At 58.6% G+C, this 57671-nt stretch carries 47 protein-coding genes; 16 read left to right on the forward strand and 31 right to left on the reverse strand.

All coding sequences use genetic code 11. The features are described 5' to 3' along the window. Nucleotides 1–22 precede the first annotated feature (22 nt). From DWA01_RS11735 to DWA01_RS11745, 3 genes are all read left to right on the forward strand, one after another. Nucleotides 23–631: a DNA cytosine methyltransferase gene (locus tag DWA01_RS11735; RefSeq protein ID WP_235008530.1), complete on the forward strand. Its 609-nt coding sequence runs from the start codon at nt 23–25 to the stop codon at nt 629–631. A 258-nt stretch (nt 632–889) separates the two neighbouring features. Beyond that, nucleotides 890–1909 (forward strand): sterol desaturase family protein, encoded by a 1020-nt coding sequence (locus DWA01_RS11740; protein ID WP_160116029.1) that lies wholly within the window; start codon nt 890–892, stop codon nt 1907–1909. Then, complete coding sequence (locus tag DWA01_RS11745) at nt 1906–3006, forward strand: acyltransferase family protein (RefSeq protein ID WP_114286032.1); 1101 nt, start codon at nt 1906–1908, stop codon at nt 3004–3006. The genes DWA01_RS11740 and DWA01_RS11745 overlap by 4 nt, the downstream gene beginning before the upstream one ends. A gap of 381 nt (nt 3007–3387) precedes the next feature. Here the strand turns inward: DWA01_RS11745 and DWA01_RS22950 are convergent, their stop codons facing one another. Continuing rightward, the gene (locus tag DWA01_RS22950) at nt 3388–3768 is read right to left on the reverse strand and encodes a hypothetical protein (protein WP_136057732.1); all 381 of its coding nucleotides are present in this window, start codon (nt 3766–3768) and stop codon (nt 3388–3390) included. Nucleotides 3769–4118: 350 nt separating this feature from the next. On the opposite strand from DWA01_RS22950, the gene DWA01_RS11750 reads away from it, so the two are divergent. Next, on the forward strand, nt 4119–4841 hold the full coding sequence (locus DWA01_RS11750) for a tyrosine-type recombinase/integrase (RefSeq protein WP_114286033.1): 723 nt from the start codon (nt 4119–4121) through the stop codon (nt 4839–4841). 575 nt (nt 4842–5416) lie between these two features. Here the strand turns inward: DWA01_RS11750 and DWA01_RS11755 are convergent. Further along, nucleotides 5417–5815: a winged helix-turn-helix transcriptional regulator gene (locus tag DWA01_RS11755; RefSeq protein ID WP_114286034.1), complete on the reverse strand. Its 399-nt coding sequence runs from the start codon at nt 5813–5815 to the stop codon at nt 5417–5419. 310 nt (nt 5816–6125) lie between these two features. Here DWA01_RS11755 and DWA01_RS11760 point away from each other — a divergent pair, with 310 nt between their 5' ends. The 3 genes from DWA01_RS11760 to DWA01_RS11770 are packed head-to-tail and all read left to right on the forward strand — an operon-like array spanning nt 6126 to nt 10460. After that, the gene (locus DWA01_RS11760; protein ID WP_160116030.1) at nt 6126–8474 is read left to right on the forward strand and encodes an efflux RND transporter permease subunit; all 2349 of its coding nucleotides are present in this window, start codon (nt 6126–6128) and stop codon (nt 8472–8474) included. Beyond that, on the forward strand, nt 8449–9264 hold the full coding sequence (locus DWA01_RS11765) for an outer membrane lipoprotein-sorting protein (RefSeq protein ID WP_114286079.1): 816 nt from the start codon (nt 8449–8451) through the stop codon (nt 9262–9264). The genes DWA01_RS11760 and DWA01_RS11765 overlap by 26 nt, the downstream gene beginning before the upstream one ends. Before the next feature lie 5 nt (nt 9265–9269). After that, nucleotides 9270–10460, forward strand: coding sequence for a hypothetical protein (locus DWA01_RS11770; RefSeq protein ID WP_114286036.1), 1191 nt, complete (start codon nt 9270–9272; stop codon nt 10458–10460). Between the two features lie 213 nt (nt 10461–10673). Here DWA01_RS11770 and DWA01_RS11775 read toward each other — a convergent pair whose 3' ends face one another. The 7 genes from DWA01_RS11775 to doeA all read right to left on the reverse strand — a co-directional run bounded on the left by DWA01_RS11775 (nt 10674) and on the right by doeA (nt 19843). Beyond that, nucleotides 10674–11864: a CaiB/BaiF CoA transferase family protein gene (locus DWA01_RS11775; protein WP_114286037.1), complete on the reverse strand. Its 1191-nt coding sequence runs from the start codon at nt 11862–11864 to the stop codon at nt 10674–10676. A gap of 129 nt (nt 11865–11993) precedes the next feature. Continuing rightward, nucleotides 11994–13619 carry a thiamine pyrophosphate-binding protein gene (locus DWA01_RS11780; RefSeq protein ID WP_114286038.1) on the reverse strand — a complete coding sequence of 542 codons (1626 nt, stop codon included), beginning with the start codon at nt 13617–13619 and terminating at the stop codon, nt 11994–11996. Between the two features lie 5 nt (nt 13620–13624). Continuing rightward, complete coding sequence (gene acdA, locus DWA01_RS11785; protein WP_114286039.1) at nt 13625–14872, reverse strand: 3-sulfinopropanoyl-CoA desulfinase; 1248 nt, start codon at nt 14870–14872, stop codon at nt 13625–13627. A gap of 103 nt (nt 14873–14975) precedes the next feature. After that, complete coding sequence (locus DWA01_RS11790; RefSeq protein ID WP_160116031.1) at nt 14976–15836, reverse strand: LysR family transcriptional regulator; 861 nt, start codon at nt 15834–15836, stop codon at nt 14976–14978. A 444-nt stretch (nt 15837–16280) separates the two neighbouring features. After that, nucleotides 16281–17651, reverse strand: a complete 1371-nt coding sequence (locus DWA01_RS11795; protein WP_114286041.1) for an aspartate aminotransferase family protein — start codon at nt 17649–17651, stop codon at nt 16281–16283. A gap of 14 nt (nt 17652–17665) precedes the next feature. After that, on the reverse strand, nt 17666–18658 hold the full coding sequence (doeB, locus tag DWA01_RS11800; protein WP_114286042.1) for a N(2)-acetyl-L-2,4-diaminobutanoate deacetylase DoeB: 993 nt from the start codon (nt 18656–18658) through the stop codon (nt 17666–17668). A gap of 3 nt (nt 18659–18661) precedes the next feature. Next, the gene (gene doeA / locus DWA01_RS11805; RefSeq protein WP_114286043.1) at nt 18662–19843 is read right to left on the reverse strand and encodes an ectoine hydrolase DoeA; all 1182 of its coding nucleotides are present in this window, start codon (nt 19841–19843) and stop codon (nt 18662–18664) included. Nucleotides 19844–20079: 236 nt separating this feature from the next. Here doeA and DWA01_RS11810 point away from each other — a divergent pair, with 236 nt between their 5' ends. Then, nucleotides 20080–20556, forward strand: a complete 477-nt coding sequence (locus tag DWA01_RS11810; RefSeq protein WP_114286044.1) for an Lrp/AsnC family transcriptional regulator — start codon at nt 20080–20082, stop codon at nt 20554–20556. A 263-nt stretch (nt 20557–20819) separates the two neighbouring features. Here DWA01_RS11810 and DWA01_RS11815 read toward each other — a convergent pair whose 3' ends face one another. Genes DWA01_RS11815 through DWA01_RS11825 form a run of 3 tightly spaced genes read right to left on the reverse strand, consistent with a single transcriptional unit; the run spans nt 20820 to nt 24502 of the window. Beyond that, the gene (locus tag DWA01_RS11815) at nt 20820–22124 is read right to left on the reverse strand and encodes an MmgE/PrpD family protein (protein ID WP_160116032.1); all 1305 of its coding nucleotides are present in this window, start codon (nt 22122–22124) and stop codon (nt 20820–20822) included. 11 nt (nt 22125–22135) lie between these two features. Continuing rightward, nucleotides 22136–23293 carry an acyl-CoA dehydrogenase family protein gene (locus tag DWA01_RS11820; protein ID WP_114286046.1) on the reverse strand — a complete coding sequence of 386 codons (1158 nt, stop codon included), beginning with the start codon at nt 23291–23293 and terminating at the stop codon, nt 22136–22138. 30 nt (nt 23294–23323) lie between these two features. Continuing rightward, entirely contained in the window at nt 23324–24502 is a 1179-nt protein-coding gene (locus DWA01_RS11825; protein WP_114286047.1) for a CaiB/BaiF CoA transferase family protein, read from the reverse strand. A 136-nt stretch (nt 24503–24638) separates the two neighbouring features. On the opposite strand from DWA01_RS11825, the gene DWA01_RS11830 reads away from it, so the two are divergent. The 3 genes from DWA01_RS11830 to DWA01_RS11840 all read left to right on the forward strand — a co-directional run bounded on the left by DWA01_RS11830 (nt 24639) and on the right by DWA01_RS11840 (nt 27417). Beyond that, complete coding sequence (locus DWA01_RS11830; protein ID WP_114286048.1) at nt 24639–25580, forward strand: LysR family transcriptional regulator; 942 nt, start codon at nt 24639–24641, stop codon at nt 25578–25580. 110 nt (nt 25581–25690) lie between these two features. Next, nucleotides 25691–26485: an enoyl-CoA hydratase/isomerase family protein gene (locus DWA01_RS11835; protein ID WP_114286049.1), complete on the forward strand. Its 795-nt coding sequence runs from the start codon at nt 25691–25693 to the stop codon at nt 26483–26485. Nucleotides 26486–26496: 11 nt separating this feature from the next. Then, nucleotides 26497–27417, forward strand: coding sequence for a hydroxymethylglutaryl-CoA lyase (locus tag DWA01_RS11840; protein WP_114286050.1), 921 nt, complete (start codon nt 26497–26499; stop codon nt 27415–27417). Nucleotides 27418–27528: 111 nt separating this feature from the next. Here the strand turns inward: DWA01_RS11840 and DWA01_RS11845 are convergent, their stop codons facing one another. The 3 genes from DWA01_RS11845 to DWA01_RS11855 are packed head-to-tail and all read right to left on the reverse strand — an operon-like array spanning nt 27529 to nt 31844. After that, nucleotides 27529–28761 (reverse strand): efflux RND transporter periplasmic adaptor subunit, encoded by a 1233-nt coding sequence (locus tag DWA01_RS11845; protein ID WP_114286051.1) that lies wholly within the window; start codon nt 28759–28761, stop codon nt 27529–27531. Nucleotides 28762–28765: 4 nt separating this feature from the next. Beyond that, nucleotides 28766–31129: an ABC transporter permease gene (locus DWA01_RS11850; RefSeq protein WP_114286052.1), complete on the reverse strand. Its 2364-nt coding sequence runs from the start codon at nt 31127–31129 to the stop codon at nt 28766–28768. A 4-nt stretch (nt 31130–31133) separates the two neighbouring features. After that, entirely contained in the window at nt 31134–31844 is a 711-nt protein-coding gene (locus tag DWA01_RS11855; protein ID WP_114286053.1) for an ABC transporter ATP-binding protein, read from the reverse strand. A 260-nt stretch (nt 31845–32104) separates the two neighbouring features. On the opposite strand from DWA01_RS11855, the gene DWA01_RS11860 reads away from it, so the two are divergent. Continuing rightward, on the forward strand, nt 32105–32395 hold the full coding sequence (locus tag DWA01_RS11860; protein ID WP_114286054.1) for an SCP2 sterol-binding domain-containing protein: 291 nt from the start codon (nt 32105–32107) through the stop codon (nt 32393–32395). A 173-nt stretch (nt 32396–32568) separates the two neighbouring features. Here the strand turns inward: DWA01_RS11860 and pgi are convergent, their stop codons facing one another. From pgi to DWA01_RS11900, 9 genes are all read right to left on the reverse strand, one after another. Next, nucleotides 32569–34170 carry a glucose-6-phosphate isomerase gene (gene pgi / locus DWA01_RS11865; RefSeq protein WP_114286055.1) on the reverse strand — a complete coding sequence of 534 codons (1602 nt, stop codon included), beginning with the start codon at nt 34168–34170 and terminating at the stop codon, nt 32569–32571. 11 nt (nt 34171–34181) lie between these two features. Further along, nucleotides 34182–34853, reverse strand: coding sequence for a 6-phosphogluconolactonase (gene pgl / locus DWA01_RS11870; protein ID WP_114286056.1), 672 nt, complete (start codon nt 34851–34853; stop codon nt 34182–34184). Further along, nucleotides 34850–36304 (reverse strand): glucose-6-phosphate dehydrogenase, encoded by a 1455-nt coding sequence (gene zwf / locus DWA01_RS11875; RefSeq protein WP_114286057.1) that lies wholly within the window; start codon nt 36302–36304, stop codon nt 34850–34852. Before zwf ends, pgl begins: the two co-directional genes overlap by 4 nt. A gap of 241 nt (nt 36305–36545) precedes the next feature. After that, a complete protein-coding gene (locus DWA01_RS11880) occupies nt 36546–37130 on the reverse strand; it encodes an HNH endonuclease (protein WP_114286058.1) in 585 nt (194 codons plus the stop codon). A 356-nt stretch (nt 37131–37486) separates the two neighbouring features. Further along, nucleotides 37487–37621: a hypothetical protein gene (locus DWA01_RS23880; protein ID WP_268807730.1), complete on the reverse strand. Its 135-nt coding sequence runs from the start codon at nt 37619–37621 to the stop codon at nt 37487–37489. 187 nt (nt 37622–37808) lie between these two features. After that, nucleotides 37809–38480 (reverse strand): alpha/beta hydrolase, encoded by a 672-nt coding sequence (locus tag DWA01_RS11885; RefSeq protein ID WP_114286059.1) that lies wholly within the window; start codon nt 38478–38480, stop codon nt 37809–37811. Further along, nucleotides 38477–39109 carry a DNA-3-methyladenine glycosylase family protein gene (locus DWA01_RS11890; protein WP_114286060.1) on the reverse strand — a complete coding sequence of 211 codons (633 nt, stop codon included), beginning with the start codon at nt 39107–39109 and terminating at the stop codon, nt 38477–38479. The genes DWA01_RS11885 and DWA01_RS11890 overlap by 4 nt, the downstream gene beginning before the upstream one ends. Next, the gene (locus tag DWA01_RS11895) at nt 39106–39831 is read right to left on the reverse strand and encodes a cobalt-precorrin-6A reductase (protein WP_114286061.1); all 726 of its coding nucleotides are present in this window, start codon (nt 39829–39831) and stop codon (nt 39106–39108) included. Before DWA01_RS11895 ends, DWA01_RS11890 begins: the two co-directional genes overlap by 4 nt. Further along, nucleotides 39828–40871 carry a cobalt-precorrin-5B (C(1))-methyltransferase gene (locus DWA01_RS11900; protein ID WP_114286080.1) on the reverse strand — a complete coding sequence of 348 codons (1044 nt, stop codon included), beginning with the start codon at nt 40869–40871 and terminating at the stop codon, nt 39828–39830. The genes DWA01_RS11895 and DWA01_RS11900 overlap by 4 nt, the downstream gene beginning before the upstream one ends. Before the next feature lie 153 nt (nt 40872–41024). Between DWA01_RS11900 and cobA the strand changes: the two genes are divergently transcribed. The 3 genes from cobA to DWA01_RS11915 are packed head-to-tail and all read left to right on the forward strand — an operon-like array spanning nt 41025 to nt 44446. Beyond that, nucleotides 41025–41879: a uroporphyrinogen-III C-methyltransferase gene (gene cobA / locus DWA01_RS11905; protein ID WP_114286062.1), complete on the forward strand. Its 855-nt coding sequence runs from the start codon at nt 41025–41027 to the stop codon at nt 41877–41879. Further along, nucleotides 41876–43159 (forward strand): cobyrinic acid a,c-diamide synthase CobB, encoded by a 1284-nt coding sequence (locus DWA01_RS11910; RefSeq protein WP_114286063.1) that lies wholly within the window; start codon nt 41876–41878, stop codon nt 43157–43159. The genes cobA and DWA01_RS11910 overlap by 4 nt, the downstream gene beginning before the upstream one ends. Nucleotides 43160–43198: 39 nt before the next feature. Beyond that, nucleotides 43199–44446: an MFS transporter gene (locus DWA01_RS11915; RefSeq protein WP_114286064.1), complete on the forward strand. Its 1248-nt coding sequence runs from the start codon at nt 43199–43201 to the stop codon at nt 44444–44446. Nucleotides 44447–44466: 20 nt separating this feature from the next. Here DWA01_RS11915 and DWA01_RS11920 read toward each other — a convergent pair whose 3' ends face one another. Both DWA01_RS11920 and DWA01_RS11925 read right to left on the reverse strand, forming a co-directional pair. After that, nucleotides 44467–45816 (reverse strand): cytochrome P450, encoded by a 1350-nt coding sequence (locus DWA01_RS11920; RefSeq protein ID WP_114286065.1) that lies wholly within the window; start codon nt 45814–45816, stop codon nt 44467–44469. Continuing rightward, on the reverse strand, nt 45813–47063 hold the full coding sequence (locus DWA01_RS11925; RefSeq protein ID WP_235008531.1) for a hypothetical protein: 1251 nt from the start codon (nt 47061–47063) through the stop codon (nt 45813–45815). The genes DWA01_RS11920 and DWA01_RS11925 overlap by 4 nt, the downstream gene beginning before the upstream one ends. Nucleotides 47064–47189: 126 nt before the next feature. Between DWA01_RS11925 and DWA01_RS11930 the strand changes: the two genes are divergently transcribed. After that, a complete protein-coding gene (locus tag DWA01_RS11930; protein ID WP_114286066.1) occupies nt 47190–47426 on the forward strand; it encodes a sulfurtransferase TusA family protein in 237 nt (78 codons plus the stop codon). A 228-nt stretch (nt 47427–47654) separates the two neighbouring features. Here the strand turns inward: DWA01_RS11930 and DWA01_RS23600 are convergent, their stop codons facing one another. The 5 genes from DWA01_RS23600 to purQ all read right to left on the reverse strand — a co-directional run bounded on the left by DWA01_RS23600 (nt 47655) and on the right by purQ (nt 57241). Next, on the reverse strand, nt 47655–51404 hold the full coding sequence (locus DWA01_RS23600) for an Rne/Rng family ribonuclease (RefSeq protein ID WP_235008532.1): 3750 nt from the start codon (nt 51402–51404) through the stop codon (nt 47655–47657). Between the two features lie 811 nt (nt 51405–52215). After that, nucleotides 52216–52683, reverse strand: coding sequence for a GNAT family N-acetyltransferase (locus DWA01_RS11945; RefSeq protein WP_235008534.1), 468 nt, complete (start codon nt 52681–52683; stop codon nt 52216–52218). Nucleotides 52684–52718: 35 nt separating this feature from the next. Then, complete coding sequence (locus tag DWA01_RS11950; RefSeq protein WP_114286067.1) at nt 52719–54056, reverse strand: sigma-54-dependent transcriptional regulator; 1338 nt, start codon at nt 54054–54056, stop codon at nt 52719–52721. A gap of 22 nt (nt 54057–54078) precedes the next feature. Beyond that, nucleotides 54079–55869, reverse strand: coding sequence for a sensor histidine kinase (locus tag DWA01_RS11955; protein WP_114286068.1), 1791 nt, complete (start codon nt 55867–55869; stop codon nt 54079–54081). A 703-nt stretch (nt 55870–56572) separates the two neighbouring features. Continuing rightward, entirely contained in the window at nt 56573–57241 is a 669-nt protein-coding gene (purQ, locus tag DWA01_RS11960) for a phosphoribosylformylglycinamidine synthase subunit PurQ (protein ID WP_114286069.1), read from the reverse strand. Nucleotides 57242–57671: the final 430 nt, after the last annotated feature.

A 57671-nucleotide genomic window follows, 5' to 3' on the forward strand; every position in this document is an offset into this window, starting at 1 on the left:
TGGCCGCAGCCCGGATATCGCTGTGAACCACAATGAGACCGCGCTTTCCATGCACGCGGCCAATCATCCGGAAACAAAGCACCTCTGCACATCGATCTGTTCCGTTGATCCGGGCGACCATGTGAAGCCCGGCCAGCGCGTCGGCTTGGCGTGGTTTTCACCAGATTGCAAACACCACAGCAAGGCGAAGGGCAGCATGCCGCTGGACACCAATATTCGCGGGCTGGCATGGGTGGTGGTGCATTGGGTCGAATTGATCCGGCCCGAAGTGATCATGCTGGAGAACGTCGAAGAGTTTCAGGACTGGTGTCCGCTCACCGCCGACAACAAGCCAGATCCGGAGCGCATGGGCGAAATCTTCCAGAAGTGGGTCCGGAAACTGCGCCGGCTGGGCTACAAGGTTGAGTGGAAACTCCTGCGCGCCTGCGACTATGGCGCCAAAACGATCCGCAAACGGCTGTTCCTGATTGCCCGCTGCGACGGCAAGCCGATTGTCTGGCCAGAACCACCCCACGGCAAGCCTGACAGTGAAGGCGTCAGGCGCCCCGCAGTGCGGTTTGTCGAGACCATGCCGGCCGCAACAACCAACACGCCCCATCGAATGTCTCGGGCGTTATTGCCCACAAAGTAGAAAGGGACCTGGTTCGCGGAAGCCATCAGGGTCAGTGGTCGAACACTGCGCAAACAGGCCGGACACAAGACTGCTTTTGATCAATGCGCAGATCACCTCAAAAATGTCTTGATAGAACCGCGTTTTATACACACGGAAACTGGATTGGCGTTCTGTATTCGGAACCTCGGGTGAAATGGTTTGTGGCGCCAATACCTGCCATTTTCTCGTCAAATTTGTCCGCTACTTATTCTAAGAAATGGGTCGCGAGGCAATATGATGCAAGAACTGATGATGATTCTGAACGGATTTTCCAGTACGTTGCTGGACTGGCATTCGCGGCTGGCTATGATTTATCTGCTCAGCACCCTCCTGATCGCCTACATTATCTGGAGGTCGCGGGGGGCGACAAGACCCTTTTTCGCGTGGCTGTTCCCGCGTGAGATTTATGCACATAAATCTAATCTGGTGGATGCCAAGATTTTTGCATTGAATATGATGCTGCAAATTGGCGGCGTGTTTACCGCGCTGGCGGCAGCACCAGTGATAGCGCAGCTGGTCCTGGACAGCCTGCCAGGCGGGGCCACGCCGGGAAGCATGGCGCCGCTTACGTGGGGCACGCGCGCACTGGCGACTCTGGTCATAGTCTTGACGCTGGATTTCTGCACCTACTGGATCCACCGACTGCACCATGAGACGGGTATTTTATGGCCGTTCCACGCAGTGCACCATTCCGCCGAAGTGATGACCCCGCTAACGGTGCATCGCAAACACCCGGTCTATATCGTGATCAGCATGCTGATCCGCGGCTTTATACTTGGATCAGTGCAGGGCGTAATGCTGTATCTGTTCGTGGGCGAGGTGGATCTTCTGACAATTGGCAGCGTGAATGCAGGCTATTTCATCTTTAACATCGTCGGATCAAACCTACGGCACAGCCATATCTGGCTAAGCTATGGCATAGTTCTGGAACATATTCTGATCTCTCCCGCACAGCACCAGATCCACCATTCATCCAACGTCAAACACTACAACAAGAACTATGGCGAAGTGTTTGCGATCTGGGACATGATGTTTGGTACGCTTTATGTGCCTAAGTCGTACGAAGATCTGGACTACGGCCTTGCAAACGCGCATGGCACCAAGATTGAACAACCGCACCCGACGCTCTATGCCGCTATGCTGCACCCTTTTGTCGAAAGCTGGGAGGCGCTTTGGAAAGGCACCTCGCGCGATCCAGCGGTCAAGACCGCCCGGACACCTCAGTCGGCGAAGATCACTAAGACGCTCGTCGAATGAAACGCGGATTATCGCTTTGGCTGGATGTTCTGAGGGTGACGGCCACGTTGATCGTAGTGCTGTCGCATTGGGCATATCCGCGCTTTACCGGGGGGGATTATCTGATCCTGCGCCAGCTGAACCTTGGCAGCGACGCGGTAATCGTATTTTTCGTGTTGTCGGGCTTTGTGATCGCCTATGCGGCAGACCGGGATAAGCAGCTGCACATCTACGCGTTCAACCGTCTGACGCGGCTGTGGTCTGTGATGATCCCGGCGATCGTGCTGACGGTCACATTTGACCAGATCGGCCTGCGCCTTGATCCAGCGGCCTATCCGCAGCCCTACTACACCCCAACACCACTGTGGGAGATGCTGGTGCGCGGACTGTCGTTCAGCAACGAATGGGTCGCACTGGACCGTGTTCGGCTGGGCAGCAACGGGCCACTTTGGTCGCTGAGCTATGAGGCCGGATTCTATGCGATGTTTGGCGTGGCGATGTTCCTGCGTGGGCCGATGCGCGCAGGGCTCTTGGTGTTGCTGGTGCTGCTGGTCGGCCCGCGTGTTTTACTGTTGATGCCCGCGTGGCTGATGGGCGTGCGGTTGTGGAGTTGGGTCAAACGTGGTGGCCATGTCACGCTGGGCAAGCCTGCGGCCTGGGCGCTATGCCTTGCGGGGCCTGCGTTATATGTGCTGGGGCTTTCAATCGATCTTCCGGGTGCGTTAACCGATTTAACGGCGCAAGCGATGGCACCTGTCAACTATCGCCAGGCGCTGGCCTTTTCAGACGAATTTATATGGAACGCCTTTATTGGAGTGTTCACTGTGTTGCACCTTATTGGAACAGCGGCGCTGATGGGGAATACCGTGCGTGACCGGCGCTGGGTACGCTGGCTCGCCGGCGCCAGCTTCTCGATCTACGTTACGCATTACCCCGCGCTGCAACTGCTGGATGCTGCTTTGCCCGACGCAATCCCGGCACGACATGTGCTGCTGCTGGGGGGCACAATCTTTGTGGGCTTAGTCTTTGCCGAAGTGTTTGAGCGCCGGCTGGCACTGCTGCGGAGGCTGTGCAGCCGCTGGATCCGGACCAGTCCAGGCCCGCAACCGGTGCGGTAAAACTGGCGGATCAGATTTTAAATTCGATCTCGGCCGCGTCCTGCGGTAGCTCGCGTGGTCAACAATGTTGCCATCCGGTCAACATAAATGCGGCGCGACTATCGAATATCCGCTCTTCGAAAGCTGCGCCGCCGCATAGATTACCACGATCATAGTCGGCTATTGGTTATTAGCTGCCTCCAATGCGGTTGCGGCGAACGGCGACTTTGTACGCTCAGCAGGCATTGGTGCGACTCGCAACGAATGGCGGCTCTCCGTCCATACTTACAAATTCCTGCGGCAGCAGCATTGGTTACTACGGGCTCGGAGCAGTAGTTCGTCACGATCTAACCGAATGTCAGCTTTGAGGCAGAAGCGCTCAGACTGCGCTTTTTGCGTCGATCATCTGAAAGCACCATCCACCAGACTACTGGGCTCGACAACGACGGCAATTTCCTCGAGCAAACATTGAAAAAACAGCCCAAATTTGCTATACTGTGCCCATCGTTTTAAGTCCGGAAGGCGGGAGGAAACGATGGGCAAACTAAAATATTCAAGCAGCGTTACACGACGCGACTTTTTGGCGAAATCAGGTCGCTTAGCAAGTGCTGCACCTGCGGTCACTTTGCTTCTGTCAGCGGCATCCACACCAGGTGCCGCAGTTGCACAATATGCTGTTCCTACTCCTTTTCCAAATACTGGAATGTCGTCGGGGTCCGGAACTTCAGCACGCGATGTGAAAGTCGATCCTGAGTCGAATGAAATGGGAACGCCCTTGTTCACAGATCCACCGGAACTGCCGACCGTATAGGACGGGCGCTGCGTTATCTGAGAGTGTCGGCCACGAAATCGCTGGACGCGATGGCAATGGCCTTTTCCGCGCCGCATTCAATCAGCGCATCCCGCGAGCGACCGGCGATGAATTTGGATGGGTTCAGAATTGTCTCTCTATCCAGAAAAGCAAAAAGCCCTAGCGATTAAGCCTTGGCCTTCCGTATTCTTCATTCCGATCATAGCAACCCTACCTGCCCCCCCCCCAACTGGCGAGCGGTCGTTCGCTGCGTCATCAATAAAGACCAGCTTTGCAGGGCGGTTTCAACGGATCGACGCAAAACTGGCTTGGAAACGGGCCAATGTCGCGCGTCGAACTTAACCGTCAGCTCCAATTGCCCGGTCGTGCGCTTCGACACATGGCGAAATTTTATGACGCACCGATCCCACAGTTGAACCTCAAATCTGCGGAAACAAGGGAGCCGAAGGAGCGCATCCGGGAGATGACTTGGGCAGAGCAAGCGAGGCTTTTCTCCTTTCTCCGTTCTGACCTTCACCCGCTGGTCAAGTTTGCGCTGATGACTGGCGCCCGATGCAGCACGATCACGGGCCTCCAATGGTCGGACGTGGATCTTAACGCTGGCTCGATGAAATTTCGCATTAAGGGCGACGACGAAATGACGTTCCCAATCAATCGCGAGGTGCGGGCATTTCTTGTGAGCCTGCCGCGCTCGAACACTCTGGCATTCCGCAGCTACGTTGTCACCTATGTTGACCAGGTTACCCTTGAGCGTAAGCCGATCGGTATTTCAGGCAAACTAGGCGCTGACTTCAAAGCCGCCACGCGCGCCGCAGAAATTGAAGACTTCCGCTTTCACGACCTGCGCCACACCTTCGCCACGAGGATGCTGCGCAAGACGGATAATCTGAAAATGACCTCCCGGTTTCTGGGGCATAAAAGCATCGAAACAACCATGAGATATGCGCATGTTCTGGATTCAGATTTGCGCGATGCACTGGACGATTTTAGCGCTCTGGAAAAGCCCGAGTCCCACACTTATCCCCACAGCATGAAACATAACTAATAAATTTCAACTAGATAAAGGTGACAATACATAGCTTCCCAAGCTGAATACGAGGGTTCGATTCCCTTCACCCGCTCCATTCCCCCACCGCGAAATAAATTCAATAAATCAAAGTGCTTACGTTCGCCCAGCAAGCAGGATTTCGCGTGTCACCAGTTCTCCGGCCAGCGAATAAACGGGAATAGACAGCATCTGTGGGATACCGCGTCCCGCAGTTTTTCCCGCTACACCCGGACTTGAAATCATCGGACAAATTTCTGTCATTTGGGGGCGGTCACGGATCGCATTTTCGCGCCGGGGATCTCGCTATTAACGTGTTCGCAATCACCATTCGCAGGCTTGCAAATTGTTCAAACGCATCACTATCGCATGGAAAAGTGTGGCTTCTGGTTCGTAGCTGCCATTTGGCTCAGCCTGCCAGAAACACAAAATTTGTTTCCTCTGCGACAAACGCCCCCAAGTGGACTGCAACCCCGGTTCAAGGCGTGCGCCGCTTAGATTGATCCCGCCAAAGTCGCTCAGATCCCACTGGCGGCGAGGCAATATTACTGCGCCGGCGTTGGCAAACAGCTCTCTCAGTCGCAGTCGTATCTGGGATCAAACATGCGGGTCTGGCGCAGATTATCGATCACGTTTTTAGGCAGCTCGGGCATTTCATGATCTGCGGCCCACAACACCATTTCGACCATCATCGGCTCCAGATCCTTGCCTTTCTGGGTCAGGCTGTAGTCAGCAGAGCGCTTGTCGTCCGGGCTTGACTGCCGGTCAATGATCCCCAGCGCCTGCAGCTTGCAGATCCGTGTGGCCAGCGTGCCAGTCGAAATCCGTTCTTTCATGGACATCAACTGGCTGAAGGTGCGCACGTGTTTGCCCATCAGTTCACGCACGATGAGCAAGGACCATTTGTCGCCGAAAAATTCGACAATACAGTTCACCGGGCAACCGGATCGTGTAATGCGCTTCTGCTCCGTCATCTGCGTTTCAGCCTTTCGTCAATTAACGGTCCTGTAGACCAGCCCCCCTGCGGCTGCCCTGCGGCTGCCCTGCGGTCTCCGGCTCAATCCTTCCACCCGCGAGAGATGCCATGAAATTGCGCTCAATTCAACATGATGCTGCACCAGCCGCAAAATCCTGCACACCCGATGCCTCACATTTTCACTTTATCTTTTAAAGTGACTGCAGTATAGCTTTAAAAAATAAACCTTTCTGACCAACGTTGGAATTGGTCAGGAAACCTGCAAATAGTTGCACAGCGGATCAATGAATCCCGGAAGGACAGCCTTTATGTCTCGATTACTAATGAACTACATTGATTTTATACTGGCCCGACGATTGTGGGTCATTATCGGGGTCGTCATCGCGAGCTTTGCCGCCTCTTCGGGGATGGCATATCTGACGATGGCCAGCGACTACCGGGTTTTCTTTGGTCCGGACAATCCTGATCTGAAAAAATGGGACGACTATCAGGCGACTTTCTCAAAAAACGACAATGTCTTTTTTGTGCTGCAATATCCCCAAGGCGAAGCCTTTGATCAGGCGATGGCTGTGGTGGTCGAAGATCTGACGGAACGCGCCTGGGCACTGCCCAATGCCACCCGCGTCGATTCAATTTCCAATTTCCAGCGCACGCTTGTCGTCGACGATTTCCTCGAAGTTGAAGATTTGATAATCGGGGCCTCGGAGCTGTCGCCGGAGGAACTGCGGGACCGCTCAGATTTTGCGGTAACCGAACCCTCGCTTTACCGCGCCATCCTGTCTGAAGACCTGCGTACCACCGGCGTGAACATCGCCATTGAGCTGCAGGGTAACCCGGACACGGAGGGACGTCGCACGGCGGTCGCAGCTTATGCTATGGCGGACGAGATCCGCGCCAAATATCCGGACCTGAAAATCGCGATGAACGGCTCGATGATCATGAACTATGGGTTTGTGCAGTCGGGTGAACGGGACGCAATGACGCTGATCCCGGGCATGTACCTGCTGATGCTGGTGCTGACGCTGGTGATGCTGCGGTCTTTTTCAGGCATGATTGCGACGCTGATCACCATTGTCTTTTCAACCACTGTTGCGCTCGGCATTGCCGGATTCCTGGGCATGCGCATGGCCCCCATTGCCATCATCGCCCCCAATATTATCCTGACCCTGGCGATCGCGGACTGTATTCATATTATCAGCTCGATACAGAAACACCTGCGCGCCGGCATGGAAAAAACTGAAGCGATCAAAGAAGCGCTGCGCAAGAATTTCACTGCCGTGTTCATCACATCGGTGACGACAGCCGTCGGTTTTCTCACCCTGAATTTCTCTGACGCACTGCCATTTCAATACCTGGGCAACATCACCGCGTTCGGCGTGCTTGCGGCCTGGATCCTTGCAGTCACATTCGTGCCGGCATTCCTGTCCTATATGCCGTTGAAACCGGCCACAGCACCCCGTGAAGGCTGGCTGGTGACATTTATGGGCCGGGTTGCGGATTTCACTATTTATCGTGCGCGCGGCATTCTCGTAACCGGCTCTGTGCTGTCTGTCGCGTTGATCGCTCTGGCCCTGACCAACACTCTGGATGACCGTTTCTCGCGCTATTTCAGCGAAAAGCTGCAGGTCCGTCAGGATCTGGATTTTGTCTCAGAAAACCTGCGTGGCCAGGATATTTTCGAATATGAAATCCGCTCTGGTCTTACAGGTGGTATCAACAATCCGGAATATCTGAAAACGCTGGACAATTTTGTGACCTGGCTGCGGGCCCAACCCGAGGTCGATCAGGTCTCCGCCTTTTCTGATGTGATCAAACGGTTGAACCAGAACATGAACGGCGATGACCGCGCCTTTTACACGATCCCGGACAGCCCCGAACTGGCCGCGCAATACCTGTTGCTTTATGAACTGTCGCTGCCCTTTGGTCTGGACCTGAACAATCAGATCAATATCGACAAATCCTCGACCCGGCTTTCGGTGATTATTAAAGACATAAAAATCGTGGCTCAGAACGATTTCCTGGCCCGGGTAGATGGTTGGGCTGCGGCAAATGACCCAGAGGGACTGATCCAGCCGCCGACCGGTATTTCGCTGCTGTTTGCGAAACTGACCCTGCGCAACATCACCGAGATGATCACCGGCAATATCATCGCCGTGGTGGTGATCGGCCTCCTGATGATGGCGACCCTTCGCAGCGTCGGGATTGGGTTTATTTCGGTTGTCACCAACGCGGTTCCGGTGATGATAACCTTCGGTCTCTGGGCAATTTTTGTGGGCCAGATCGGTCTGGCCGCCGCAGTGATCGGCGCAGCGTCGCTGGGCATCGTGGTGGACGACAGCGTGCACTTCCTGACCAAATACCTGCGTGGCCGGCGTGAAAAGAACCTGAACAAAGAAGATGCGATCCGCTATGCATTTTCCGAAGTGGGAGAAGCCATCGTCTTTACCTCGATCATCGTGTGCGCTGGCTTTGCGCTGATCGCCTTCTCGACCTTCCAGGTCAACGCCCAGCTGGGCCTGCTGACCGCGATCACCGTGATCGTTGCGATGTTCTTCGACTTCCTGGTGTTGCCGGCTATTCTTCTGCTCGGCACCACCCGCACCCAATCTCAGAAAACCAAAGGAACAACAAATGTTGAACCAATTCCGGCAAAGTAAACGCAAAACACTGGCGCTGGTCGCAGGGGCATTTCTGGCGGTCACACCGCTGGCCAGCTATGCGCAGGAGGATGTGCAAAAGGGGCTGGAGATCGCCACCCGCAGCGACGTCACTGACAACGGTTTCGGCGATAGCACCGCTACGGCACAAATGGTTTTGCGCAATGCGGCTGGCCAGTCCAGCTCGCGCGAACTGGTGATCATGACGCTTGAGCGCAACAGCAGCAAAGTCGGCGACAAGACCATTTCCTTGTTTTCGACCCCCGCCGACATCAAAGGCACCGCGGTGCTGAGCCATGCCAAGATCACTGGCAATGATGATCAGTGGATCTATCTGCCGGCGCTGAAACGGGTGAAACGGATCTCCTCCTCGAACAAGTCCGGCCCCTTTGTCGGTTCTGAATTCGCCTATGAGGACATCACCGCCCAGGAGGTTGGCAAATTCGACTACCGCTGGATCAAGTCCGAAAAGTGTGGCGGTGCCACTTGTGAAGTGATCGAGCGGACTCCGAACTATGCCAAATCCGGCTATTCGCGTCAGTTGGTCTGGATCAGCACCAAGACCTGGCAGCCCGAACAGATCCAGTTCTTTGACCGCGCTGGCAACCACGTCAAAACCCTGACCTATTCGGGCTACAAACAGTATGGAAAATTCTGGCGCGCGGGCAAGCTGACCATGGTCAACCTGCGCAACGGTAAATCAACCGATCTGATTTTCACCGACTGGAAATTCTCCACTGGCCTGAGCGACCGGGATTTCAAATCTTCTGCCCTTGAAGATCTGAGGTGACACGGATGTTCAAACGCACAATCCTTCTTTCTGCGCTGCTGTCAGGGACAGCGGCGCAGGCCGAACCACCGGAATTTTCGGGATATATCGGCGGCGAGCTGAATTATTTTCCTGAGGCCGGTCTCTATCCCGGACAGCTGAGCGATACCCAGGCCAGCCTGGTTTTTGCGCCGGAACTGCGCTGGCGTTCTGACGATGGCGATACCCGCGCCCGGATCAGCGCCTTTGGCCGTTGGGACGCTGAAGACCCGGAGCGCAGCCATATCGATCTGCGTGAAGCCTGGATCCAGCGCAATTTTGACAGTTTTGAAGTGCTGGTCGGCGTCAACAAAGTGTTCTGGGGCGTCACCGAAAGCCTGAACCTGGTGGATATCGTCAACCAGGTTGATCAGCTTGAGTACACCGACAGCAACGCGCGGCTGGGCCAGCCAATGGTCGCGCTGTCAACGGATCAGGACTGGGGCAGCCTGTCAGCCTATATCATGACCGGGTTTCGCAAACGCGAGTACCCTGGCACCGACGGGCGGCTGCGGTTTGGCCTGCCGGTCGACGACAGCGCCACCACCTGGGGCGATGACCGCGAAGAATGGGCGCCGGATTTTGCCCTGCGCTATTACAATACGTTTGGCAGCATTGATCTGGGCCTGTCTGCCTTTTACGGCACCTCGCGAGAAGCCATGCTGACCCCCAACAGCGGTGGCACGGCGCTTGATCCCTATTACGGGCGCATCTGGCAGACCGGCGTTGACGCCCAGTACACCGGAGACAACGTGCTGTGGAAACTGGAGGCTATTGCGCGGGGCAGCGATGATTTTGACACCTTCGCGGCCGTGGTCACCGGTTTTGAGTATACCTTCTACCAGGTTGGCGGATCGGACGGCGACCTGGGCGTTATCAGTGAATATCTCTATGATGACCGGGGCGCTGATGCGCCGGGGACCGTGTTTCAGAATGACCTGTTTGTCGGTACCCGCTGGGCGGCCAACGATTCCCAGGATACCAGCGCGCTGGTCGGCGCGGTGATCGATCTGGAAGACGGCACCACCTCACTTCGCGCGGAATATGAGCGGCGGCTCGACATCGGAGTGTTGCTGAAAATCCAGGCTCAGGCGGTCAGAAATACGGATACAAGCAACCCGCTTTATGGGTTCCGGCAGGACAACTACCTGTCGGTCGCGTTTGAAAAGTTTTTCTAGGCGCGTTTGTGAACCAATAAAACAGCGCTGGCCCGCACTCCTCGGGCCAGTGCCAGACACCGGCGGAACCCGTGTCCTGACCGCGCCGCGAACGCGCCCGCCTCCTCAACAGATACCCAGTTCAGACCACACAAAACGCTCTGTCAGCGCCCGGTGCCGAAATACCAGACACCCCCCTGCTCAACAGCTGTGCCCCTGCCGGCACCGAACCGGCTACGGTGGTCCGGAGTGATTTGATAACGTGTCCAAAACCTCGGCTGTGTGCTGGCCGAACGTCGGCGGCGCCCGCCTGTAAGACACCGGTGTTTTCGAAAACTTAAGCGGGTTGCCGATCAGGTCCACAGTCTGGTCAGCTTCAGCGCCTGTGGTCATGGTAATTTTCATTTCGCGGGCCGCGACCTGATCCGATGCAAAGACAGTATCAAGTGTGTTCACAGGTCCGACCGGAACATTCCCGGCTTCAAGCCCGTCCAGAACCGCCTGAACCGAGTGTCGGATGATCAGAGGCTCCAGCAAGCTGGTCAGCGCATCGCGGTTTTCCAGTCGTGCCGGGTTGGTGGCGAACATCGGATCTGTGGCAAGATCCGCGACACCGAGCCAATGCGCAAACCGCTGAAACTGTGTGTCATTGCCTACGGCCACAATCACATCCCCGTCCAGGGCCCGAAACACCTGGTAAGGCGCAATATTCGGATGGCCGTTGCCGTGTCTCTCGGGCACCTTGCCTGAGGTGAGGTAATTCACCCCCTGATTGACCAGCCAGGCGACCTGGGTATCAACCAGGGCCAGATCAATATGCTGGCCTTCACCGGTGTGATCCCGATGCCGGAGCGCCGCCAGAATGCCGACCGTCGCATACATGCCGCACATCACATCTGCGACGCCGACGCCGACTTTCATCGGCTCACCGTCGGGCGCGCCGGTCAGGCTCATGATGCCGCCGTAGCCCTGCGCCATAAGATCATATCCGGGTTTGGAACTGTTGGGACCAGTCTGCCCGAAGCCTGAAATCGAGCAGTAAACCAGCCGGGGAAACGCTTCCAGCATAGTGCCATAGTCCAGCCCGTATTTACGCAACGCGCCCGGTTTGAAGTTTTCGACGATAATATCCGCGTTTTCCGCCAGTAACTTAACCTGTTTCTGACCGGCCTTCGTACTGATATCAATCGCGACCGATTTCTTGTTGCGGTTTGCACACATGAAATAGGCGCTGAGATCGGTTGGCGCGCCGGACGCATCAAGCGCAAACGGAGGCCCCCAGCTTCGCGTATCATCGCCTGCGGTCACCGGGTTTTCAATTTTGATAACCTCAGCACCCAGATCGCCAAGCAGCTGGGTCGCCGTCGGGCCCGCAAGAATGCGACTCAGGTCGAGGACTTTAATGCCTTTGAGAGGTCCGCTCATATTGTCACCTCCAGGTGTTTGAAGGCCAGCTGACCGCGGCGGCGCGCGATCAGGAACCACGCTTTGACGGGTGAATATGCGCTGGTAACGCAGGCGCACTCAAAAGACCCTGTGGAACTGTGTGTTGCCTCAGATACGACCATCATAAGCATTCCTTCCGATAACAGCAGAAATCAGGGTAAAGGTATTGCGCCCGTACGCCGTCTGTATCGCGTCATTCAGACTGGCGCGGTCGTGGCAGGTCACCCCTGCCCCACCCATTGCAACGGCCACCGCAGTAAAGTCGGTGCCAGGGAACTCAACGCCCAGGTTGCGCATCTCGCTGCCACGTTGTTTCAGTTCGATCAGACCAAGTTGTTCATCAACGAACACCACCACCGGAATCCCCAACCCATGGTCGCGGGCCGTGGCAAGCTCTCCCAGAAACATTTCGACGCCGGCATCCCCGACAAATGCGATCACCGGCCGGTCCGGTTCGGCGATTTTGCGACCGATGGCCAGCGGCACGGCGCAGCCCATGGTGCACAGAGCCGACGATTGCAGCAAGCCGTGGGGCGCGTCACATTGCCAGACATGAGACAGCACAATGCGGTGCGCGCCGCTGTCAACGGTTGCGACCGTGCCGGCAGGAGACGCTTTGCGCGCCTCATCCACCACCGCAGCCGGGCCCCAGACCTCGCCTAAAAAACAGAGCTCCTGCAGGGCTGATTTTGTGGCGGGTATTTCATCAGATGGCCAGGGGGCTTCCGGCACAGAACCTGCCCCGATCGCCGACAGGGTGGCGGCAATATCCCCGGTGAAATTCACCGGTGCCTGATGCATATAATGGCTGTTTCTTTCCGCAGAAATATCGATGACATTCTGATCTGCAGCAAACAGATCCCGCCAGCCGATCCGCATCTCAACCGGATCATACCCGGCAAGGATCAGACAGTCGGAGGACTGAATAAGCGGCAGCAGGATCTTGTCAGCAAGCGGAGACAGGCCTGCGCCGCCCAGTGACAATGCATGGGCCTCGTCCAGTACGCCTTTGGCCTTATAGGTCGTGATCAGGGGAACAGAGTTTTCAACGCAAAACCTGGCAACAGCGTCAGAAGCCGACTGTGTCAGCACATCCACGCCGGCAAGCAGCAAAGGACGTTTGGCGGAGCGCAGCCAGCCCTGTGCCAGGTCAAGATCCGCGCCGGCGGGCGCCATCGCGGACTGGGGCCTGAAGCGGGGTTTATACCAGGCGTCTGACATTTCACGCTGCACATCAACCGGCACATCCAGCAGCACCGGACCAGGCCGGCCGGACGTGGCGATATTGATGGCCTTGTCGATGAGAACACCGGCCGTGCCGGGCTCGACCCGGAACGCGGCCTTGCTTACCGGTTCGAGGAATTTCACATGATCAAAAACCTGATGGGTATAGGTCTGGGCTTCAAGCGCCGGCACACAACCGGTCAGCACAATCATCGGCACCCGGTCCTGCCAGGCGTTGGCGATGACATTGGCGGCATTGGCAATGCCAGGGCCGATGGTGGCAAACAGCACGCCCGGCGCACCGTCGTGATGCCAGGTGCCTTCGGCCATAAAGCCGCCGGAGTTTTCGTGTTTCACCAGGGTGATTTTCAGCCCGGCAACATCGAGCGCATCCATCATTGCCAGAACTTCGCCACCAGGAATGCCAAAAGCGTGGCGACAGCCGGCCTGATACAGCCGTTCGGCGATGACTTCAGAGGCGGACTGGCGGCTGGAAACTGTATTGGTCATCTGGCTCAGCCTCTTTCTTCCGGAGGCAGATAACCGCCGCGCGTCTGTGGTGTTTTCATCTCCAGAACCTTGCCCGCAACAAGATTACGCAGCATCTGCGCGGTGCCGCCACCGATGGTAAACATGCGCGCATCACGCAGCATCCGCTCAATACTGCAGTTGCGCGAATAGCCGCGCGCCCCATGCAATTGCAGCGCATCATTGGTGACTTTCACCGCCATTTCCGAGGCAAAAATCTTGGCCTGCGCCGCCAGCAGCGGATCCGGAAAGCCAGATGGCCGGGTGTCCGCGCTGAGCGCAGCATTCCAGATCATCAACCGTGCCGCGTCAATCTGGATGGCCATGTCAGCGACGATCCACTGAAGCCCCTGAAACTCTGCGATCGGGCGGCCAAACTGTTCGCGGGTTTTCAGGAACGCCCGCGTAGCGTCATATGCCCCCCTCGCAATTCCCAGCGCAACCGTCGCCGCGCCGACACGTTGCGCGTTATAGGCGTTCATCAGCCCGGAAAAACCGCGCCGGATGCCTTCGGCCGGGGTGATCAACCGGTCCGCCGGCAGGCGCAGATTGTCAAAAATCACTTCGGTTTCCGGAATGCCGCGCAGCCCCATCGCAGGTTCACGTGCCCCGATGGTCAACCCGTCTTCGCCCAGAAACGCCATAAATCCGCCAATACCCTTGTCTTCGCCATCTTCAATGACACGGGCAAAAATCAGATGGAGTTTTGATACACCACCGCCGGTGATCCAGTGTTTCTTGCCGTTCAGAACCCAGCTGTCGCCCTCGCGCCGGGCGGTTGTGGTCATCGAGGTCGCGGCACTGCCGGCCTCAGGTTCGGTGATGCAGATCGCTGGTTTGTCGCCGCCCAAAACGTGTTGCGCGGCAATTTCGCGCTGCTCCGGCGTGCCATATGCGATGATCGCGCCAACCGCGCCCATATTGCCTTCGACCGCGATGCGACCTGACACGCCGCAATGCGCCGCCAGTTCTTCAACAACAAGTGCGACGTCGAAATAGCTGCGTCCCGGCCCGCCCAGCTCAGCAGGAACAGTCATCCCCATCAGCCCAGCACGGGTCAATGCTTCCACAACCGCAGTCGGATACGTCTCGCTCTGATCGGTGTGCTGCGCCGCCGGGCCGGCAACAGTCTCTGCCACGTCGCGGGCAATGTTCTGCACAGCGATTTGTCCGGGCGACAAGGTGAAAGACGGGCTTGCGGCGGCTGCAGCTAATACTGGTGATCGTTCTGACATCTGAAAGAATACCTCTGATTTGGTACCTTCAGCCTACCGTCATCAGAATACATATTGCTAATATAGTTTTGTTGTTAATTGCATGAGGTTTCCTCAAGCTTCCTCACAACGTCTGCAAGGCCTCAACAAAAACATCAATCACCAGATCGGAACGGCCATCGGTGTTGGTAAACGCACCGACTTCACGGCTGAACACCGGGCTGCCGAAGGGCACAGTACGGACCTGTTCAGAGAACAGACGCTGGCCTTTGCAGACCGGCACAATCGAAACGCCAAGACCTTCCCCCACAAGATTTGAAATCGCCTCCAGCGAGTCAATTTCCATCGTCGCATTGACAACAATCTTCTGCTGGGTCAGCTGCTCCTCAATTTTCCGCCCGGCCCAGGATTTGCGGTTAAACCAGATGAACGGGTGATTTCTGAGAAGCGCCTGATAGCTATCGCCTTCTGCATCAACCGGCGCCACGACGGCGAATGGCTCGGTCGCAACCGGGTGCCAGTCAAGCCCCGGGACCGGATTTACCGGCCTGGTACATACTGCAATATCCAGGCCACCATCTACAAGATCGGCGGTCAACGTGGCCGAACCCCCGCTGCAGACATCAATCTGCAGCTCGGGAAACTGAGTTTGCAACCGCTTCAGACTGGCGGGCAAAAAACTTGCAAGCACAGTGGGAACCGCGCCGATGGTGATGTTTGAACGCACCAGTTCGCCTTTTGCGACCGCAGCGGAGGCATCAAACAAAACAAGTGTCTTGCGCGCGTGATCCGCAAGTGCACGCCCCCTGGCGGTGGGAACAGGCGGGCGCTTAATCCGGTCAAACAGTAAGACCCCCAGCTCGTCTTCCATCGCTTTGATCTGCAGGCTGACTGCGGAATGGGACAAACCGATCTTGTCGCCCGCAGCAGCAAAGGACCGCATTTCAACGACAGCCAACAGCGTTTTGAGTTGTTTGATATTCACTTCGCGATCCGATCTGGAGGGGCATACATGATTGGCAATCGGGCACGGACGGTCAAGCATTACATTGCCGTGGCTGCGCGCCGGGACGCAGTAATATTCCATCTGTTCCTGTCGTGCAGTAGCAACTTCCAGGGTTCTCTCAGACGGGCTGGCGTTCAAAATCCAGGAGACGTTTATCTGCGTGCTGAGTGCCCCCCGGAAATTAGTGACGCAGTTCCCGCCATCTCAAGTCAGGCAGGAACAAGGTTCAGCAGTGTATCCACCTGGGTACCAACCCCAAAAACACGGGTACGACACGCAAAGTGTTCCCGACCCGCGATCGCTTAGATTCCGGCGTGAAGAAGCGTGGTCAGGGCGCCACAATGCGGCAACGCGCCTGGTTCTGAAACAGGCGCGTTGTCGAAGGGTTTAAGGCGGTGGCACACCACAAGACAACCTGGAGTTTTAACCAAGCACTTCTGCGACAGCCTCTTTGGCGACCGATACGACCTGGTCCACCTCGTCTGGCGTGATGCACAACGGCGGGGCGAAACCGATAATGTCGCCCTGCGGCATAGCCCGGGCAATCACGTCCCGTTTCGCCATCGCGGCAGAGATCGCCGGCCCGACTTTCGCCGCGGGATCGAAAAACCCCATGGGCGATTTTGTCTCGGCAAATTCCACCGCGCACATCAGGCCTTCGCCCCGCACCTGGGCGACATTTGGGTGATCTGCAAAGGCTTCGTTGAGTTTTTGCAACATGTAAGTGCCAGTTGTTGCTGAGTTTTCCACCAGGCCCATTTGATCAATAAGCTTCAGATTGGCCACCCCGGCCGCTGCACCAATTGGGTGGGCGGAATAAGTCCAGCCATGGCCAATGGGGCCATTTTCATCGGTCCCCTGTTCCAGAACGGTCCACATCCTGTCCGACACAATAGACCCCGACAGCGGTGCATAGGCCGAGGTCAGCCCTTTGGCGATAGTGATAATATCCGCTTCAATGCCATAGTGAGAGGAACCAAACATGCTGCCAAGACGCCCGAAACCGGTGACGACTTCATCCGCAATCAGCAGGATATCATATTTTTTCAGGACCTCCTGAATCGCAGCCCAGTAGCCTGCAGGCGGCGGAACGATGCCACCGGTGCCCAGAACTGGTTCACCGATAAAGGCCGCAACAGTGTCGGGGCCCTCCGCAAGGATCATCGCTTCGAGCTTCGCGGCACAATCGGCGGAAAATTCTTCTTCCGACATACCCGCAACCTTGCCGCGCAGATAATAAGGCGCCTCAGTGTGCAACACCTGTGACAGCGGCAGATCAAACTTATTGTGGAACAGTTCAAGCCCGGTCAGAGATCCGGTCATCAGGCCCGAGCCGTGATAGCCGCGCCAGCGCGAAATGATTTTCTTCTTCTCCGGGCGGCCCAGAATATTGTTGTAATACCAAACCAGTTTGATGTTGGTCTCATTCGCGTCCGAGCCGCTTTGACCAAAATAGACTTTGGACATATTTGCAGGCGCGCGGTCCAGGATCATCTTTGCAAGGGTGATCGAGGCCTCGGTGCCGTGGCCGACATAAGAATGGTAATAGGCCAGCTCATGCGCCTGTTTGGAAATCGCTTCGGCAATTTCACTGCGGCCATAACCGACGTTGACACAATACAGCCCGGCAAAGGCGTCAAGCATTTTGCGCCCGTCGCGGTCCTCAATATAGACGCCTTCCCCGGAGGTGATGACCCGCGTCGCGGTTTCGCCACGCGCATGTTGGGCAAGATGGGTTGAGGGATGGAAAAAGTTCTCGCGATCCCACTGGGCGAGTGTATCATTGGTCAGCATATTCTGTCTTTCTGTCAGAGGATTTCCCGGGCCAGTACCGCGAGGCAATCGCCGGGCTGGATCAGCCCTTTGGCGTGGCGCGTGGTCAAAAGCCCGTCTGTTTTGGCGATGATGTCCAGCGGGGGCTGGCCTGTCTGCTCAGTTGCCCAGATGCGGGCCAGCAGATCGCCTTTTTCCACCGGCGCTCCCAGGGAAACGCAATATTCCACCAGGCCGCGGCCCGGAGAGAAGTGGAAACACGCCGCGTCCGACTGTGACAGGTGGCGCGTCGGCCCCCGAGACAACTCGCCCCGCAGGATAGTGGCGTGGATCAGCACATTGCGCAGCCCTTTGCGGGCGATTTCTATGACATCTGGCGTGGTGGTGCCGCCGCCGCCAAGCTCAGTGGTGACAAAGACCTTTCCCATCGCCTCGGCGGCATCATCATACATGCCAGCCGAATCTATCTCGAGCATCTGCGTGCTGAACGGCGCGTTAAATGCATCACGCGCAGCACTGCAGCGGGCTTCCTGTTCCTTGTCTTCCAGAATGTGCGAGGCTGCAAACGGCAGGAAATCCAACGTATTGCCGCCGGAATGGAAGTCCAGCACCACATCGGCCAGCGGCAGCAGGTAGCGCTGAAAATAGTCCGCGATTTTTTCGGTAACCGTGCCATCCGGACGCCCAGGAAAGGCGCGGTTCATATTGCCCTGATCGATCGGCGAGGTGCGGGTACCTGCCGCAAAGGCGGGCTGGTTCATAAACGGCACAATGATCACGCGCCCGCTCAGGTCTTTCGCCTGGATCGTCGCCGCCAGTTCGACAAGAGCAAACGGTCCTTCATATTCGTCGCCGTGATTGGCCCCGGTCAGCAAAGCCGTCGGCCCTGTACCGTTTTTGGCAACGGTAATGGGGATCATCACCGAGCCCCAGGCGCTGTCGTCGCGGCTGTAAGGCAGCCGGAGATGCCCGTGATGCACACCGTCGGCATCCAGATCGATGGTGCATGTAATAGCGGAATCGCGCATGATTTATCCCTTTACCGTCAGCTCAGCCGGCGTATTGCACAGGTTTTCCGCGCCGGTTTCCGTGATCAGCACAGGTTCGGTGATTTCAATGCCACCGTCGTCCAGCCAAAGCGCTGGCATGAAGTGGAACGTCATGCCGGCTTCCAATATGGTCTTGTCATTGCCACGCAGCGAGTAGGTGCGTTCGCCCCAGTCCGGCGGGTAAGAAAGCCCAATGGAATAACCACAACGGCTGTCTTTTTCAAATCCCAGCCGGTTCAGCGTGCTGTTGAACGCATGGGCGATATCTTCGGTCAGATTACCCGGTTTTGCCTGCTCCATTCCAGCGGCAACCGCCTCCAGAACGGCGTTCTCGGCCGCGCGGTATTTCTTTGGCGGCTCACCAAGAAACAGCGTACGCGACTGGGGCGCATGGTACCGGCGGTACACACCTGCGATCTCGAAAAAGGTTGCTTCGCCCGTTTTCAACTCGCTGTCGTCCCAGGTCAGATGCGCAGCAGTTGCATCGGCACCAGAGGGCGCCAGCGGCACGATCGACGGGTAATCTCCCCAGTGACCATCGGCGCCCGTAATCGCCGCGTGATATATATCTGCGACCAGTTCATTTTTCTTCATGCCCGGCACCGCGCGCTCGACAACAGTGGCGTGCATTTTTTCAACGATTTTTGCAGCCCGGCGCATATAGGTGATCTCTGTCGCGCTTTTTACCGTGCGCTGCCAGTTGACCATGCCGTTGGCATCCGCCCATTTCGCCTCAGGCAGGTTCTGCAACAGCGACAGATAAGCCGCCGCAGTGAAATAATAATTGTCCATCTCCAGACCGATGCGGCCGCCTTGCCAGCCCTGAGCCGAGATAAGCCGCGCCAGATCCTGCATCGGGTGTTTGTCCGGGTTCTGCACATAGCTGTCTTCATAGCCAAAAATATGTTCAGGGCTCATGAAAACGGTGCGTTTTGCCCCCAGCGCATCCATTGCCCGGCCCCACCACAGCGGCGCACCGGATGAACCCAGTATCACCGCCTGATGCACATAAAACGACCAACCGTCATAACCCGTCAGCCAGGCCATATTGGCCGGGTCGGTAACGATCAGCGTGTCGATCCCGGCGGCCTCCATTGCCCTGCGGGTTTTTGCGATCCGTGCGTCATATTCCTGAACGGTAAAGGCCAGTACCGGTGTCGTCATAGGTGCATCTCCGTTGCTCTGCGGGGCTCAATTGGCGCGGTCACTGAGGTTCTGCCTCCCGCACCGGTCATTTTTTCGGTCATAAACAGTTCGCATGTCTGGCCCTGCTCTGTCCGGAGTTGAACCGTTTCATGATCAGGAGCAAAACGCGAATATGATCATCCTAGCTGCTGGCACTGGTAAAATGACGCGTACTTGAGTATTTCCCGCATTAATTATGCAAGGGTTGGGTAAAGATGGCTAAATCACGCACACTGGATACGCTGGATCGAAAAATCCTTCACGAGGTCCAGCTGAACAACCAGCTCACCTCGGCACAGCTGTCTGAGAGAGTCGGTCTGTCGCCCACTTCTGCACAACGTCGCCTGAACCGGTTGCGCGCAGACAAGATCATTGAAGGTGATATCTCGGTGGTCTCCAACACGGCCGTCGGACGGTCTCTCACCATGATCATCGCTGTGCAGTTGGAGCGTGAACGATCTGATATCATTGATCATTTCAAGAAATCTGTGCGCAATGAAGCCAGTGTGATGAGCGCCTATTACGTGACCGGGGACACAGATTTTATTTTGATTATCAGTGCGAGGGATATGAATGAATACGAGGAATTCACCCGGCATTTTCTTTATGACAATCCCGATATCAAGGGCTTCAAAACCACCGTTGTCATGGACCGCATCAAAGCATCCCTTTATGTTCCGCCGTGGGAATAAAGCAGCGATAAATGGCCGCCGGTACACTCGACAACTCCCTGACAGCGCTGAAAACAATCCGCCGCCTGGTGTTAGTGATGTGGCTGAAACATGGAAATCCAGGACCGGCACAATGTTCAGTTGGCAAATCGTGCCTCCATATTCAGCCGGGCCGGAACGGGACTACAATGGCTGCGTCGGGCAGCAAATCCCGGAGAGCCTCCCGGAACGACGCCCGGGCCCGCTCAGCGGCATTCTATAAGCACCTTAGCATCTGCCCAGGCTCAACCGTTCAAAATCGCCAGGCTGGTTTCCCCCGAGATCGTGGACCAAAGGCTGGCCTCGGCCACCTCCCCCAACAGGCTGCTGGCTTTTGCACGGACTTTGGCGCGGCGCGTGGTCAGATCGGGCAAATGCGCAAGGTCGTGCTGCGCGCTCAGGCGGTCACCGTTTTTCAATACAATCTCCACCTGCGCCACGGTGCCAACCATGCCCTCTTCGGTCTTCACCCGCACCCGGTCGCGCAGGCTTGTCATACCAGGATCGCTGCAAACCGCATCTGTGTAGCTGTCCAGCCGGGCCGTATCATGCCCGCTCAGCGCCATCGCGGTAGTCAGACGATAGCTGAATTTGGCCTCCAGCCCGCTGCGTGGCGCCGGCAGATTACACACGGTCAGATAGCGCGGCTGCACAGTGATCGTCACTGCTTCGACCATATCCGGGCTGAAACTATGCGCTGATTTCAACTCCGTCAGCGCCTCCAGTGCAGCATGCAACCCATGACAACAGGCATGGAATTTATGTTGCACCGTTTCAAATACATAACGTTGGCCCAAATCGTCAAACGCTGCGTCGTGACCTGCGGCATCATGGGTTTCTGCAAAGCCCTGGGGCGCCTCCAGCCCGCGGTCGGCGGCCACAAAACCCCGCGCCGCCAGCATCGCCGCTTCAACTCCGGAAGAAGCCGCCATGCCCGCGTGATAGGGTTTGCCCATGCTGCCAAACTGCGCCCGCACCCCCGCTGCACGCGACGCCGCAATGCTCAGCGCCGTCAGCGTCTGTGCCTCATTCAGCTTCAACAGTCGGGACGCCGCCGCCGCCGCACCAAAGCTGCCAGCAGTCGCGGTGATGTGAAAACCCTTGCGATAATGCGCCCCACCGATCCAGTCGCCCATACGGCAGGCGATCTCGACGCCAATCAACGCAGCCTCCAGAAACTCAGACGCTCTCGCGCCCTCGGCCTCAGCAAGAGCAAGCGCCGCCGGCACCACTGCGACACTGGGATGGCCGAGATAGATGAAATGGGTGTCATCATAATCCAGCGCATGGGAAATCGTGCCATTGATCAGCGCCGCCCCGCGTGGTGCCAATCCATGCTCCAGACCAGCGACCGTACAGGGCCCGGTACTGCCCTCCTCCGCCACCATGGAGCGCACAATCTCCGCGACCGGCTCCGCCTGCCCGGCCCGCGTCACCGCCACCCAGTCCAGCAGCGACAATTTCATCACGTCCCGCGCGCTTTGCGGCACAGACGCCCCGTCGCATGTCACAACAAACCGGGCGATTTCAGCAGAGATGTCTCGGGTCACAGCAAGGCCTTTCAGTAGGAACGCGGCATATCGAGCACATGCTCGGCCAGATAGCTCAGGATCAGATTGGTCGAGATCGGCGCCACCTGATACAATCGGGTTTCGCGGAATTTCCGTTCCACATCATATTCTTCTGCAAAGCCAAATCCGCCAAATGTCTGCACACAGGCCTCCGCCGCAGCCCAGGACGCATCCGCCGCCAGCATCTTGGCCATATTCGCCTCTTCGCCCGGGTTTTCACCGGCCTCGTAGCGCCGGATCGCCTCTTTCAACACCAGTTCAGCGGCACGCATCTGGGCATAGGCGCGGGCAATGGGGAACTGCACCCCCTGGTTCTGACCGATGGGGCGGCCAAAAACGGAACGCTCACTGGCATAAGCAGCAGCTTTTTCAATGAACCACTTGGCGTCGCCAATACATTCGGCTGAAATCAGGATGCGCTCGGCATTCATGCCCGACAGAATATAGCGGAACCCCTTGCCCTCTTCGCCAATCATATTTTCCGCCGGCACCGGCATGTTGTCCATGAACAACTCTGTGGTCGAATGGTTCATCATGGTGCGGATCGGGCGGATGGTCAGCGTTTTCTCCGGCAGATCGCGCATATCAACGAGGAACACGGACAGACCGTCGGTCTTTTTCGCGACTTTGTCACGCGGCGTGGTCCGTGCCAGCAGCAACATGAGATCGGAATGTTCCGCCCGCGAGGTCCAGATTTTTTGGCCGTTGACGATGAACCCGTCGCCTTCGCGTCTGGCAAAAGTGCGCAATGATCCGGTGTCCGTGCCGCTGGTGGGCTCCGTCACCCCAAAGGCCTGCAGCCGCAACGTACCTTCAGCAATGGCAGGCAGATACTTTTGTTTTTGCGCGTCCGATCCGTGGCGCAACACCGTGCCCATTGTGTACATTTGCGCGTGGCAGGCCCCGGCATTGCCGCCGGAGCGGTGTATCTCTTCCAGAATTGCAGCGGCGGCTGAAATAGTCAGGCTCAGCCCGCCATATTCCTCAGGGATCAGCGCCGACAGATACCCCGCCTCGGTCAGAGCCTGCACGAATTCGCCCGGATAGGCCTGCGCACGGTCCGTTTTCTGCCAGTATTCACCAGGGAAATCAGCACAAAGGCGGGAAACGGCTTCACGAATTTCGGGGTGGTCCAGTTGGTAGTTCATCGTCTCGCTTTCGATTAGGTCAACTCTGGCTCAGAGCGTCGGTTCAGGTTGCGGCATCTGCGGCCGGCCCGCGCCCTCAGCCGTGGCACGGGAATATTCGGCGCGGATCGCAGCGCCATGTTGATCCAGCAGCGGCACATTTCTCGCGCGGGCCCCGTCTGTTTTAACCGGCAGATCCGCCACCTGCACTTCAGCCTCGCCAAAACGCACGCTCAGATTACGCAGCGCGCTGTGCTCTGACAATTGCGCCACGCTGTTCAGCCGTGCGGTGGCAATGCGCGCCGTTTTCAGCCGGGCACTTAAGGCGTCACCACTAAGCCCGGCGAACTGCGCATTGATGATTGTGGTCAGCGCCGCCAGGTTGCGCACCCGGCTGGCATTGTCGGCAAAACGCGTCTCCCGCGCCAGCCCAGGCAACTCCAGAACGCTGTCACAGAAAGCGACCCATTCCCGTTCATTCTGGATCGCCAGCAATATCTGCGTACCGTCCCCGGCGGCAAACGCCCCGTAAGGCGCGATACTCGCATGGGTCAGCCCCAGCCGCGCCGGCGCACCGCCCAGATACCGATGGCCCATCAAAGGCATATTCATCCAGTCCGCCATCACATCAAACATCGCAATGTCCAGATCAATGCCAACTCCGGTTTTGCCACGCTGGATCAGCGCTCGCAAGATCGCCGAATAGGCGGTCAGCCCGGTGGAGATATCAGTGATGGAAATGCCCACACGTGCCGGCCCCTCCGCTGTTCCGGTGACAGAACAAAGACCGCTTTCAGCCTGGACCAGGAAATCATAGGCTTTCTTATCTGCACCCGCGCCGGTGCCGCCATAGCCGGAAATCGCACAGGTGATCAGCCCGGGATTTCTTTTGCGCAACGCCGCACCGGTCAGCCCTTTGCGCGCCAGCGCGCCAGGGGCGAGATTGCTCAACAGCACATCGGCATCCAGCAGCAGGTTTTCCAGCAACGCCCGGTCGTCATCCGCATTCAGATCAAGGCAGATCGATTCTTTGCCCCGGTTCAGCCAGGCAAAAAAACTGCTCTGCCCACCGGCGCCGGTGTCATATCCACGGGCGAAATCGCCTTCGTGGCGTTCAACTTTGATCACCCGTGCGCCGCTGTCGGCCAGTAGCAGGCCGCAATAGGGCGCCGCCACCGCCTGTTCCAGCGACACAACAAGAATCCCATCTAATTCCCGGTTTAACCCCATGATCCGCTCATTTCCCTGTCTTTGTCGTGTGCTTCGTCAACAACCGCGTCTGTGACCGCCGAACTCTGCATTGCCTCACCCCATAAGAAAACTATAATCGCAGCATGGCATCTATAACAAAACGGCAAGGCACCACATGGATTTCAAACAGTTGAAAACCTTTATCTGCGTCGCGGAGACCGGCTCACTCAGCCGCGCTTCGGACCGGTTGCGCATCGCGCAGCCCGCTTTGTCGCGGCAGATCAAGCTGCTGGAACACAGTGTTGGCGTGCCGCTGTTTGACCGCCATGTGCGCGGCATGGAGCTGACCGAAGCTGGCAGCGACCTGTTGCGCCAGGTCTCAGGGCCGCTGTATCAGCTGGAACAATCCGTCGCTCACGTGCGCTCTCAGGGCAAACGCATCAGTGGTCAGGTCACGCTGGGCGTGCTGCCTACGGTGACCCCCGCGCTGGCGGTGCACCTCTTGCAACGGGTCGGCAAAGAGCTGCCGGGCGTCACCCTGCATCTGAAAGAAGCGTATTCCACGAGCCTGCTGGAATGGCTCCAGGATGGCACCGTTGACGCCGGATTTCTTTATGGGCCGACGGAGGCCTATCACTTGCGGACCAGCGCATTGCTCACTGAGGACATCGTGTTGCTCAGCCCGCCCGGAGCGCTTCCTGATCAGGGCGATACTATCAGCATTCACCAGTTGGCCACGTTGCCTCTGGCGCTGCTCAGCCGTCCGATGGGGCCACGCATGGTGATTGACCGCATCGCCCGTGACCACGGGGTGGAACTGCAATCTGCCTATGATGTCGACAGTTTTCCGATCCTGGTTGCGATGGTCAAAGCCGGCCTGTGCCACACGTTCATGCCCGCCTCCAGCGTCGCCGCAGAGCGTCAGGCTGGCCAGTTGGAGACCCGTCGTATCTTGCCTCAAACACCCCGTCGCGAGCTTATCCTTGCCCAGCCGTCGCAACGCCCGACCACTCGCGCCACCGATGCGGTAATCATATTGTTGAAAGACGTGCTGGCCGGAATGCTGGCCAGCGGCGAGCTTGAGGCCCGCCCGGGCGCTGATCTGGTGCAGCCCTGACCGGGATCAATAGCAAAATGGCATAGAAGGCCTGCCAAAATTTGAATTGCGCTATGATCACCCCTGCCCGATGATCTGCACAAACTGACTGTTCTCTACAGGATGCCCTTATGACCCGTACTTTCACCACCCTGTTGCAAAGCCGGCCCGCCGACCATGTTCTGCTGGTCACGTTGAACCGCCCCGAGGCCTCCAACGCGTTCAACACGCAGATGGCGACCGATTTGATGCATCTGTTTGAAGACCTCAACCTGGATGCGGGCGACATACGCGCGGTGGTGATGACCGGTGCCGGGACGCGCGCCTTTTGCGCCGGCGGCGATCTGAAAGAACGCAAAGGCATGAGTGACGCGGCCTGGAAATTACAGCATGTGATCTTTGAACGCATGACGCGCGCGATTCTGGACTGCCCGCTGCCCACAATCGGCGCCATCAACGGCGCTGCCTATGGCGGCGGCTGTGAAATCACTGCAGCTCTGGATTTCGCCTATGGTGCCGAGACCGCCGTCTTTGCCCAGACCGAAACCCGTATCGGCATCATCCCTGGCGCCGGTGGCACCCAGACCCTGGCACGGGCGGTGGGCGAACGCCGTGCCAAAGAACTGATCCTGACGGCCCGGCGTTTTTCCGCACAAGACGCGCTGGACTGGGGTCTGCTCAACGCCATTTACCCCGCTGAAACGCTGCTGGAGGCGGTGATCGCCACCGCGTCTGAAATTGCCGCCAACGCCCCGATTGCCGTGCGCCAGGCCAAAAGCGCCATTCACCGCGGTCTGCAAATGTCGCTGAGTGACGGGCTGGCTTTTGAAATCGAAGCCTATAACCGCACCGTGCCCACCCGCGACCGGCAAGAAGGTGTCCTGGCCTTTAACGAGAAACGCAAACCGCGTTTTACCGGCGCATAAGGGCGGTTGCGATGACTGAGACAGTAAGCATCCGCGAAGTCGGCTTGCGCGACGGGCTGCAGATGGTGACCAGGCAGCTGCCCACAGAGATCAAACTCGACTGGTGTGCGACCCAGTCCGCCGCCGGTTTTAACGAGATTGAAGTAACATCATTTGTACCGCCGTCAGTAATGCCACAGTTTACGGATGCCACTGAGGTGCTCACTGGTGCGCTGCAAATCAAAGGCTTGCTGGCCTCGGTTCTGGTGCCCAATTTCAAAGGCGCGTTGCGTGCATTGGACGCGGGCGCGCGCAAAATCACCTATGTGCTTTCCGCCAGCGAAGCCCACAATCAGGCCAACACCCGCCGTTCCACCGACGCCTCCATCGCCATGGCCCGCACATTGTTTGAAGAACGCAGGGCGCGCGGGCTCACAGACAAGCTGCAATTGTCCTGCATCATCGCCACGTCGTTTGGCTGCTCAATCCAGGGCGCGGTCGATCCGGCGCGGGTCTGTGACATCGCTGCACAGCTTGCCGATTTTGGTGCTGACGAAATCAGCCTCGCCGACACTGTGGGCCACGCCGACCCAAAATCCGTGGCGACCCTGTTCCACGATGCGATGCCAGGCTGTGGTCAGGCGGCAATGGCGGCTCATTTTCACGACACCCGTGGTATGGGCCTGGCCAATGTGGTCGCGGCAACCGAAGCTGGCGTTCGTCGCTTTGATGCGGCGCTTGGCGGCCTGGGCGGCTGCCCGTTTGCTCCCGGTGCCACCGGCAATATCGCAACGGAAGACTGTGTTTACATGCTGGAACGCCTTGGCATGGTGACCGGGGTTGATATGGCGGCGCTGCTGGAGTTGCGCCAAAAGCTCGCTGCCTGGCTGCCGGGCGAAGAGTTGCACGGTAAAATGCTGCGCGCCGGCCCGATCCGTTCCGGCACCATCTGATCGCCGGAACGCTCGCCCATTCTGCCACGGTTGCATCGCCAGATCGCCACAGACCCGCTCAAGATTATTGGATCCGCCATTCCGCCCTGCCCGTCTGCCGGGTCGCGAACGTCAATACTGCCGTGGCGCGATCAGATTGCCATCCGCAAGCCCGGAGGCCGGGTAGAGCACCACCTGATCCTGCAGCGACAACCCACTCAGAACTTCTGCGTCCTGACCGTTGTTATGGCCGATGGTGACCGGGGTGAGCACAGCGCGATCGTCAGCGAGAACAAACACCGCCCAGCCGGTTCCATCGCGAAACAAGGCGTTGGACGGCACAATCAGCGCGTCAGCAGAATCCCAGATCACAATGCGCGTCCGGACCCGGAACCCGTGGCCAAGGCTTTGCCGCTCCGCGCTGTCACCGGTGAACTGGATCACCGTATTCACCCGCTGCTCTTCCACTCCCAGCGCCGAGACCTGGCTGTAACCCCAGGGGTCCACCCGGCTGACGCGCCCCTGCAGCTCATTTTCCCCACCCCAATTGTCAATAATCACCCGGTTGCCGACCCGCACCCGCACCGCGTCGCGGGACAAAAGTTTCACTTCGACCTCCAGATCATTTTCAATGTCGCCGATTTCAACCACTGGCGCCCCGACCGGCAAGGTGGTTTCGCTGCGTTCCAGCACCCGCAGGATATAGCCGCTCGCCGGCGCCCGCAGAATAATCTCATCACTGCGGGTGGTGCCGTTGCCGATGCCCGCGGCCAGGCCAGGGTCATCAAAGCCAATCATCTGCGCCTCGGCATTTGTCAGCTCAGCCTGGCGCATCGCGACCGCCGCGTCAGCGGTGTCCATCGCAGCAGTTGCGGCGCGGGCCTTTTGCTCCGCCCGTTCCAGCGCCGCCCGGCTGACGATGCCACGCGCCGCCAGGGCGTTGGTGCGCTGCAGATCGGACACAACAAGTTCGCCTTCTGCCTGCGCCCGCAGAAGATCAGCGTCCGCAAGCCGCAGTGCAGCCCGGGCCGCGGCCGCTGTTGCACGCGCCTGTTCCCGGGTGCGCGCATCCAGCACCGCCGGATTTGTTGGCAACATACGTGCCACGATGGTTTCGCCGGCAACCACCGGGTCCCCCGGCTCCACATCTATGCGTAACAGCCGCCCGGCGACCGGGGTGGACACGGTATAGGCATCATGCACCCGGGTGCGGCCTTCTTCATCTATGGTCACGGTCATCGCGCCTCTGCGCAGGGCCCCCAGATCGACCAGCACCGCGACTGGCCGGAACGCGAGCGCCAGCGCTCCCAGTATCAGGCCCGCAGCCACCAGGGTCAGGACATTGCGCGAATAGCGTTTGACCACACCGTTACTCCTTTGTTTTCAGGGTGGAAACCAGGTCCATCCGGTTGATATCCCGCTTCACCACCCAGCCAGAAACAGCGGCCGAAATCAACACTGCCAGGGCCGCCGCGCCCAAGCCCGCCGGGGTAGTCGCCGCCGGGATCTGATACATATCGGTGCTGAACCCTGCGGCGATCACTGCAGAGAGGTAATGTCCTCCTGCCAGGCCAGGCAGCAGCGCCAGCAGCGTGACAACCGCCAGCTCGCCAAACAGAACAAAAGCAACCTCAGAGCGGGTAAAGCCAATCACCTGCAAAGTGGCCAACTCCCGCATACGTTCAGCAAAGGCGATGCGGGCCGCATTGTAAACGATGCCAAAGGTGATCACGGAGGCCACCAGCAGCATCACAAATCGCATTGCCCCGGCACCGCTGTCCATCTGTGTCTGATAGGCGGCCTGGGTGTCCGCTTTCAACTGCGCCCCTGCCACAAGCGGCATGGCGTTCAGCTGGTCAAACAAAGCGTCGAGGCGCAACGTGTCGACACGCAGATAGGCCACAGAAAGCTGCCCGCCCCGCCCCAAAGCCCGGTTCAGCGCCGCAATATCCATATACGCCGGCGCGCCCAGCAATGTATCTGCAATTGCAACCACGGGCAGGCTGATCCGAGGCTGCGACCCTTCGCGCACATCTATGTGGACTTGATCCCCGGGGCGCACGTCCAGCACCCGCGCCAGGCTGTTGCCCAGGATCAGCCCGTCCTGCCGCATGGCGATCGGACGCAACCGGCCATCCAGGGCGCGGTTCAACTGCGGCAGTTCTTTCAGACCTGTGACCGGTCCACGGTAGCGACGCAGGCCATTGGACAACACCGCAGGCACATAAAGCACCGGCTCCAGATCGATCACCCCGGGCAGTGCTGCCAGCTCAAAAAGCGCCGTTTCACTCACCGGCCGGGTGAAGGTAACGGTCAGATCGCTGCGGTCCACAATGCCAAAGCTAACCGCGATCATCCGGTCAAATCCCGACAGCAGTGAAATCATCGCCACCGTAAGCGCGGTGCCTGCGGCAATGCCTGTCAGCGCGCCCAGCATTTGCATCGGCTGGCGCGTCAGCCGTCGCAACACCATGCGGCTTGGCTGGTCCAGAAAGCGTCTCACCAACGGTGCAATCTGCGCCACGGCGCTGAAATCCTGTGGCACCGGCGGGCGCATCGCCGCTGCCGGATTCAGCGCGACAACTTTGCGCAATACGATAATGCCGCCGGCAGAGGCTGCCAGCACGCTGATAGCGACGCTGATCAGAAATGCGCCCGGATCAAGCCGGAAGACCAGCAGCGGGAAGTTAAAATACTGCAGATAGAGTTCCACCATCGATCGCCCGGCGACAATGCCCGCAAAGCCGCCGGCAAGCGATCCCGCGACCGCAATAAGCAGCACAAGCTTGAGATAATGAAATCCGACTTCCGCATTGCTGTAACCAAACGCTTTCAACAGGCCGATCTCTTCACGTTCCGCCGTCACGATGCGCGAAATCACGATGTAAAGCAGGAAAGCCGCCACCAGCAGAAAGACTGGCGGCACCGTACGGCCGCTGGTGGCGAGGCTGGAGATTTCATCTGATACAAAGCGGTTGGACACCTGGTCGGCAAGCCCATAGGCTCCCAGCCCGCCGTAGGGTTCCAGCAGCGCATCAATTTCATCAAGCACCCGGGCCAGGTTTGCAGAGCGGGTGAGCGACAATACAGCCTCATTAAACGCACCGGACATATCAAAACTGGCTGCCAGAGCCGGCTCACTCATCCAGAGCACCGCAAAATGCGCTGCATCTGTCACCAACTCACCCGGCGCAACCGCATAGAGATACTCCGGTGACTGCACCAGGCCGGCAATGGTAAAACTGCGCCGCGCCCCGTTCAGGGTTACATCCAGACGGTCGCCGGGTTCAAACCCAAGCGCGCCGGCAAACCTGGCCAGCAGCAACACTTCATCAACACCGTCTGGCGCCAACATCCGCCCGCTGACCAGATAGGTGGTGTTCAGGCGGGCCACGCCGCTTTCCGGCAGCGACACAACTGTCGCCCGCACCGGCCGGGCCTGATCGGCTATGTCAATCAAAGCACTGCCAATGATGCGCCCCTGCACCCCGGACACGCCCTCAATTGCCGCCAACTTGCGCAGCAGCCGTTCGGGTGCGCGTGTCACCGGTGCAAAAACGTCTGCCATGCGGTAGCGGTCGTAATAAGCGCGTTTGGTTTCCTGCAGCGATGTGACCAGACCCGCCATCATCACCATCAGCAACACACCGGTTGCAATCACCGCCGCAATTGCCAGCGCCTGGCCCCGTATCCGCCAGAGATCACGCATCAGTTTATGATTCAGCGGGCTCATCCGGCTACCACTCAATTTCTGAGGGCAGGAGTTTCTCTTTATTCACAACCACATCCCGAATGACGCCATCGGCAAAATAGATCACCCGGTCCGCCATCGCAGCGGTGGCCGCCGCATGGGTCACGATCAGAACGGTGGCGCCGGTCTGTTCATTCACGTCTTTCAACACCTGCAACACAATGCGCCCTGTCGTACTGTCCAGCGCGCCAGTTGGCTCGTCACAAAACAGCAGCGACGGCCGTTTCGCGACAGCGCGCGCGATCGCAACACGTTGCTGTTCGCCACCAGAAAGCTGAGCCGGAAAATGGTCGATCCGTTCCCGCAACCCGACCAGCGCCAGCGCTTCATCCGCCGCCATCGGATCATCGGAGATTTCGGTCACCAGTTCGACGTTTTCGCGCGCAGTCAGCCCCGGCATCAGATTGTAAAACTGAAACACAAACCCCACATGATGGCGCCGGTACAGCGTCAGTTCTTTGTCCGACAGTGCGCCCAGATCCACACCGCCAAACCTGACGCTGCCCGAGGTGGCACGATCCAGGCCACCGATAATGTTCAGCAGCGTTGATTTCCCGCTGCCTGAAGCGCCCAGCAAGACAACGATTTCACCCGCCGGAACGTCAAGATCAACACCTCGCAGCGCATGCACCGCCGCCTGACCCGCACCATAAGTCCGGGTCAGTCCTGAGGTCGTAAATGCCAATTTCTGCGCCATAACACCAGGCTCCCGGCGAATTACATCAACCAAACATCCGCCGCATGACGGCTGCAACGGCTCTCTGTCAGAAGGTAAGCTTACCCAAATACCTAGCTTTATCTTTGACTTCCGTCAAAAGCCGGTGCGCAGCGGGTGCCGACATCTCTCCTGCAGTCTTCCCGTCATCACTAATTATGAGCGAAGCGACGCAGGGTCCGGCTTGGAGCGACGACACAACTGACGTTAAGGTCAGCTGAAACATTAATGCCGGAGACCACATGTCCGATATGCTGGAAACTGCCCTTCGGGGTCTGAACGAAAAACTGGCCGGAGGCGGTCTTGAAAAAAGCATCGCGCTTCAGATCAAAGATGTCGGCACGATTCTGATCGGTCAGAACGGTGCCGCTTTAAGCAACGAGACCGCCGACTGCACGCTGAAAGCCTCGTCCAAAACCTTTCAGGGTCTGCTGGACGGCTCCATAAACCCGATGACGGCGGTGATGCTGGGCAAGTTGAAAGTCAGCGGCGACATGAGTGCCGCGCTGAAGTTGGGAACTCTGTTGGGCTAGTTCGTTTTCGGCCGGGCCGGGCAATCTCAAACTCGCGCAAATCCCTTAGATGCCCGGAACTGACAACGCATTCCTTAGCCAGAACCAGTGCCGGCAAGTCCCTTTTTTCGGGCCTGCTCAAACCACTGAGTAGTGAACGCTCTGACAATCGCGGCCTGCACCGGCGAAAAAATTCAGCGTTTCAGATGCGCGACCAGCATCCGGGTTGAACCGTCTTTGTCTGCCCCGTCCTCAGATCCGGCCAACACGGGGCTCAGCGCCAACGCCAGCTCTTTGCCCAGCTCGACGCCCCATTGGTCAAACGAATTCAGCCCCAGCACCACGCCTTCCACAAACACCCGGTGTTCATACATCGCAATGATCTGCCCCAACACGAAGGGGGTTAATTTAGGATAGACCAGCGTGGTAGACGGACGATTTCCCGGGAAAACCCGGTGGCGCGCCTGGCGCTCAATCTCATCACCACTCAGACCTTTTTGCGACATGATTTCAGTGGCTTCCGCAAGCGTTCTGCCCCGCATCAACGCCTCGGACTGCGCCAGGCAATTGGCGACCAGAAGGTGGTGCTGGTCCGCGAGTTCCGCTTCATGCCCTTCTTGTGCCACCATGAATTCGCAAGGGATCACCCGCGTGCCCTGGTGGATCAGCTGATAAAACGCATGTTGCCCGTTGGTGCCGGGTTCGCCCCAGACAACCGGTCCCGATTCATAAGGCAGATCTGTGCCATCCATCGCCACACGTTTGCCGTTGCTTTCCATCTCCAGCTGCTGAAGATAGGCTGGCAGCCGCGTCAGACGCTGTTCATAGGGCAAAACCGCACGGGTGGCATGACCACAAATCTGGTTGTGCCAGATCCCCACCAGCGCCAGCATCGCCGGAATGTTTTCCGCCCAGGGCGCATGTTGGAAATGGCGGTCCATCGCCTGTGCCCCGGCCAGGAACTGACGGAAATCATCAGCGCCAATTGCAAGCATCAGCGACAAGCCGATCGGTCCCCAGACCGAGTAGCGCCCACCAACCCAGTCCTCAAAGCCAAACACCCGCTCCGGCGCGATGCCAAAAGCTGCGGTGTGATCCGCCGCCGTGGAGAGCGCCACAAAATGCGCCCCCGCGGCCGTTTCACCAAGTGAGGCTACGATCCAGGCGCGCGCTTTTTGTGCATTGGTCATAGTTTCGATGGTGGTGAAAGTCTTTGAAGCCACAATCACCAGGGTGGTCGCCGGGTTCAAACCTACCAGAATGTCAGAGATATGGGCGCCATCGACATTGGAGACAAAATGACATCGTGGCCCGTTTGCGTAAGGTGCCAGCGCCAGATAAACCATCGCCGGACCAAGATCAGAGCCACCGATGCCAATGTTGACCACGTCGGTAAACCGGTCACCACCTGCGCCCAGTATCTCGCCACCGCGCAACGCACTGGCAAATGTCTCCATCCGGGACAGCGTGTCCTGGATGCCCGGCATTACGTCCTGACCATCGACCTTAACCGCTTCGCCATCCAGGTTGCGCAATGCGGTATGCAAAACGGCGCGCCCTTCGGTTTCGTTGATCTTTTCACCAGAGAACATCGCCGCGCGTTTGGCGGCCACACCACGCGAATTGAGCAGCTCAATCAGCCCGTCGCGGGCAGCGGCATCGATATTGGTTTTGGAATAGTCGAACAGAAGATCATCGGCACGTATCGAAAAATCTCCGGCGCGCTCTTCATCAAACAGCTGCAGAATGGCGCGTTCAGCCGTCGCCACGTGAAGGGATTTCAGTTTTTCAAACATCTCAGGCTCCTTCAGGCGGACCAGTGTACAGTTGCGTCACCCAGCACAGCAGAAACGGGTGCTTCCGCCGGCGTCAGATGGCGGGCAGCCTTAAGCGCCTGGAGTTTTTCATCGCCGGTAATAACAATATGGGTCGAAACGGCTGATTTAAGCACCGGTGCGCTCAGGGTGATGCGGGGCTCTCCCGCCCCCGGCGCCCGCATCGCCACCAGAACTGGCGCATCGTGGGACAGTGCAAGATCAAGGTTGTCGGCCCCCGGAAACAGCGAGGCGGTGTGCATGTCCGCGCCCATCCCCAGCAACAGCACGCTCAGCGGCAACGCTTTTTCCAGCCCGGCGGACAACTCCTCCAGCCGTTCTTCCGGCGTTTCCGCCTCAGCATAGAGTGGCAGCAGGTGCGCTTTGGCGGCAAAACCCTGAAACAGGCGCGCTTTCAGCAGGCGGGTGTTGGAGCGATCGGAACTTTCCGGCACCCAGCGTTCATCATTCAGCACCACATCCACGCGTGACCAGTCCAGATCAACGGCACTCAGCGTGTCAAATATCGGGCCGGGGGTGGTTCCGCCGGGCACCGAAAGGCTGACCCGGTCCTGATGGTGCAGCGCAGCGGACAGCTCGTGCGCAATCTGGTTGGCCAGGTCGATCATCATCAACTCGCGATCAGGATATTCGATCAGGTTCATTCTTTGATCTCCCGCCAGCGGCGCCCGTCCCGGTGCATCATCATCAGGGCATCTTCCGGCCCGGTCGATCCCACATCATAGGGTTTTGGCACATCATGGCGACGTTCCCAGCCTTCGATAATCGGGTCAGTCCATGCCCAGGCCGCTTCGACCTCATCTCCGCGCATGAACAAGGTCTGATTGCCGCGGATCACATCCATAATCAGCCGCTCATAGGCGTCCGGAATGTCGGCAATGTCATCGCCAAGTGTTTCTGCAAAGCTCATATCCAGCGGCACATCGAGCAGGCGCATACCGCCGGGACCGGGTTCCTTGATCGTGACCCCCAGGGTCATGCCCTCATTGGGCTGCAGGCGGATCCGCAGAATGTTGCTGTGGGTGCCGGCCTCAGGCCCGAAAATGGAATGCGGCGCATCTTTAAATACCACAACGATTTCAGATGTGCGCGCCTTGAGTTTTTTGCCGGTGCGCAGATAAAACGGCGTTCCGGCCCACCGCCAGTTAGAAATATGGGTTCGCAGCGCAATGAAACTTTCAGTGCGCGAACGGGCGTCGCCGACATCTTCCCGATAGTCGGGTTTTTCGTCCGTCGGCCCATATTGGCCGCGCACGATATGATGCGGATCAACCGGCTCTAACGCACGGATGACTTTAAGCTTTTCGTCGCGGACCTCGTCGGGTTCAAACCGGCTGGGAGGCTCCATCGCGATCAGGCAAAGCAGCTGCATCAGGTGGTTCTGCACCATATCCCGCATGGCACCGGATTTGTCGTAATATTCACCACGACCACCAACACCAACGGTCTCGGCAACCGTGATCTGAATGTGGTCGACATATTGGGAATTCCACAGCGGTTCAAACAGGATATTGCCAAAGCGGACCGCCATCAGGTTCTGTACTGTTTCTTTGCCCAGGTAATGGTCGATACGGTAAATCTGCGTTTCATCAAAATGCTTCGCAAGCGTGGCATTCAATTCCTTCGCTGATTTCAGATCGCGGCCAAATGGTTTTTCAACCACAATCCGGCTGTCAGAATTTCCGATTTTATGCAGATAAAGCCGGTCCGCCAGATCGCCAAACAAGCTGGGGCTGACAGAGAAATAGAACGCGTGCACAATGTCTTTGCGAACTAGCCTGGCCAGTTCTTTCCAACCGTTTTCACCACGGGCATCGACGGATACATATTCCAACCGCATTAAAAATGCGTCGATACGCGCGTCATCACATCGGTTCACAGAGGAAAATTCAGCAATCGAAGCCCGCACCATATCGCGCCAGCCATTGCTGTCCAAATCCGCGCGCGCAGCGCCAATTATGCGTGCGCTCTCCGGCATCTGGCCCGAACAAAACCGCCGGTACAGGCCTGGCAGGATTTTTCGCTGCGCCAGATCTCCTGTGCCGCCAAAAATGACCAGGTCAAAATCATCAACCGGAATGACACGCGAAACCATAGTTCTCTCCCTGACGCAGATGCGCCTGTTAGCGCTAACGAGCAACCCATACCTGCACTCGCGCCAGAAGTCTAGCATTGGCTGCAATGCGGACAAGTGAGTGTTTTACTAAGAAGCTGGCTAAAAGATCTTCCGAGGACAATCCAGCCCGGATTAATGAATTCACGGCAAGGCACCAGCAATATATTACCAAATCCATCGGTGAACCGGCGGGCCAGATCAGCAGTCTGAAAATGGCCCCTCAGTGATCAAGCTCGGCATCCCAATACAAGAAGTCCATCCAGGTTTTATGGCAGAGGTTTGGAGGGAATTTCCGTCCGACATTGCGCAATTGTTCCGCACTGGGACGGCACGGCGCTTGTCTCAGACACATCCCGGCCTTTCGCACGCTGCGCGATCCTTTTTTCAGATTACACGGCGAACAAGCTGCAACAACATTCTCCCAGCTGGTGATGCCGCCAGACGACCTTGGAATGACATGATCAAAAGTAAGATCTCCACGGGTACCACAATACTGGCAGGTAAACTGATCTCTCAAAAACAGATTAAACCGGGTAAACGCCACCCGTTTCTGTGGCGTAATATAATCCTTCAGTACGATAACCGATGGAATATGAATGGATTGGGACGGGCTGTGCACGACTTTGTCATATTGTGCAACGATATCCACCCGCTCCAGGAAAACAGCTTTTATCGCCTCCTGCCAGGGCCAGAGCGACAGCGGAAAATAAGAAAGCGGCCGGTAGTCTGCATTCAGCACCAGCGCCGGGTGATGCCGGAGACTGCCGGGTTCCCGCACGAAATTCGTCCTGAAGTCGCCGTCCATCTGCGTGTTCCAACCTCCACCCTGCGTGCCGGCCAAAGCTCAGGGGCGGCGCGACCGCCCCCACACATCCCACTATATATTGCAGCAAAGCTCTGACAAGCCTCAACATAGCAGAACCCCATCCACAGTCTCTGGCGCATCAGGGTGGCGCATATGTGGCGGGCTTCAGGTTAAGGTAGTACGCGCCCCCCTGTTGCCCAACAAAACTGGTGATCAACTCCCCGGCACCCGGTGTTTAACACAGCTTCGACAGCAATTATTCAGAGCGGTTGAGCTGGCACGTCACTGCTGCCCCCAACGAACACCCGTCAGAACCGTCCCTGGCCAGCAAGAGAGATCTCAGATTGAAGCCGCGCTCAGAACGGGCGCCGTTTAACGGTGCTGCGCGCCCGCACGGGCACAGGGGCAGGTTTGACCTGCAGGCGCAGAGCAACATGCGTGACCAGGGTGGTGACGGCAACAAACATAAATGCGGTCAGTAAAGTTTCCATGGTCAATTCTCCTGTAAGACGTTGTCAACTCTAGGGGGGGCAGCGGGGGTGTCAAGCGCAAGAAGCTGCGTTGGGATACCAGGTAAGATTCCGCCGGCACGCAACGCGCTCCTGCGTTCAGGACACCCGGTCCGTGGCGCGGGCCACCGCGCCACGGACCGGGATAATTGTGAACTGTTCTGGTCAATCAGACTTGCGGATAATCCAGTTTTTCATGGGTGAACGCCAGGGCAACCTGAAGTCCGTCCGGCGCGATACCATGCGCGGTGCCCTGCATCACATGGGCAAATACTTCAAAGCCCGCCTCGCCCAGCACATTTGCCGCATCAGGCATGGATTGCGGCGGCACAACATCATCCTGATCGCCGTGAAGCAACAGAACCGGCATTTTCGAGCGCACCTCATCCTGCAAGTGTTCGGCCTGAAGCAAGCGTCCGGAAAAACCAACAACCGCAGCGACAGCTTCTTCGCGCCGGGGGGCCACATGCAGGCTTATCATTGTGCCCTGGGAGAACCCGATCAAAACCATATTTTCAGGCTCAAGACCGGTCTCAACCAGAATCTCATCCAGATAGGCATTCAATTGCGCTGCTGAGCGTTCCATCGACACCCTGGCCTCTTCCTCGGAGGAGCCGTCAATCCAGGGGATGGGAAACCACTGAAACCCCATCGGATTTCCGACACATTGCTCGGGCGCATCCGGCGCGTAAAACGCGGTGTCCGGCAGGTGTTCGGCCATCGGGTCCGCGAGGCCAAGAAGATCGCCGCCATCAGCCCCATAGCCGTGCAGAAAGACCACGACGGAGGTGGTGGACCCCGAAAAGGCCTCTTTCATTTTACTGTCCAGACTGTAGCTCATTTTATTCCTTCCCGATCCTTGATCACACGGTAGTAGGCCCAAAGCGCGCGGGCTGCAACGCTGCGCCAGGGCGTCCATTGTTGCGCCATTTCACGCATTTCTTTTTCATTGGGCCGCTGTTCCAGATCAAACAGCACCCTGGCGGATTCCTGCAGTGCGAGGTCTCCGTGCGCAAATACATCGGCGCGCCCCAGCGAAAACATCGCGTAAATCTCAGCCGTCCATGTGCCGATGCCGGTGACAGCCGTCAGCGTGGCGATGACATCCGCATCTGAAGTCCCACACAAGGCAGGGTAATCCAGATCCGCGACGGCAAGCGCCCGGGCATAACGCACTTTAGGACGGCTGAGACCACAGGCACGAAGGTCTTCATCACTTGCGGCCCGGACCCGGGCGGGATCCGTCATGCCGGCCTCCTGCACCCGCGCCCAGATCGCGCGGGCGGAGGCAACAGAAACCTGCTGACTGACAATTGCGTCGAGCAGCGCACCAAATCCATCAGGACGCAGACGCAAGGGCAGCGGTCCGGTTTGCGCAAGTGCGGCCGCAAAACGCGGATCATGCGCCACCAGCCAGGCGGCCCCCTCACTGACACAGGCGTCTGAACTGATAATGCGGCCCGTGTTCATTGCTCAACCACCCAATCCAGCGCTGCAGCGGCGGTTTCAACCATAGCTGTGTCGGGACGCGCCGGGCGCCTCACCATCGCCACTCGAATGCCCAGTTGCCGCGCCGCGTCGAGCTTGGTTCGGCTGGGAACGCCGCCCGCGTTTTTCACCACCAGCCAGTCGATTTTGAGACGCGAAAACAGAGCGTATTCATCCTCCACAGAGAATGGGGGCCGCCCGATCAGATATTGCCCGTTGGCAAAAGGAAATGGCCCTTCAGGCGCGTCGATTTGCCGGCAGGTCAAAATCCTCCCCGGCAGATTTTCAAAGCGGTGCAACGTCCCGCGACCAGTGCCGATAAAAACGTGGGCCCCTTCAGGAATATGCAGCGCTGCGTCGGCCTCGTCATCGATCATCACCCAATCATCGCCTTCGCCAGAGGTCCAGGCCGGGCGCAGGATCTGCAACAGCGCCACGTTTTCTTCTTTACAGATCCGCGCAGTGCGGTCTGTAATTCGCGCTGCAAACGGGTGCGTCGCATCGACCACAGCAGTTATTTCCCGGGTCCGCAGAAACCTGCGAAACCCCTCGTCGCCGCCAAAGCCGCCTGAAATGGTTTCAATCGCCAACCGCGCGGGATCTTTTGTCACCCCCGCAAGAGAGGCGATGGCTTTAACGCCACTGGCGGCCAGAAGACGGCACAGTTCACGCCCCTCACCAGATCCCGCAAGCACCAGGATCATGGGCAGGACGTCCCCAGAATACGCCCGGCGCGGTCAATGACCAGTGTATCAATCACCGCGGCCGTCCCGACAATCTTCTGCGCCTTGAGACGCGCTTCCTCGGCGACCCAGGCGGCATACCTGTCGCCGATAATTTCATAAACTTGCAACGCGGTATTCGCCTCACGCAGCGTGGGATCTCCCAACCGCTCAGCAAGGTCGTCAAAATCCACCTGTGACCGGCCGGAATGCAGGTCTATAGCGCCCTGGGCCAGCTTGGTAAGCTTGCCGATACCGCCGCCAATGGTGACACGCTCGACCGGATGTTTGCGAAGATATTTGAGCAACCCGCCGGCAAAATCCCCCATATCCATCATCGCAAAATCCGGCAGGCCAAACTGCGCCTGTACCACTTTTTCACTGGTGGCGCCGGTGCAGCCCGCGACATGTCTCTGCCCGGCGGCCCGGGCCACATCGACCCCGCGGTGAATCGAGGCAATCCAGGCGGAACAGGAGAACGGGCGCACGATGCCGGTGGTGCCCAGAACCGACAAACCACTCTTGATACCCAGGCGCGGGTTCCAGGTTTTTTTCGCCATTTCAACCCCGTCGGGAATTGAAATGGTAATCTCGATGTCCGGCGACTGACCCAGCCTGGCCGCCATTTCAACTACCGTTTCGGTCATCATCTGTCGCGGCACCGGGTTAATCGCCGGCTCACCTGGTGGGATTGGCAGCCCTGCGCGCGTCACTATGCCAACGCCCTCACCAGCCTGGAAGGTCACGCCGGAAGAGCCGACAGAAACACGTGCCCGGATTTCGGCCAGATGGGTCACATCGGGATCGTCGCCGGCGTCTTTTATTATTCCGGCCTCCGCCCAGCCTGGCCCGGCGTCACGGTGGCTCAAAGCGAATTCCGGGCGTTCGCCCCGTGGCAGCGTGATACGCACGCGCTCGGGAAACCCCTCGCCCCACAGCTCCATCAGCGCAGCACGGGTGGCAGCAGTGGCACAGGCGCCGGTGGTCCAGCCGCGGCGCAATTTTGGTCTGTCATCAGTCATTGCGCCGACTATAGGGCCAGGTCCACGCGCAGCAAAAGTCAATTCCGTCACTTTCGCGCCTGCAGGCACAATTATTGTTCCCTGTCGTATCTTGCCGGTATCCGTCGCCATGACACCTTTTCCCCAGGCAGGCCAAAGGGCTATAAGAGCCACATGACTGACTCGCTTTCTTTCCCGTCGGGCCCCTGGCCCACTCTCGCGCCCGGATGGGTATGGCTTTGTGGTGCCGGTCCGGGTGACCCCGGGCTGTTAACGCTTCACGCTCTGAACGGACTTCGGCAGGCCGATGTGATCGTTTATGACGCGCTGGTACAACCGGATATCCTGGATTGGGCCAGAGAGGATGCCGAACGCATCTTTGCTGGCAAACGCGGTGGCAAGCCCTCCGCCCGCCAGGTGGATATTTCGCTGCGCCTGGTCGAATTGGCGCGTGCAGGTAAACGTGTCCTGCGCCTGAAAGGCGGCGATCCGTTTGTATTCGGGCGTGGAGGCGAAGAGGCGCAAACACTGATCCAGCACGATATTCCGGTGCGAATCGTACCTGGTATTTCTGCTGGTATCGGCGGCCTCGCCTATGCCGGCATTCCGGTCACCCACCGCGATGTAAATCAGTCGGTGACCTTTGTGACCGGCCATGATCAATCCGGCGAGACGCCTTCGTCTCTGAACTGGACTGCAATCAGCCAGGGATCTCAGGTGCTGGTGATTTATATGGGCATCAAACATGCACCGGTGATTGCCAAAGCGCTGTTGAACGCTGGCCGGCCCGCAGATGAGCCCGTTGCCGTGGTCACGCAGGCAACCACACCCGATCAAAGGGTTCTGGAAACCACCCTTGGCACACTGGTCGACGATCTGGCCGCGTCAGCCATGCAGCCGCCGGCGATTATCTGCGTCGGACGTTCGGTTCTGATGCGCCAGGTTCTGGATTGGCAGGGGCTGGCCGCCGGAGAAAAACCGCGCAATCTGGATCCACTGGGTCGTGGGCGCCCGGCTGAACAGGCATGAGCCGCGGGCTTATCCTGTCGGCTCCGGGCTCCGGCAGTGGCAAAACCACAGTGACTTTGGGCGTCCTGCGGGCGCTGAGCAATCGCGGCCAGCCAGTACGCGGCGCCAAATCCGGCCCCGACTACATTGATCCCCGGTTTCACGCCGCCGCCTGTGGCCAGCCCTGCCCCAATCTGGACGCCTGGGCGATGTCACCGGGGCGGGTGCGCGATCTCGCGGCGGGGACCGGTCTGTTGATGATTGAAGGCGCAATGGGACTGTTTGACGGCGCCCCCCCAAAAGGTCGCGGGGCCACCGCCGATCTGGCCCGCATTTTACAACTTCCGGTGATCCTGGTGGTGGACTGCGCCCGAATGGCGCACTCGATTGCACCGCTGATCGCAGGATTTGCAAATTTTGACCCCGCCGTAAAAGTGGCTGGCGTGATCCTGAATCACGTCGGCTCTCCGCGCCACGAGACCATGCTGCGCGCCGCACTCGCCCCTTCTGGCTTGCCGGTGATCGGGGCCCTGCGCCGGTTGGGAAAGATTGAACAACCGTCGCGCCACCTGGGGCTGGTTCAGGCCGAAGAACACGTCGATCTGGACGCTTATCTTGACGAGGTCGCAGGCCACGTAGAAGCGCATCTTGATCTTGATCTGCTCTGCTCACTCGCGTCGGAAATGACGCCAGCGGATGCGGCGCCAAAGCTCGTGCCGCCCGCTCAGCGGATCGCCGTCGCCCAGGATCGCGCTTTTGCATTTGCCTATCCCCATATTCTGGCGGATTGGCGCGGCGCCGGGGCCGAAGTCAGTTTTTTCTCACCTCTGGCCAATGAAGCCCCTGAAAAGACTGATTTTATATTCCTGCCTGGCGGTTACCCGGAACTGCATGCCGGTCACCTGGCGGCAAACACCCGGTTCCTGAACGCGTTACGCGAAGCCGCAGAAACCACGATGATCTATGGCGAATGCGGTGGTTATATGTTGCTGGGTGACGGGCTGGAGGACGCGCAGGGCGTGCGCCATGCCATGGCAGGTCTGCTGCCACTGGAAACCAGCTTTGCACGTCGCAAACTGCATCTTGGGTACCGGCATATTCAATGCCGCTCGGGCCCGTTCAAAGGCCGCTGGAACGCCCATGAATTTCACTATGCCTCAACCCTGCGCGCCGAAGGTGAACCACTGTTCAAGGCACAGGACGCAGAAGGAAATGATTTGGCCGATATGGGGCTGCAACAGGGCAAGACCTGCGGCTCTTTCGCGCACCTGATCGACCAGGCCACCAACATCGCAGAATAAGGCTTCCCATATCTGTCAGGTCTGTTTACCCATATCTCCATGACAGATATGACAGCCCTCCCCGACAGCAATTTCCGCAGCAGACGCAATGTAATGGTTCTGATGCTGGCCCAGGCTTTGCTTGGGGCGCAGATGCCAATGATTTTCATCGTGGGCGGCCTGGCGGGACAATCTCTGGCCAGCAATATCAACTGGGCAACTCTGCCGATATCCTTCATCATCCTGGGCTCCGTGCTTGCCGCAAACCCACTGTCCTGGGTGATGCAACACCAGGGGCGTAAAACTGGTTTTCTGATTGGCGCTATGTCTGGTGCAACCGGAGCAGCAATCAGCGCGTATGCCTTGATTCAAAAAGACTTTCAACTATTTCTGCTCGGCTCACTTTTCACCGGAGTCTACATGTCGGCCCAGGGGTTCTACCGCTTTGCCGCCACGGACACCGCTTCGGCCGAATTCCGGCCCAAAGCAATTTCCTATGTGATGTCCGGTGGACTCGTCGCAGCAATCATTGGTCCGCAACTGGTCAAAGCCACCCTTCAGCCGATGGATGTAGCGGTTCTGGGTGCCTCACAGGTGGATTACCTGGGTATTTACCTGGCGGTAATTGCGATCAATGTTGTTGGTTCCTTCGTGTTCTTCTTCCTCGACATCCCAACTCCTGAGGCCCCTGCAAAAGATGCAGCCAGAGGCCGTAGCCGATTGGAATTACTAAGAAACCCGCGTGTATTGGTGGCGATCATCTGTGCAATGGTATCCTATTCGCTGATGACACTGGTGATGACGTCCACCCCGCTCGCTGTTGTTGGCGCGGGCCATGGAGAAATGCATGCGGCCGATATCGTGTCCTTTCACGTTTTGGCGATGTTTATTCCCAGTTTTTTCACTGGCCACCTGATCGCCCGTTTTGGAACTGAAAGAATAATCACATTGGGTCTGGTAACACTTTTGACGGCCGGCCTCATCGGTCTGTCCGGCGTATCGCTGATGCATTTCAAAGGCGCGCTGGTCCTGCTTGGGCTTGGCTGGAACTTTGGCTTTATCGGCGCCACCACCATGCTGGCCGGGACCCACAGCCCGGAGGAACGCGGCCGGGTTCAGGGGATGAATGACATGATGGTGTTTGGATTTGTCACCCTGGCGTCGCTTGCGTCCGGTGCTCTGATGAACGGCATGGGCAGCAGCGCCCAGGACGGATGGACCGCTGTCAATCTGGCGATGGCACCGTTTCTGGCGCTGGCTGGAGGCGCCTTAATTTGGTTGGTGATGCAGCCAAAAAGCGAGGAATAACAGCTCGTTCTACTGCGGTGTCACCGCTGTCTCGGACGCAGGTTCAGCTTAATTCCGTCTTTGGCCCGCACGGTCAAATGCGCCACTGGCACGGGTGTATTGGTGGCGGTAATTTCAAAGACACCGACCAATATCGCCAGCAATAATGGGCCTTCAACCATAGCAAATCCAGCGCCCGGGCAAACGCGGGGTCCGGCGGAAAACGGAATGAAAGCTTCGCGCAGACAGGTTTTTCCGTTTTCACTTTGATAACGATGTGGAACGAACTCATCCGGCCGGTGCCACAGCCGTTCGTGGCGGTGCAGATGCCAGGGGCTGAGCACGATCTGTGATCCTTTAGGCGCGCGGCGATTTCTCAATGTTTCCGGCTGGATAGTCTCGCGCACCATCATTGGCACCGGCGGGTAAAGCCGAAGGGTTTCGCGAAACACATCGCGGGTAAACCGTAGTTTGGACAGGTGGGAAAACCCGGGTTCTGCGTTAAACGCAGCTGATTCGGCCGCCACCTGTTGCTGGCTCTCCGGGTTAACGGCCAGCAAATAGAGCGCCCAGGCCAGCGCAGAGGCGCTTGTTTCATGGCCGGCAAGGAAAAAAATCGCAACCTGATCAACCATTTCCTCGGTGTCAAAGGTTCTTCCAGTCTCCGGATCTTTAGTGGTCATAATCTTGGTGGCAAGGTCATCAGGTGCGGTGCCAGCTTTGATTTCCTCCATCCGTTCTGTGGTCAGTTGCCGGATCAAATTACGAATAGAACGTGCGGTATCTTTAGTTTTGCGCTTGTGAAAGCGCGGAAACCAGTGTGGCAACGGGACAAACGCGGCGATATTCAGCAGTGGCTGGACGCGTTGATAGTCGCGAAACTGACGGAACACCTCCGACGCGACACCATCGGTGATCGGGATCGAAAACAGGGTGCGAAAAATGACATCCGCCGCGATATGGCTGGTTTCCGCCTCGATATCAACGGGTTCAGTGGCTCCTGTCAGCCGTTCCACCGCCGCCTGACCCGCCGCCAACATCGCCGGAAATGTGTCGCGCAGACGGCCGCCTTCAAAAGCAGGATCAATAATGCGGCGCTGTCGTTTCCACGTCTCGCCATTGGTTAAGAACACCGAGTTTCCCAGCAGTGGCTTCAGCCCTTCCCGCACCCGGTTGGATTTTGGGAAGTCCATCGGGCGTTCTTTCAACACCAACCGGATCAGTTCGGGCTGATTGGCCAGGTAGCTGCGAAAAAACGGGGTGCGGAATTCCGCCATCCAGGCCCGGTATAGCTTCGCGGGTTGCGCCGACAAAATATCCTGCCGAAACAATCGCATATATCGCAACAGCGAGGTTTTCTCCGGGCGGGAAGCGGGTTTGGGCGGGATCATAATACAGTGGTATAAGGCGAGGCAGCCACGTCAATGCGGCTTTTTGACGGCGCGCGATTTTCATAGCGGGTTTTCAGGGTGACCGGGCCGGCAGTGATGTGAAAATAGTCATAGTCGCCAGGGCGATCAAAAGCGCAAAGGTATTGAAAATGCAGCCGGAAAAAGCGCCAGCGCAGTTGTTTCCAACGCAGGGGCGACAGGGTCTGGGTGAAGGCCGCTGAAATCACCAGCGGCCATTTTTTACCAGGGGTCGCAACCCCGGACACCGCCACCGGGTCACACAGGGCAAAAGCACAACCGTCGCCGGGCGCGGTGACATCGACCCAGGTCAGATTTTTTAGCACTGACAGTGTGTTAAGATCCCGCCGCAGGCGTTTTGCTTCGGGCAGGAAAGACATCATTGGCACCACCTGACCGAGCGACAGAAAAGCGAGTTCCGGCCCCTGTGCCGGGATCAGCCCTTCGCGCTTCATATCGGCGAGGATGGACACGGCCAGATGAGCGCCGGAGGAATGCCCCACCACCAAAACCTCATCAACTTCGTCGTGTAACGCATTGGCTATAATGGATTTAAACTCCGCCATCCGGGTCTCGAGCGGCGCTGGATTGGCACCGTTCCAGCGAGCAGAAAACGAAAAATCATGCATCAGATAGTAAACGTAAAACTTGCCGTCATGGCGGCGGAACCAGTCCAGCACGCCCCAGCCAAGAGTTAACGCCGCCACCAGCCCGGCCAGACGCAGCGGAGTTTCAACCCATTGCGGTGCAAACACTGCACCATAAGTGATTGTATTATAAAGCAGACCCGCGAGCAGCAGCGCGAACATTAATTGCAGAATAAGCGCGCCAACCGGGTAGAGCGCCGCCAGTACCGGGCCTTTGCGCAGCCACATCAAACGGCGCAGCGCTCCGGTGGAAATATAGGTCCAGGCGGTGCGGCAAAGCTGGCCATAGGTCGCGGCAACTGAGCCCTTCATGCTGGCACGAACAATGTCCGACCAAACCAGCACTTCCACAATGGTGTCAACACCTTGCCCGTCGATCTTCGCGTTTACATGCCAGCTATACGGCCCTGCGGACTGCCGCGCTTTCAGCGCAATTTCATAGCCGGAAATCGCCGCCTGGTCGCGGCTTTCAGACCGGTAAAGCTCGCGGTAACGGCGTGGGTGAATCGGATCATAACCCGGGATATAAAACACCCGGCGTCGCGTGACCTGCTGCACCTGCCCCATATTTATTTCGCCCATTATCAATCTCTTGCCCTGAGACTAACGCAAGATCTGGTCCAGAGTAAGGCCGCGTTACGACAGGTCGCCAGACTGTGGGTCACAAGGTGGTGGACAGCGGGTGTTCCGGCGGATTATCAGTGGATTATGACAATTGATGATGAAATTGATGCCATCGGGCTTCTCTGCCCCCTGCCGGTTCTAAAAGCCCGCAAGCGGTTGAAGTCACTACATTCTGGCCAGGTTCTCTGCGTGCTGGCCGATGACCCGGCGGCGGTGATCGACATGCCGCACTATTGCTATGAGGCCGATCATACGCTGGTCTCCAGTGAGTTGGCAACGCCGGGCGCTTTGGTGCGGCGCTACATCATCCGCAAAGGCTGAACCTGTCCCTGGCCGGGCGTCACCGGATGAATCCGTTAACGGGTGCGAACTTATGTGAAAATTGCACAAATTGTGCTGCGGGTTGTGCAATAGCGGATACGAATCAGGAACATTCCCACTGTGTGCTCTGAGTGCTGCGTGCTACCGCGATGCCCTCCGTAAATATACGAGACATGAAAAAGGCGACCCGTCAGGGCCGCCTTTATTCATTTCAGCCGTCGGCGCGCTTTAGCGGCCCAGCGACCACCAGCCTTTGCGTTTGGGCTTGGCGTCCTCTTTGACAACCACGGGGGCCGCCTCCGGTTCCGCCTGTACCACCGCTTCGGCAGCGACAGGTTCTGCGGCCACCGGAGTGACAGCAGGCGCGGCCGCTGTTGTTTCAGCAACAGGCTCCGCAACCGTTTCTGTGACTTGTTCTGCCGGGGCCGGTGCGGCAACAGCTTCAGTGGCCGGCGCTTCGCTTACAGGCGCAGCGGTGGTCACGGCGACAGCTTCCGGCACCGCTTCCACAGCAACATTTGCCGCAGTTTCTACCACAGCTTCTGCCGCAGTTTCAGCAACTGACTCAGCAACTTTTTCGGCCACTTTGGGTTTGCGTTTGCGCGGCGCGCGTTTTTTCGGCGCAGGTTTCTCTGCTTCCGCTGCAGGCTGCCCGGCCTCAGCCGCTGCGGCCTCGCCCTCAACCGCATCCACTGCGGGTTTGGCTTTGGTCCGTGAGCGACTGCGGGTGACGCGCTTTTTCGGCTTGTCATCCTCAGGTGCTGCTTCGGCTTCTGCCACCGCTTCAACCGGAGCTTCGCCAGTCGTATCAGCCGGGGTCGCTGCAGTCGCGTCAGCGGCAACCTCAGCGGCTACTTCTGCTACAGCGGCTGCGGCACCACGTGGTTTGCGGCCACGACGACGGGCAGGTTTTTTAACCTCTTCCGCAACGGTTTCAGTTTCAGTGCTTGCAGGTGCGATCTCTGCCTCCTGCGCAGCCTCTGCGGGCTGTTCAGCAGCAGCCTCAGCGGCAGAAGAACTGTCCGCATCATTTGCCGCCTGCGCGTCAACATTCGCGGCCTCCGTGCCTTCGCCATTGCCGGATTTCCGGCGCCGACGCCGACGGCGGCGTTTTTTCGGACGCTCACCGTCGTCGGTTTCTTCCCCGGCTGCGACTGGGCTGTCCTGTCGGTCCTGTCGGTCCTGACGCTCTTGCCGGTCCGGACGCTCCTGCTGCTCATCACGCTCATGACGCTCCTGGCCCCGACCTGCGTCGCGGGCGGCTTCGACGGCGAAATCTGCGGCTTCAGCGACATCTGCGGCGCGGGCGTCTTCTTCGTCAATTGCATCCATCAGTTTGCTGTCAACCGAGACCACGGCAGTGGAAACTTCTTTCACCACACGGGTGGCGATTTTGAACTTCTCAATGGTGAAATTGGGCGAGATCATCGACGGGTCGGCTTCAATCCGGATCGACATGGCGTAGCGGGATTCGATGGAGGCTATGTTTTCGCGTTTGTTGTTGATCAGATAGTTGATGATCGCCAGCGGCGCGGTCAGCAGCACTTCACGTGAACGGCGACGGGTGCCCTCTTCTTCCAGCTGCCGCAGGATATTGAGCACAAGGCTGTCGTCCGAGCGGATCAGCCCGGTGCCGTGGCAGTGATGACACGGCTGGGTGGTCGCTTCGAGCATGCCGGGGCGCAGACGCTGGCGGCTCATCTCGAGCAGGCCAAAGCCGGAGATGCGGCCGATCTGAATACGGGCACGGTCGGTTTTGAGTTTGTCTTTCAGACGCTTTTCAACCGCGGTGTTGTTGCGGCGTTCTTCCATGTCGATGAAATCGATCACGATCAGACCGGCGAGGTCGCGCAGCCGGGCCTGGCGCGCCACTTCTTCCGCCGCTTCCAGGTTGGTTTTCAGCGCGGTTTCTTCAATCGAGCCTTCTTTGGTGGCGCGACCGGAGTTCACATCCACTGCCACCAGCGCTTCGGTCACATCGATGACGATATAGCCCCCGGAGCGCAGCTGAACGGTCGGGTTGAACATGCCGCCAAGATAGGCTTCGACCTGGTAGCGCGCAAACAAAGGCAGGCCTTCGTCGTAGCGTTTCACGTTTTTGGCATGGGACGGCATGATCATTTTCATGAAGTCCTTGGCGATGCGGTAGCCGTCTTCGCCTTCAACAAACACCTCGTCGATGTCGCTGTTATAAAGATCGCGGATCGAACGTTTGATCAGATCGCCTTCTTCATAGATCTTCGCCGGAGCGATAGACTTCAGCGTCAGGGTGCGGATCTGTTCCCACATCCGCTGCAGATATTCATAATCGCGTTTGATCTCCGAACGGGTGCGTGCAGCCCCGGCTGTACGGATGATCAGACCGGCGCCATCAGGCACATCGATCTCGGCGGCGATTTCTTTCAGTTTCTTGCGGTCGACGATGTTGGTGATTTTGCGGGAAATGCCACCACCACGCGCGGTGTTGGGCATCAGCACACAATAACGACCGGCCAGCGACAGGTAGGTGGTGAGGGCGGCGCCTTTGTTGCCACGCTCTTCTTTGACCACCTGCACGAGCAGGATCTGGCGGACTTTGATGACTTCCTGGATTTTGTAGCGGCGCGGACGGGGTTTGCGCGGCTGACGGATTTCTTCGCGGACGTCTTCTTCGGCGATGGACTCGATAGAGTCGTCTTTCTCAGACGCATCAGACGGTTTGTCGTCCTCGTCGTCGTCATCCCCATCGTCGCTGTCGTCTCCATCGGCGTCGTCACCAGCATCTGCGGCAACGTCATTGCTGTCGTCATCGGTGCTTTTGTCAGCACTGTCATCTGCTACGACGTCTGCGGTGGTTTCAGCGGCAGCCTCGGCGGCCACTTCAGGCGTGGCGGCTTCAGTTGCCGTTTCGGCGGCAACTTCAACTGCAGAGTCTTCTGCAACGGTGTCGGCGGCTACCGGAGTATCTGCACTCTCAGCGGCAACCTCTTCTGCTGCGGCTTCTGCGGGCGCTTCCGCACCTTCAGACACGGTTTCGATCGCTGCAGCATCTGCAGCCGCGTCGGTTTTTTCTTCCGCGCCGGCCTCTGGTGCCGCAGTTTCTGCCGCAACCTGATCGGCGGGCACCGCGTCCTGAGAGATCACCGGATCATCGTTGTTGGAATCCTGGGCAATCACATCGGGCGTGCTGCCACCGGATTTATCTTCGTCAGATTTGGTGTCTTCAGAGGCACTGTCATCAGATACGCTTGCTGCGGTGTCCTCTGCAGCGTCGCTTTCTGTGGTGCTTTCTTCGGACGTCACATCGTCAGAATTGACGGCCTCAGCCTCAACCGGGGCAGCGGCGCTGACTTCGGCCTCAGCTGTGGGCTCTTCTGCTTTGACGTCCGCTGCGACAGGTGCCGGCGCGTCTGCCGGTGTTTCCGCAGCAACATCAGCCGTGTCCTGTGCCGCAAAATCCGGCGACAGCGCATCCACTGCGCCATGCGTATCTTCGTCAGCGCCGTCGAGCTCAACCACATCCATACCACCGATGGATTTCTGGGCCGGAGCCGCAGTGGCCGCATCGGCAGACGTTGCCTCGGCGCTGGCGGCACTCACCTCAGATTTGGTATCCGTTTGCTCGTCACCACGTTGCTTGCCACGGCTGCGGGTGCGCCGGGTGCGGGTCCGCTTAGCGGGTTTTTCGTCTTCTTCATCCTGCGCTTTGGCAAAGGCACGTTCTTCGGCCATCAGCGCTTCGCGGTCAGCAACCGGGATCTGATAATAATCCGGGTGGATCTCTGAGAAGGCCAGGAAACCATGACGGTTGCCGCCATAGTCCACAAAGGCGGCCTGCAGCGAGGGTTCGACCCGTGTTACTTTTGCAAGATAGATACTGCCAGCAATCTGGCGTTTGTTTTCAGATTCAAAGTCGAACTCCTCGACCTTGTTTCCATCCACCACCACAACGCGGGTCTCTTCCGCGTGGGTGGCGTCGATAAGCATTTTCTTAGCCATGTTTGGTTCCGGCACCGCACGTCACGCCGCTGCCCCGGAGGGCGCGTCGCAGTTTGCAGGTGATCAATAGGGGCGATGTGGGAAGCGCGGCACAGGTTCAGGTGGGCCGGTCGGGCCCTCTCCTGCTGTCTCAATGCCTCAGCGCGTTTCATCGCGTGTTTCTCCGACATCCTGTTATCAGGACATCCATTCAAGGCCCGGCCTGTCGGCATTCGGGCACGTCTTATGCCTTGCGGCGTTGTCACTCGCCTTGCGGCGCTATCGGTCTGATCTGCGGGCGGCGGCGGGTTGGTTTGCGCCAGCACGGAACCCGGAGGATCAGCGAATCTAAGTTGGGACTGTGGGTGATTTTTCGCGCACCTGTCCTTATGGCTCAACATAAGGGTGAATGGGGCGCAAATACAATGGGCAATATCATAGAAGTGGCAGCTATCTTTGATACGCCATCAAGCCCCGGCGGCGTCCGCACCGGCCGCAGCGGCGCGATTTACCAGTGGTCCGGAGTTGGGGATAAGTGGCGCATAAGCCATGTATAACCCATGTATAGGCGCGGGAGAACAGTGGGATAAGCCGCCTGCCCCGCCCCGGCAACTCAACGCGACACAGGCAACCGTTTGCGAAACGCACCCCGCGCAACGCCCCGGCGCAAGAAGACCAGGACCACGCCTGCCCCCGCACAAGGGTAGCGCCTGAGCTTGGGGAGGCGTAACGCGCCTTCCCGGGGGAAGGTCAGGCACGGCCCGGCGGTGCCGTGCGAAACGAAGACCGCTTGGGAGTTTTGTCGGTGTTCCGGATTAAGCCCGTTTCCTGCTCACACCAGTACTTTGCCCATGGTGACGTTGCTGACCGCGTAGCCAGCGCGCTCATAAAGCGCCTGGGCGCCGGGGTTATGGGCAAACACGTTGAGTGCCAGGCGCGCCGCACCGCGGGCAAGCGCATCGGCCTCAAACGCGGCGAGTGTGGCGGCGCCATACCCCTTGCGGCGGTGATTGGGGTCGATTTCGATGTCATAGATGAAGGCGGTGCAGACACCCCATTGATCCTGCAGCGCATACCAGAGCGTACCGACCGCATCACCGGCGGTGTTCTCCACCCCAAAGATGAAATTGCCGGCGGTGGCGCAGCCCTGGGGCAAAGCGCTGACCATCGATTGCGCCGCCATAACCAGCGCATCTTCCGGGGCGATGCCCAGCGAGGCCACTTTATCGGCGGCGTATTCGCGGGTGACATGGGCACACCAGGGCGCGAACGCGCCCTGCTCAAGCGCCACCAGGCTCACCTGTGGCAAAGATATTGCCGCGCGGGAACCCGCACTCACGACAGGTAATCTGAGCGCGTCAGGTTATATTTCGCCATTTTTTCGTTCAGGGTGCGGCGCGGCAGGCAGAGCTCGTCCATCACGTTGACGATCGAGCCTTTGTGCCGGCGCATGGTGTTGTCGATCAGCATGCGCTCAAAGGCTTCGACATATTCCTTGAGTGGCTTGCCCTCGGTGGTCATAGTGGTCTCATTTTCGTCGCTTTCCGCCATCAGCAGAGAGGCGATGGAGCCGGAGCCACGCCGGTTCTGCAGCACGGCGCGTTCAGAGACGTTGATCAGCTGGCGGATGTTGCCGGGCCAGGGCGCCTGCAGCAGCTGGGCGGCTTCCTGAGCGGAAATGTCCGGCGTATCACAACCGTATTCCTCGGAAAACTGCTCCGACAGGGAGGTGAACAGCGACAGGATGTCTTCACCCCGGGCGCGCAGCGGCGGCAGGGTGATTTTCATCGCCGCCAGCCGGTAATAGAGATCCGCGCGCAGGGCGCTTTCGCAGGTTTTGCCCTGTTCCTGCAGGTTGCAGATGGCGATGATGCGGGTTTCGGGCGGCGTGCCCTGACCGTCGATCCAGGCCAGCAGCCGGCTTTGCAGCGCCAGCGGCAGCGCTTCGATATCTTCCAGCACCAGGGTGCCGCCGCGCGCCACTTCCAGCAGCGGCAGTTCAATGCCGCCGTCGTCCAGCGGTTCAAACAGCCGCGCCGCCAGCGCAGATTCTTCAAGGCCGGCGCAGGAGAAGGTGACGAATTTTTTACCGGCGCGCGAGCCAACCGCGTGAAGCGCATGGGCGGCCAGCGTTTTGCCGGTGCCGGTTTCGCCGTCGATCAGCACATGCCCGTCGGCCTGACCCAAATCGAGAATGTCTTCGCGCAGCCGCTCCATCACCGGGCTGGAGCCGATCAGCTTTTTCATCAGCCCGGTTCCGTCGGAGAGTTCCCGGCGCAGCGCCCGGTTGTCCAGCGTCAGGCGACGGGTGACGGTGGCTTTTTTTGCCAGCTCGGTCATCCGGTCGGGGTTAAAGGGTTTTTCAAGGAAATCAAAAGCGCCGACCCGCATCGCTTCGACCGCCATCGGCACATCGCCATGGCCAGTGATCATAATTACCGGCAGCGCGCTGTCCTGGCTCATCAGCTTTTTCAGAAATTGCATGCCGTCCATGCCAGGCATGCGGATGTCGGTGATGACGATGCCGGGGTATTCCGGCCCCAGGGTTTTGAGCGCATCTTCAGCGCTGGCAAAGGCTTCGGTGTCAAATCCCGACAGGGCCAGCCACTGGCTGATCGACTGGCGCATGTCTTTTTCATCGTCAACAATCGCAATTTTCATAGCATTCGCCATGGGGTATTCCTTTAATCGGGGCCTATTCGGCCGCCTCGGTGTTACTCTCTAAAATCGGCAGCGAGACTTCAAAAATTGCCCCTTTTGCCGGGGCAGAACGCGCGGTCAGACGGCCCCCGAGATCGGCAATGATACCAGAAGAGATCGCCAGACCCAATCCAACGCCGTCGCCCGGGGATTTGGTGGTGTAGAACGGTTCAAACAACGCGTCGAAATCCTCGATGCCATCGCCATTGTCGCGCACCTGAATCGAGGCGCTGTCACCAGACACAACGAGGATTTCCATGATCGGGTCGTCTTCACCCTTGGTGGCATCCAGCGCGTTGCGCATCAGGTTGATCAGCACCTGTTCCAGCCGCAGCTGATCGCCCAGGATCAGCACCGGTTCGCGCGGCAGGTTGCAGACCACCTCAACGTCGCGCAGTTTCAACTGCGGCTCCATCATCGCCAGCGCCGAGGACACCGATTTGCGCACGTCCATCGGTTGCAGCGCATCGGCGCCTTTGCGGGCATAGCTTTTCAGCTGACGGGTGATGGCCCCCATACGCTCGATCAGATCATCGATACGCTGAAACGAGGACAGGGCTTCATCCGGGCGGCGGCGCTGCAACAGCAGCTTGGCCCCGGCAAGATAAGTTTTCATCGCCGCCAGAGGCTGGTTGAGCTCATGGCTGACCGCAGCGGACATTTCGCCAAGCGCGGCCAGTTTGGAGCTTTGCGCCAGGGTCTGCTCCGCCACTTTCAGGTGTTTTTCCGCCCGTTCACGCGAGGTGATCTCGCGTTGAAGCGCCGCGTTCAGCTGCCGCAGACTGGCGGATTCGCGGGCAAATTTCCCGGCGCGGAATATGGCGCGCCGGGTGGTGAGATAAAAGGTCAGCGCCAGCAGGATGGCAAAGCCCATGATTTCCAGTGACAGCACCGCATTCACCCGTTCGCGCACCGAAGTATAGGTGGTGAAGGTGGTGATGCGCCAGCCACGGAAGGCGATGCGGTTTTCCATCCGCATCACCGCTTCGCCGGACAGGTAGGCATCGGGCGGGGTGGCGCTCCAGTCGCTGGTGGCCTGGATCGCGCGCTCAATCGCGCTGGGGGCCGAGCGGATCGCCAGCGCCTCTTTTTCAGATTTGCCACGCCAGCGCGGTTCTGTCGACAGAATGATCCGGCCCGATGAATCGGCCACAAAGACCGCGCCCGAGATGCCCGCCCAGCTGGTTTCAAACTTGTGCAGGTCCACTTCGACCACGATCACACCGGCCAGTTTACCGCTGTTTTCGATGCGGCGGGAATAGATAAATTCAAAGCCGCCGACAGCATTTTCTACCGTTTCAAACACCGTATCATTGGAACGCAGCGCGTTCACAAAATACCGGGCCTGGCGATAGCTGGTGCCGATCAGGTTGCGGTTGGTGGCCGCCACCACGCGCCCGTCTGAGTCCAGCAGGATCAGGCTGGCGGCACCAATTTCCTCGATATAAGATATCAACCGGCGCGAGGTCTGGGAAAAATCTTCAGAGGCCAGTGCGCCGATCAGCGACGGGTCGCGCGACAACAGCAACGGCACGATGGAATTTCGCTGCAGCTCCGACAGCAGGTTGCCGGAATACAGGGTCTGGCGCACGATGGCCTGGTTGCGGGTGTGATCGGTGAAGCGTTCGGACAACAGCCGGTTGGTGACCCAGATCACCGACACCGCGATTACCACCAGCAGCAGCACAGCGAGCCGGCCGCCAAGCGACAGGGTGCCGTTGCCGTTCAGATCCTCATCTGCGGGCGGGCCGGAGGTGCCGGCGGGTGATTTTGCGGTGTCATTCATGTGCTAAATCTAGGCGCCAGGGCGGCGAGGCTCAAGCCGATGCTGGCAAAACAAATTGTTAAAGGCGAAGGACCGCTGATCAAGATGTTGTCAGCACTGTAAAAAGCCGGTTTTGCCCGGTGGCAGATCCGGAAATTGAGACGTGTGGCAAAGCGAGCAATGGCCACGAGGCGCGCAGCGTGGGCCAGGTGTACCAAGCAAACCGGGCGGGATCCTGTAACCGCAGAGTTTGAAAACTGCGCAGCGGTCCAAAATGCCGTGGCACACGCGGTACCAGCGATGCACGGCGCCACCGGGCGCTGCTACAGTTGTGCCTTGCCAGTGCTGGACGGTATTTTTCCGCGATGTCTGAAATCCAGGTTAGCTGGCCATCACAAACACAGCCGACCCACGATCATTACCTGGCCCGACAGCGCCGGGCTGCGCCTGCCGCAGGGCCCCGCCCGTTTGCACCTGAATTGATCCCCCGGATCATTCCATGACGCGTCTCACGCCCCGCGCGAAGGTGTTTCCCACCCCCCGCCAGAGTCAGGTGCGTTCGCGCTTCCGGACCGCTGTTTGGGCTCTGAACCAAGCAACGCGATATGAGGACACGCGAATATTTTAGGGGAGAGGCCGCAAAAAAGGCGGGCACCGGACATTTGCCGGCCCCGCCTGATCTCTCAACCTGTGGTTCTGGTGCGGGCCGGCCTCAGGTCTCCCCTCAGGCCGAAACCACCGCATTCACCAAAGCGTCAAACAAAGGCGCACCGTCGGTGCTGCCATGGGCCGTGTCCACCACCCGCTCCGGATGTGGCATCATACCCAGAACCCGGCGGTTTTCCGACAATACACCGGCGATATCCGCGACGGAGCCATTGGGGTTATTGCCATAGGTGAAGGCGATGCGGTCTTCGCCTTTCAGCCGCGCCAGAAGCGCCTCATCCGCGTTGTAATTGCCGTCGTGATGCGCCACGGGGATGCGCAGGGTCTGACCCTTGCTGTAACCAGAGGTGAAATCAGACGCCTCGGTCTCAACCAGCAGCTCCTGGGTGTGGCAAGTGAATTTCAGACCTGCATTGCGCATCAGAGCGCCCGGCAGCAGACCGGTTTCGGTCAGCACCTGAAAGCCGTTGCAGATGCCCAGCACATAACCGCCGCGCCCGGCATGGGCGACCACCGCGCGGGTGATCGGCGAATTGGCGGCAATGGCGCCGCAGCGCAGGTAGTCGCCGAATGAAAAGCCACCAGGGATGGCGATCATATCGATGTCTGACGGCAGGTCCGATTCCTTGTGCCAGACCATCTCCACCTGAGCGCCGGCACGCTCCAGTGCAACAGCAAGGTCCCGGTCACAGTTGGATCCGGGAAATACAATGACGGCGGCTTTCATAGGGTCATCCCTCTTGGCTTGGTGCGGGCTGCGCGGGCGGGTGCCGGCGGCCGGTCAATCTCTGGTCGGTCTCACGCTGGCCTCTGGCGGGCCTGGCTCCGGGCGCGGCCCGGGTCCGGTGGTTTTGGTGCGGCTGGAGTTGCGGCTGCCGGACCCGGCAACTGCGGTGATATGCACCACATCTGTGTGTGGCGATGGCGGCAACAGCCCGGCGGGCGTCACCTGACGCGAACGGGGCGCACACCAGGCGCAAGCCGGGCGCGCCAGCAGCGGCAGTAGCCTGCACGGCGCATCGCGCCGTGCGCGGCCCAACGGGACTGGTCACATCTTCGATGGGACCGTGACGGGCGGGAGCGCTGCCGCTGCCGCCTGCCCCGTCATCGGCGCTGTACCTGCCCCCCGTGCCACGACATCTCGCGACACTGGCACA

The sequence above is a fragment of the Candidatus Halocynthiibacter alkanivorans genome, assembly GCF_003333265.1.
Classification (GTDB): domain Bacteria; phylum Pseudomonadota; class Alphaproteobacteria; order Rhodobacterales; family Rhodobacteraceae; genus Halocyntiibacter_A; species Halocyntiibacter_A alkanivorans.

What these genes read in the sequence shown, in the direction of transcription:
- DWA01_RS11780 (WP_114286038.1), bottom strand. Translation starts at nt 13,619, where the DNA reads ATGACCAATACAGTTTCCAGCCGCCAGTCCGCCTCTGAAGTCATCGCC.
- DWA01_RS11755 (WP_114286034.1), bottom strand. Translation starts at nt 5,815, where the DNA reads ATGACGGAGCAGAAGCGCATTACACGATCCGGTTGCCCGGTGAACTGT.
- doeA (WP_114286043.1), bottom strand. Translation starts at nt 19,843, where the DNA reads ATGACGACACCGGTACTGGCCTTTACCGTTCAGGAATATGACGCACGG.
- DWA01_RS11930 (WP_114286066.1), top strand. Translation starts at nt 47,190, where the DNA reads ATGACAATTGATGATGAAATTGATGCCATCGGGCTTCTCTGCCCCCTG.
- DWA01_RS11750 (WP_114286033.1), top strand. Translation starts at nt 4,119, where the DNA reads ATGTCGCGCGTCGAACTTAACCGTCAGCTCCAATTGCCCGGTCGTGCG.
- DWA01_RS11810 (WP_114286044.1), top strand. Translation starts at nt 20,080, where the DNA reads ATGGCTAAATCACGCACACTGGATACGCTGGATCGAAAAATCCTTCAC.
- cobA (WP_114286062.1), top strand. Translation starts at nt 41,025, where the DNA reads ATGACTGACTCGCTTTCTTTCCCGTCGGGCCCCTGGCCCACTCTCGCG.
- DWA01_RS11890 (WP_114286060.1), bottom strand. Translation starts at nt 39,109, where the DNA reads ATGAACACGGGCCGCATTATCAGTTCAGACGCCTGTGTCAGTGAGGGG.
- DWA01_RS23600 (WP_235008532.1), bottom strand. Translation starts at nt 51,404, where the DNA reads ATGGCTAAGAAAATGCTTATCGACGCCACCCACGCGGAAGAGACCCGC.
- DWA01_RS11895 (WP_114286061.1), bottom strand. Translation starts at nt 39,831, where the DNA reads ATGATCCTGGTGCTTGCGGGATCTGGTGAGGGGCGTGAACTGTGCCGT.
- DWA01_RS11900 (WP_114286080.1), bottom strand. Translation starts at nt 40,871, where the DNA reads ATGACTGATGACAGACCAAAATTGCGCCGCGGCTGGACCACCGGCGCC.
- DWA01_RS23880 (WP_268807730.1), bottom strand. Translation starts at nt 37,621, where the DNA reads ATGGAAACTTTACTGACCGCATTTATGTTTGTTGCCGTCACCACCCTG.
- pgl (WP_114286056.1), bottom strand. Translation starts at nt 34,853, where the DNA reads ATGAACCTGATCGAATATCCTGATCGCGAGTTGATGATGATCGACCTG.
- DWA01_RS11740 (WP_160116029.1), top strand. Translation starts at nt 890, where the DNA reads ATGCAAGAACTGATGATGATTCTGAACGGATTTTCCAGTACGTTGCTG.
- DWA01_RS11855 (WP_114286053.1), bottom strand. Translation starts at nt 31,844, where the DNA reads ATGGCGCAGAAATTGGCATTTACGACCTCAGGACTGACCCGGACTTAT.
- DWA01_RS11745 (WP_114286032.1), top strand. Translation starts at nt 1,906, where the DNA reads ATGAAACGCGGATTATCGCTTTGGCTGGATGTTCTGAGGGTGACGGCC.
- acdA (WP_114286039.1), bottom strand. Translation starts at nt 14,872, where the DNA reads ATGTCAGAACGATCACCAGTATTAGCTGCAGCCGCCGCAAGCCCGTCT.
- DWA01_RS11760 (WP_160116030.1), top strand. Translation starts at nt 6,126, where the DNA reads ATGTCTCGATTACTAATGAACTACATTGATTTTATACTGGCCCGACGA.
- DWA01_RS11840 (WP_114286050.1), top strand. Translation starts at nt 26,497, where the DNA reads ATGACTGAGACAGTAAGCATCCGCGAAGTCGGCTTGCGCGACGGGCTG.
- purQ (WP_114286069.1), bottom strand. Translation starts at nt 57,241, where the DNA reads ATGAAAGCCGCCGTCATTGTATTTCCCGGATCCAACTGTGACCGGGAC.
- DWA01_RS11920 (WP_114286065.1), bottom strand. Translation starts at nt 45,816, where the DNA reads ATGATCCCGCCCAAACCCGCTTCCCGCCCGGAGAAAACCTCGCTGTTG.
- DWA01_RS11795 (WP_114286041.1), bottom strand. Translation starts at nt 17,651, where the DNA reads ATGCTGACCAATGATACACTCGCCCAGTGGGATCGCGAGAACTTTTTC.
- DWA01_RS11775 (WP_114286037.1), bottom strand. Translation starts at nt 11,864, where the DNA reads ATGAGCGGACCTCTCAAAGGCATTAAAGTCCTCGACCTGAGTCGCATT.
- DWA01_RS11880 (WP_114286058.1), bottom strand. Translation starts at nt 37,130, where the DNA reads ATGGACGGCGACTTCAGGACGAATTTCGTGCGGGAACCCGGCAGTCTC.
- DWA01_RS11770 (WP_114286036.1), top strand. Translation starts at nt 9,270, where the DNA reads ATGTTCAAACGCACAATCCTTCTTTCTGCGCTGCTGTCAGGGACAGCG.
- DWA01_RS11915 (WP_114286064.1), top strand. Translation starts at nt 43,199, where the DNA reads ATGACAGATATGACAGCCCTCCCCGACAGCAATTTCCGCAGCAGACGC.
- DWA01_RS11950 (WP_114286067.1), bottom strand. Translation starts at nt 54,056, where the DNA reads ATGGCGAATGCTATGAAAATTGCGATTGTTGACGATGAAAAAGACATG.
- DWA01_RS11910 (WP_114286063.1), top strand. Translation starts at nt 41,876, where the DNA reads ATGAGCCGCGGGCTTATCCTGTCGGCTCCGGGCTCCGGCAGTGGCAAA.
- DWA01_RS11860 (WP_114286054.1), top strand. Translation starts at nt 32,105, where the DNA reads ATGTCCGATATGCTGGAAACTGCCCTTCGGGGTCTGAACGAAAAACTG.
- DWA01_RS11825 (WP_114286047.1), bottom strand. Translation starts at nt 24,502, where the DNA reads ATGGGGTTAAACCGGGAATTAGATGGGATTCTTGTTGTGTCGCTGGAA.
- DWA01_RS11820 (WP_114286046.1), bottom strand. Translation starts at nt 23,293, where the DNA reads ATGAACTACCAACTGGACCACCCCGAAATTCGTGAAGCCGTTTCCCGC.
- pgi (WP_114286055.1), bottom strand. Translation starts at nt 34,170, where the DNA reads ATGTTTGAAAAACTGAAATCCCTTCACGTGGCGACGGCTGAACGCGCC.
- DWA01_RS11850 (WP_114286052.1), bottom strand. Translation starts at nt 31,129, where the DNA reads ATGAGCCCGCTGAATCATAAACTGATGCGTGATCTCTGGCGGATACGG.
- DWA01_RS11765 (WP_114286079.1), top strand. Translation starts at nt 8,449, where the DNA reads ATGTTGAACCAATTCCGGCAAAGTAAACGCAAAACACTGGCGCTGGTC.
- doeB (WP_114286042.1), bottom strand. Translation starts at nt 18,658, where the DNA reads ATGCGCGATTCCGCTATTACATGCACCATCGATCTGGATGCCGACGGT.
- DWA01_RS11925 (WP_235008531.1), bottom strand. Translation starts at nt 47,063, where the DNA reads ATGGGCGAAATAAATATGGGGCAGGTGCAGCAGGTCACGCGACGCCGG.
- DWA01_RS11885 (WP_114286059.1), bottom strand. Translation starts at nt 38,480, where the DNA reads ATGAGCTACAGTCTGGACAGTAAAATGAAAGAGGCCTTTTCGGGGTCC.
- zwf (WP_114286057.1), bottom strand. Translation starts at nt 36,304, where the DNA reads ATGGTTTCGCGTGTCATTCCGGTTGATGATTTTGACCTGGTCATTTTT.
- DWA01_RS11830 (WP_114286048.1), top strand. Translation starts at nt 24,639, where the DNA reads ATGGATTTCAAACAGTTGAAAACCTTTATCTGCGTCGCGGAGACCGGC.
- DWA01_RS11835 (WP_114286049.1), top strand. Translation starts at nt 25,691, where the DNA reads ATGACCCGTACTTTCACCACCCTGTTGCAAAGCCGGCCCGCCGACCAT.
- DWA01_RS11955 (WP_114286068.1), bottom strand. Translation starts at nt 55,869, where the DNA reads ATGAATGACACCGCAAAATCACCCGCCGGCACCTCCGGCCCGCCCGCA.